Below are 56770 nucleotides of genomic sequence, written 5' to 3'. Positions count from 1 at the left end.
CTATTGCATCGAAGCCGCCCGGCCCCTGCTGCAGGCGGGCACTGCACCGCATCTGGTGGGCATGGCCAGCTCGGTGACCTATCTGCCCCTGCCACGGACCGAAGCCTATGGCGATTCAAAGCCCGGGTTGCGTCATCTTTTCGAGTCCTTGCGCATCGACGTGGAGCCGGAAAACATCGAAATGACCGTGGTCAGTCCTGGGGTTATCGATACACCTCTGAACAACGACCTCTCGACACACCTCGACTGGTCGGCGGACAAAGCTGCGCGATACCTCTTCGACATGCTCAAGCATCGTCCACTGGAGCTCTCCTTACCGGAACTGCTCATGCCTGTCCTTTGGCCTCTGCCGCAAAAGCCCGGCCAGACGGGACTGGAAATAGGCAAGCGCAGGGAGCGAAACAATCCGCCGATCGAGGATCTGCCGTGAAGCCTGAGCGTCCGTCAGGCCTTTCACACAGCGTGGGCTCACTGCCTTACACTGCGTGCCATGAAAACCATTCCCCACACGCAAATCGCCGAACCTGCGGTCACCTGCTCAACCTGCGCGGCCTGCTGTTGCCAGCTTGAAGTCATGTTGATCACCGACACCGGCGTGCCCGAGCGTTTTATCGATACCGATGATTGGGGCGGGGAAGTCATGCTGCGACTGGATGACGGCTGGTGCGCCGCGCTGGATCGCAACAGCATGATGTGCACCATCTACGAAAAACGTCCGCTGATCTGCCGGGAGTTCGAAATGGGCGCACCGGAATGCATCACCGAACGCCAGGGGATTGCGACGGCGTATCGGTGACGGCCAGATCACCCGATACCAATGTGGGAGCGAGCGGTGGCGAGGGGGCTTGCCCCCGTTGGGTTGCGAAGCGACCCCGGCATTTCAAAGTTAAACGCATGTAAAGGATTTACGACTGCTTCGCAGCCGAACGGGGGCAAGCCCCCTCGCCACAGTCCGCTCCCAAATTTAAGACATCGCTGGCTTACAACGGCATCGTGTAATGCAGCGAGTAACTCTCTACGCCATCGTTCGGGCTGCTGATCCCGCCATTGGAATAGTGCGTGGCGCGAATCCCCACTTCATGTCCGCCGGTAAAGCGCAGACCAAACCCGAAACGGTCTTCGAACTGAAAGGCCCCGCCAAGTTTGTTGTCTTCGACTTCGGTGTTGGCAAACACCGCGATACCGATACCCGCCTCAACATAGGGTTTGATGGTCTGACCGGCAAACTCATACACCAGCACCGGCGAGAATGACAAACTGTGATTGCTCGACGTTTCATCGCCCTCCCAATAGGTGTAAGCGCCGCTCCAGTAGCCGGTCAAGCGACCGATGTCACTCTGAAGCCAGCTTTTGTCCCAATCGAATTGCATCCCCAATCGGTAGGTCATGGTCGAATCGCTGGTCTGGCCGACCCCGAATTCCACCCCTGCTGCCTGTGCGGTAAAACTGTGCCCCATCAATGCGGTCGCAATCGCGGCCAAGCAGAATAGTCGCTTCATTAGAAACATCCTTTTCCGAACAATTTAGTATGGTTTTTATGCTGCCCAACAGACAAAGCTATAGAAGTTGAAGCTTGATCAGAAGTTCAGCTCAATTATTCGTGTCATCTCTTTTTTATCTACAAGTCGAAGCTTTGCACAACACCCGTCGAATGCCATAAAACCGGCAAGATATTCCTGAAATGTTCCGGATCCGCACTCGTCCAGAACCGGGCAGCGCGAGCAGGTCCCTCGGCCAGCAACTCACGCTCGGCCAACAATCGTTGAAGCTGCCGTGCCACAGCGGCACCGGTATCGATCAGGCTGATGTTCTGGGGGATCATCTGCTTAAGCAGTGGCTTTAGAAAGGGATAATGCGTGCAGCCAAGAATGATCGTGTCTGCACCTGCAGCCAGCAGCGGATCGACATACCCTTGCAGCAACTGACGCAATGCCTCGCTGTGCAAATCGCCATTTTCAATCAGCTCCACCAACCCTGGGCATGGCTGGGTGATGACTCGCACATCGGCGGCGAAACGGTCGAGCAAGGCGGCGAACTTGGCACTCTGTAAAGTGCCGGTGGTGGCGAGTACGCCAACTACACCGCTGCGCGTCGCCGCTGCTGCCGGTTTGACCGCGGGCTCCATGCCGACGATGGGCCACTCGGGGAAATCGCGCCGCAAGTCCGCAACTCCCGCGACGGTCGCGGTGTTGCAAGCGAGCACCAGCGCCTTGGCGCCCTGCTGCTGAAAGAACTGCGCCATGACACTGCAACGCTGACTGATGAATGCCGGGGATTTCTCACCGTAGGGAATATTCCCGCAATCGCCGAGGTACAACAGAGATTCGTTGGGCAGCAACTGCTGAATCTCGGCCAGTACCGACAGCCCTCCGACGCCGGAATCGAACACTCCAATCGGCGCTTCACGCATGGCTTGACCCGCAGACGCTGCAACCCGGATCACGCTTGACCCGCAATTCACGGAAGCGAGTGCCCAAGGCATCGATCAATAACAAACGCCCCACCAGCGGTTCACCGAACCCCACCAGCAATTTCAGCGCTTCGAGGGCTTGCAGGCTACCGACCAGGCCCACCAACGGACCGAGTACACCGGCCTCGCTGCAGGTCAGCTCGGCTTCGCTGCCGTGCCCGTATAAACAGTGGTAGCACGGGCTTTCCGGACGACGAGGGTCGAAGACCGACAATTGCCCTTCCAGCCGAATCGCCGCGCCGCTGACCAGCGGTTTGCGCGCAGCCACACACGCGGCGTTGACCGCTTCGCGGGTGGAAAAATTATCGGAACAGTCCAGCACCAGATCCACCGCCGCAACTGCTGCCGCCAGGGAATCTTCATCCAGGGCGGAGCGATGGGCAATCAGCTGAATCTCGGGATTGATCGCGGTCAGGCGACGGATCGCCGAATCGACCTTGCTCAGGCCGACGCTGTCGGTGTCGTGAACGATCTGGCGTTGTAGATTGGTCAGGTCGACCGTGTCGAAGTCCGCCAGATGCAACTCACCGATACCGGCCGCCGCCAGATACAGCGCAACCGGTGATCCGAGACCGCCGAGGCCGACAATCAGCACGCGGCTTTCTTTGAGCCGTAACTGACCGTCGATGTCGACGTGTTGCAGCAGAATCTGCCGGCTATAGCGCAGTAATTCCTGATCATTCAGCACGGCAAGCGCCCCAGACTGATGCGTTCGTGACCGCCCAGATCGGTGCGGCTGTGGACCTCTTCAAAGCCGCGGGTCAGCAGCAAATCGCGCACGGCCTCGGCTTGATCGTAACCATGTTCGAGCATCAACCAGCCACCCACCTCAAGATGATCCGGTGCCTGATCGACGATCAGACGCAAATCGTCGAGCCCATCGACGCCGGCCACCAAGGCACTGGCTGGCTCGAAGCGCACGTCGCCCTCCGCCAGATGCGGATCGGTCGAAGCAATGTAGGGTGGATTGCTGATGATCAATTGAAAGCGTTGGCCTTCCAAAGCGCTGAACCAATGGCTACTCAGCACCGTGGCGTTGTTCAGGTGCAGCCGCTGGCGATTGCGCTCGGCCAGGGCCACGGCTTCCAGCACGCGATCCACGGCGGTGACTTTCCAGGCCGGACGTTCGCTGGCCAGGGCCAGGGCGATGGCGCCACTGCCGGTGCCCAAATCGAGCACCAAGGCCTGTGTGGCCGGCAACAGTTCCAGCGCGGTCTCTACCAGCAATTCGGTGTCGGGACGTGGAATCAGCGTGTGAGGTGCGACTTCCAGATCGAGTTTCCAGAAGCCTTGCTGCCCCAGAATGTAGGCCACCGGCTCACCGCTACGGCGGCGCTGCAGGTACTCGGCAAACTTCAGTGCCGCTTCGCTCGGGACGATACGTTCAGGCCAGGTGTGCAGAAAACTGCGGGACTTGCCCAAGGCAGCCGCCAGCAGCAATTCGGCATCCAGACGCGCGGTGGGCGAGTCGGGCAAATCAGCGGCGCGCAACAAACTGGCAATGATCGTCATTTACTCACCTATCGCTGCCAATTGGTCGGCCTGGAATTCGGCCAGCAGCGGTTCGATCACCGCATCCACGCCACCGGCGAGAATTTCGTCGAGCGAATACAGCGTCAGATTGACCCGGTGGTCGGTGACCCGGCCTTGGGCAAAGTTATAGGTGCGAATACGCTCGGAGCGGTCACCGGAACCTACCAGCAACTTACGCTCGCTAGCGATTGCGTTCGCGGCGGCGCTGGTCTGTTGGTCGTTAAGCTTGGCCGACAGCCAGGACATCGCCCGGGCGCGGTTCTTGTGCTGGGAACGTTCTTCCTGGCACTCGACGACAATGCCGGACGGCAAGTGCGTGATACGAATCGCCGAGTCGGTCTTGTTGACGTGCTGACCACCGGCACCGGAGGAGCGATAGGTGTCGACCCGCAGATCCGCCGGATTGATCTCGATCGCTTCCTGCTCGTCCGGCTCGGGCAACACGGCCACGGTGCAGGCCGAGGTGTGGATGCGGCCCTGGGATTCAGTGGCCGGAACCCGCTGTACACGGTGCGCACCGGACTCGAACTTCAGCTTACCGTAAACGTTCTCGCCTTCGACCCGGGCAATGACTTCTTTATAGCCGCCGTGTTCACCTTCGTTCTCCGAGAGAATCTCTACCCGCCAGCCACGCCGCTCGGCGTAACGCGAATACATGCGGAACAGATCGCCGGAGAAAATCGCGGCTTCGTCACCGCCGGTGCCGGCACGGATCTCGAGGAATACGTTGCGCCCGTCGTTGGGATCTTTGGGCAGCAGCATGCGTTGCAGTTGAGCTTCGATTTCGATCAGTTGCTCTTTGGCTTCGCGGACTTCTTCCACGGCCATTTCGCGCATGTCCGGGTCGCTGTCCTTGAGCAGCGCCTGAGCCCCTTCGAGGTCGCCCTGCACTTTAAGCAGCTGTTTATAGGTGCCAACGATCGGCTCGACTTCCGCGTATTCCTTGGAATAGGTGCGGAACTTGTTTTGATCGGAAATGACCTCGCCGTCGCCAAGCAGGGCGGTCAATTCCTCGAAACGGTCCTGGAGGATGTCCAGCTTATTGAGCAGTGACGCTTTCATTGCGGTTTTTTATCCGAAAAGCTATCCGATGAGCCCTCACCGAGGGCAAAGAGTTCCTGGGCCATGGCCAGCGCATCGAGGCGGCCTTCGGCAGAGAGCTTTTTCAATTGCACGCTCGGAGCATGCAAGAGTTTGTTGGTCAGGCCGCGGGCCAGTTGCACCAGCACGTCTTCGGCGCTGCTGCCATTGGCGAGCATGCGCTGGGCTTTCTGCAATTCTTCGTCGCGCATGCGTTCGCTTTGTTGACGATAGGCCTTGAGCACATCCACCGCCGCCAGTTCGCGCAGGCGAACCATGAAATCTTCGGCACCGATCGACACCATCTCTTCGGCGGCCTGGGCTGCGCCCTGACGGCTCTTGAGGTTTTCGGCGACCACTTCGTGGAGATCGTCGACGCTATATAGGTATACGTCGTCCAACTCGCCGACTTCCGGTTCGATATCCCGAGGGACGGCGATATCCACCATGAAAATCGGCTTGTGCTTGCGCAATTTCAAGGCACTTTCAACCGCGCCTTTACCGAGAATCGGCAACTGGCTGGCGGTGGAACTGATGACGATGTCGCTGCGCACCAGTTCTGCCGGGATGTCTGAGAGCAGCACTGCGTGGGCGCCGAACTGTTCGGCCAGAATGCTCGCGCGCTCCAGGGTGCGGTTGGCGACCACGATTCGCTTCACACCCAGCTCATGCAGATGGCGGGCGACCAGGGTGATGGTCTCGCCGGCGCCAATCAACAAAGCCTGGCTGCGTTGCAAATCACTGAAAATCTGTTTCGCCAGGCTGACCGCGGCAAACGCCACGGATACCGGGTTTTCGCCGATGGCGGTGTCGGTCCGCACCTGTTTGGCCGCATTGAACGTGGCCTGGAACAACCTTCCGAGCAGCGGACCGATGGTGCCGGCCTCGCGAGCGACAGCGTAGGCCGATTTCATCTGACCGAGAATCTGCGGCTCACCCAACACCAGCGAATCGAGCCCGGAGGCAACCCGCATCATGTGACGAACTGCCGCATCATCTTCGTGCACATAAGCGCTCGCGCGCAGCTCATCGAGGCTCAAATGATGATAATCGGCCAGCCAGCGCAATATGATGTCAGCCGAAAGGTGATCCTGTTCTATATACAGTTCACTGCGATTGCAGGTGGAGAGGATCGCAGCTTCGCGGCTGTCGGTGAGTCGGCAGAGCTGCTGCAAGGCCTCAACCAGCTGCTCAGGGGTAAAGGCCACGCGCTCGCGGACGTCTACTGAAGCAGTCTTGTGGTTAATACCGAGTGCAAGGAAGGCCATTCAAGGTCGCTGATGGTGACGTGAAGCCGACAATTGTCCTACTTCGACAGAGCCAGAACAACCACTCGATATCTATCGCTCCTGTAAGAACTGCCAAAGGCTGCGATCCGTTCTCGTTTACAAGGGCGCCGGGCCTGCGGGGATTGCCCGCGCGGGTAAATTGGCCGGGCGGTTATGTTTGGCTGAAGGCTTGTGTCATGATGATCCGACCGCAGGTTAGTCGTCCTTTTCCTATATGAATAGATCTTCCGCGTTGCTCCTCGCTTTTGTCTTCCTCAGCGGCTGCCAGGCCTTGGCACCCGTTTCGTCGGACGGTACGCCGCCGGTCGAAGACAGCACTCCGGTTCCTGAAAAGCCCAAGGTTTACAGCTCGTTCAGTGAAGAAACCGTCTTCAGCCTGTTGAGCGCCGAACTGGCTGGCCAGCGCAATCGTTACGACATTGCCCTGGACAACTACGTGACCCAGGCCATCAATACCCAGGATCCGGGCATCTCCGAGCGGGCATTTCGCATTGCCGAGTATCTGGGTGCCGATCAGGCTGCCCTCGACACCGCACTGGTCTGGGCGAAAAACGCCCCGGACGATCTCGAGGCGCAACGGGCGGCTGCCGTGCAACTTGCCCGCGCAGGGCGTTATGACGACTCCATGGTCTATATGGAGAAAGTCCTGCAAGGCAAAGGCGACACGCATTTCGACTTCCTCGCCCTGTCCGCGGCCGATACCGACCAGGACACGCGCAACGGCCTGATGAAAGGTTTTGACCGCTTGTTGCAGCGCCATCCGCACAACAACCAGCTGATTTTCGGCAAGGCCTTGCTGATGCAACAGGACGGCGATACCAAAGGTGCCCTGACCCTGCTCGAAGACAACCCGCCGGAAGAGGGCGAAATAGCGCCGATCCTGCTGCGCGCGCGCCTGCTGCAAGGGCTCAACCGTGGTGATGAAGCCCTGCCGCTGCTGCAAAAAAGCATCAAGAAATACCCGGACGACAAACGCCTGCGCCTGACCTATGCGCGCATGCTGGTTGAGCAGGACCGCATGGAAGATGCCAAGGCCGAGTTCTCGAGCCTGGTGCAGCAATACCCCGAAGACGACGAACTGCGTTACTCCCTGGCCCTGGTCTGCCTGGAAGCCAAGGCGTGGGACGAGGCCAAAGGTTATCTGGAAGATTTGATCGCTCGGGAAAGCCATGTCGACTCGGCACACCTGAACCTGGGGCGCATTGCTGAAGAGCGTAACGACCCGCAGGGCGCATTGATCGAATACGCTCAGGTCGGGGCGGGCAACGATTACCTGCCGGCGCAATTGCGTCAGGCCGATATTCTGATGAGCAACGGCAAGACCGCCGAAGCCCAAAGCCGTCTGGCAGCCGAGCGCGGCGAGCAACCCGATTACGCGATCCAGTTGTATCTGATCGAAGCCGAAACCTTGTCTGCCAACAAACAGGGCGACAAGGCCTGGAAAGTCTTGCAGCAAGCGCTGCAGCAATACCCCGACGATCTGAATCTGCTGTATACCCGGGCCATGCTGGCAGAAAAACGCAATGACCTGGCGCAGATGGAAAAAGATCTGCGATTGATCATCAAGCGTGACCCGAACAATGCAATGGCGTTGAACGCTCTCGGCTACACCTTGTCCGACCGCACCACGCGCTACACCGAAGCCAAGGCCTTGATCGAACAGGCGCACCAGATCAACCCGGAAGACCCGGCAGTCCTCGACAGCCTCGGATGGGTCAATTTCCGCCTGGGTAACCTCGATGAAGCCGAGCGGTATTTGCGCCAGGCGCTGGAGCGCTTCCCCGATCAGGAAGTCGCCGCTCACCTGGGCGAAGTCCTGTGGGCCAACGGCAAACAACGCGAAGCCAAGCAAATCTGGAGCAAGTTCCTCAAGGAACAGCCCGACAGCCCTACCCTGCGCGGCACCATCAAGCGCCTGACCGGATCAGAGACTCTTTAAGTTATGTTTTTGCGCCACATCATCGTTTTCAGCTTCATCGCCCTGCTCGCCGGTTGCGCGGGCTTCGTTGCCCGCGAATCGGTCCAGGGTCAAGGCAACAAGGCCCAATGGCGCGAGCACAAACAGCAACTGACTGGCCTCGACGGCTGGCAGATCAACGGCAAAATCGGCATCCGCGCACCAAAAGATTCGGGTAGCGGCACGTTGTTCTGGCTGCAACGCCAGGATTACTACGACATCCGCCTCTCCGGCCCGCTGGGTCGTGGTGCAGCCCGCTTGACCGGTCGCCCGGGCAAAGTCTCGCTGGAAGTGGCCAATCAGGGCCGCTATGACGCTCAGACCCCAGAAGCCCTGGTTGAAGAACAACTGGGCTGGAAATTGCCGGTATCGCATTTGGCATGGTGGGTTCGCGGGCTCCCGGCCCCGGACAGCAAAAGTCGCCTGACCCTCGACGCCGACAGCCGCCTGGCCAATCTCGAACAGGATGGCTGGAAGGTTGAGTACCTGAGTTATGCCGAGCAAAACGGCTACTGGCTGCCCGACCGGATCAAACTGCACGGCACCGACCTTGATGTCACGCTGGTGATCAAGGAATGGCAGCCACGCAAACTGGGGCAGTGAACATGACTGCGCCACGCCTGACACTGCCCTCGCCCGCCAAGCTCAACCTGATGCTGCACATCCTCGGCCGCCGTGAAGACGGTTACCACGAGTTGCAGACGATTTTTCAGTTCCTCGATTACGGCGATGAAATCACCTTTGCCGTTCGCGACGATGGCGTGATTCGGCTGCACACCGAATTCGCCGACGTCCCTCACGACAGCAACCTGATCGTCAAAGCCGCAAAAAAGCTTCAGGAACAATCCGGTTGCTCACTGGGTATCGACATCTGGATCGAAAAAATCCTGCCCATGGGCGGTGGAATCGGTGGCGGCAGTTCGAATGCGGCGACCACATTGCTGGGCCTCAATCATCTTTGGCAACTGGGTTGGGATGAGGATCGGCTGGCTGCGCTGGGCCTTACGCTTGGCGCCGACGTCCCGGTTTTCGTGCGTGGACACGCGGCTTTCGCCGAGGGTGTGGGGGAGAAACTCACCCCTGTAGAGCCCGAAGAACCGTGGTATCTCGTGCTGGTGCCGCAAGTATCTGTAAGTACAGCAGAAATTTTTTCAGATCCACTGTTGACACGTAACACTCCTCCCATTAAAGTGCGCCCCGTTCCCAAGGGAAACAGTCGAAATGACTGCTTGCCGGTGGTAGCAAGGCGTTATCCAGATGTACGTAACGCATTGAATTTGTTAGGTAAATTTACCGAAGCAAAACTCACCGGAACTGGAAGTTGTGTGTTTGGGGGCTTCCCAAGCAAAGCTGAAGCTGATAAAGTCTCGGCCCTTCTGACAGAGACCCTTACAGGGTTTGTAGCAAAAGGAAGCAACATTTCGATGTTGCATCGCAAGCTGCAAAGTCTGCTCTAAAAGGAATCGAGTACTGGGTACTCGTTGCAACAGATACAGGGGCGTCGCCAAGCGGTAAGGCAGCAGGTTTTGATCCTGCCATGCGTTGGTTCGAATCCAGCCGCCCCTGCCATTTTCCTATACTCATCCAGGTTACCCTCAGCCTTCAGGTACTGCGCGTGTCCAAGATGATGGTCTTTACGGGGAACGCTAACCCCGATCTGGCTCGGCGTGTTGTACGTCAGCTGCATATCCCTCTCGGTGACATCTCTGTCGGTAAGTTCTCCGACGGCGAAATTACTGCCGAGATCAATGAAAACGTTCGCGGTAAAGACGTTTTCATTATTCAGCCGACTTGCGCTCCGACCAACGATAACCTGATGGAACTGGTAGTGATGGCTGATGCCTTCCGCCGCTCCTCGGCTACTCGTATCACTGCTGTTATTCCTTACTTTGGTTATGCCCGTCAGGATCGCCGTCCGCGTTCCGCACGTGTGGCTATCAGCGCGAAAGTCGTTGCTGACATGCTTACCGTAGTCGGCATCGACCGTGTTCTCACGGTTGATCTGCATGCTGACCAGATTCAGGGCTTCTTCGATATTCCGGTAGATAACATCTACGGCTCCCCGGTACTGGTGGATGACATTGAAGATCAGCGCTTCGAAAACCTGATGATCGTGTCCCCGGACATTGGTGGCGTCGTGCGTGCACGGGCTGTTGCCAAATCCCTGGGCGTGGATCTCGGGATCATCGACAAACGCCGTGAGAAAGCCAATCACTCTGAAGTGATGCATATCATCGGTGATGTCGAAGGGCGTACCTGTATTCTGGTCGACGACATGGTCGATACCGCCGGCACTCTGTGCCACGCGGCCAAGGCCCTGAAAGAGCATGGCGCTGCCAAGGTTTTCGCCTACTGCACGCACCCTGTGCTGTCGGGTCGGGCGATCGAAAACATTGAAAATTCCGTGCTGGACGAGTTGGTGGTAACAAACACCATCCCGCTGTCCGCTGCAGCACAAGCCTGTGCACGTATCCGTCAACTGGATATCGCACCGGTAGTTGCCGAGGCGGTTCGCCGCATCAGCAACGAAGAATCGATCAGCGCGATGTTCCGTTAAGGGCCCTGCCCTTCTCATTACATCTCGTTGACGAAAAGCGCCCCGCCCCGGCATTCCTGTCGGGGCGGGGCTTTTTTGCCCATATCGCCTTTAAGCGCTGGTCGCAAACGCTGGGGCGAATGTGGTTATTTTGGAGATACAACATGAACGATTTTACTCTGAATGCTGAAGTGCGTTCCGACCTGGGGAAAGGTGCGAGCCGCCGCCTGCGTCGTCTCGCAAGCCTGGTTCCAGCTGTAGTTTACGGTGGCGACAAAGCCCCTGAATCCATCAGCATGCTGGCTAAAGAAGTTGCCAAACTGCTCGAAAACGAAGCGGCTTACAGCCACATCATCGAGCTGAACGTTGGCGGCACCAAGCAAAACGTAATCATCAAAGCTCTGCAGCGTCACCCGGCCAAAGGCCACGTGTTGCACGCTGACTTCGTACGCGTTGTAGCTGGCCAGAAACTGACCGCTATCGTGCCTGTACACTTTGTTGGTGAAGAAGCTCCGATCAAGAAAGGCGGCGAAGTTTCGCACGTTGTTGCTGAAATCGAAGTGACCTGCCTGCCAAAAGACCTGCCTGAATTCATCGAAGTCGACCTGGCTAACGCCGAAGTCGGTTCGATCATTCACCTGTCCGACCTCAAAGCCCCTAAAGGCGTTGAGTTTGTTGCTCTGGCACACGGCGATGACAAGGCTGTTGCCAACGTCCACGCTCCACGTGTTGCTCCAGAAGCTACTGAAGAAGGCGCAGCAGAGTAATTTCACTCTGTTCGCCGGAGTGACCGGAAACATCGCGGACTAGAGCGTAGCGAGAAAGCGGGCGAGAACGCGGAGTTTACATAATGGTAAATGAGCACTTGTCGTCCACTTTCGCCGCACGCCCTGATGGCGGCGATGTTATCCACCACTTCAAGGAAGGGCCCCTATCGTGACTGCCATTAAACTGATCGTTGGCCTGGGAAATCCAGGCGCTGAATACGAACAGACCCGGCATAACGCAGGGGCCCTTTTTGTTGAGCGCATCGCGCACGCACAGGGTGTCAACCTTGTGGCCGATCGCAAATATTTCGGCCTGACCGGACGCTATTCGCATCAGGGTCAGGATGTTCGTCTGCTGATTCCCACCACCTACATGAACCGCAGCGGCCAGGCCGTCGCGGCACTTGCCGGCTTCTTCCGCATCAAGCCTGAAGAAATCCTGGTGGCGCATGACGAACTCGATCTGCCTCCGGGCGTTGCCAAGCTCAAACAGGGCGGCGGCCATGGCGGTCACAACGGGTTGCGCGACATCATCGCGCAACTGGGCAATCAGAATACCTTTCACCGCTTGCGGCTTGGCATTGGCCACCCGGGCGTTGCCAGTATGGTTTCAAATTTCGTCCTGGGTCGTGCGCCACGCGCCGAACAGGAAAAACTCGATGCCAGCATCGACTTTGCCCTCGGCGTGCTGCCGGATATCCTCGCCGGTGAATGGAACCGCGCGATGAAAAACCTGCACAGCCAGAAGGCCTGACTCACTCCTCGGGGAATACACCATGGGATTCAATTGCGGCATCGTCGGCCTGCCTAACGTCGGCAAGTCCACCCTATTCAACGCCCTGACCAAATCCGGGATCGCGGCCGAGAACTTCCCCTTCTGCACCATCGAGCCGAACACCGGTATCGTGCCGATGCCGGATCCGCGTCTGGAAGCCCTGGCAGCCATCGTCAATCCAAAGCGCATCCTGCCGACCACCATGGAGTTCGTCGATATTGCTGGCCTGGTTGCCGGCGCCTCGAAAGGTGAAGGCCTGGGCAACAAATTCCTCGCCAACATCCGCGAGACCGATGCTATCGCTCACGTGGTCCGCTGCTTCGAAGACGAGAACGTGATTCACGTCTCCAACAGCGTCGACCCGAAACGCGACATCGAGATTATCGACCTGGAACTGATCTTCGCCGACCTCGACAGCTGCGAGAAGCAACTGCAGAAAGTCGCCCGCAACGCCAAGGGTGGCGACAAGGACGCCGTGGTCCAGAAAGGCCTGCTGGAGCAACTGATCGCTCACTTCACCCTCGGCAAGCCAGCGCGCACGCTGATGAAGAACATGGGCGCCGACGACAAAGCGGTGATTCGTGGCTTCCACCTGCTGACCACCAAGCCGGTCATGTACATCGCCAACGTCGCTGAAGACGGTTTCGAGAACAATCCGCTGCTGGACATCGTCAAAGCCATCGCCGAAGAAGAAGGCGCCATGGTGGTTCCGGTCTGCAACAAGATCGAAGCCGAAATCGCCGAGCTGGAAGACGGTGAAGAGAAAGACATGTTCCTCGAAGCCCTGGGCCTCGAAGAGCCTGGCCTGAACCGCGTGATTCGTGCCGGCTACGAGATGCTGCATCTGCAGACCTACTTCACCGCCGGTGTCGAAGAAGTCCGCGCCTGGACCGTCCGCGTCGGTGCCACCGCACCACAAGCCGCTGGTGTGATCCACACCGACTTCGAAAAAGGCTTCATCCGCGCCGAAGTTATTGCCTACGACGACTTCATTCAGTACAAGGGCGAAGCCGGCACCAAAGAAGCCGGTAAATGGCGCCTGGAAGGCAAGGACTACATCGTTAAAGACGGCGACGTGATGCACTTCCGCTTCAACGTCTAACGATGACCGTGGATTTACACGGAACTCGATAGACTGAAAATCCCCGTAATCACTCGCTGATACGGGGATTTTTGCGTCTTGGGATCACCATCCTCCTCCATTGTGATCTGGGTTGTTGATGGGTACGCTACCGGGTATGACGCCTGAAGCCGGTTTTAAAAACCGGGTACGATGGAAATTCGGAGATCAGCCCATGCTCACCGATACTCAATGCCGCACCGCAAAGCCCAAGGACAAGCCCTACAAGCTCACCGACGAAAAGGGGCTACACCTAGAGGCTCAAAAGCGTGGCGAAGCTCACCGCCTTTGTGCGGTAACAATTTCATCGAATACGGGTGCGACATACTGATGACTTCAAATGGCACGCTGGTTGACCCGCTTTGAAAGCGCCTCGGCCGACTCCTTGCGTTCGGAGTACCGATCAACCAAGTAGTCTTGACTATCTCGCAGAAGCAACGTGAACTTCATCAGCTCCTCCATCACATCAACCAATCGGTCGTAATAGGAGGACGGTTTCATCCGACCTGCGTCGTCAAACTCCAGAAATGCCTTTGGTACCGAGGATTGGTTGGGGATGGTGAACATACGCATCCAGCGGCCCAGCACCCGGAGTTGGTTCACCACGTTGAAAGATTGCGAACCACCACAGACCTGCAGTACTGCCAATGTCTTGCCTTGGGTGGGACGGACAGCTCCCATCGCCAGCGGTACCCAGTCAATTTGTGCTTTGAACACCGCGCTCATAGAGCCATGACGTTCTGGGGAGCACCAAACCTGCCCCTCGGACCACTGCATAAGCTCACGAAGCTCGCGGACCTTCTCATGGGAGTCCGGCGCATCGTCCGGTAACGGCAAACCCGATGGATCGAAGATTCGGGTTTCGGCGCCGAATTGTTCCAGCAGGCGAGAAGCCTCCTGCACCATCAACCGGCTGAAGGAACGTTCGCGGGTAGACCCGTAGAGCAGCAGAATCCGCGGCTTGTGAGCAGATGGTTCCTTTGGCTGAAGTTGCTCCAGCGAGGGTAGATCGACCAGCTCTGGCTGGATGTTTGGCAAGACGTCGTTCATTCCAATCTCCTTAGATCCAATGGTTAGAGAGTACCGATGCGGTCGAGCACTGCTTTGAGGTCATCCACACCCATTTGCCTTACAGGCAGAGCTATGAATGCGCGAACCCGTTCCTCGATCTTGGCTAGCGTCGCTTGGAACGCGGCTTCGATCTCCGCTTCGCTACCGGTCGCGACGGATGGATCAGCCAAGCCCCAATGAGCTTTGAGAGAAGGGCCGAAAAAAATCGGGCAAGCCTCGCCTGCCGCACGATCACAAACTGTAATGACGATGTCCGGTGGCGAATTTTCAAATGCATCCGAAGCCTTGCTTGATAGGCCTTCGGTAGGAATGCCGGCAGCTTCCAGTGTCTTCAACGCTTGAGCATTGACTTTGCCACTTGGAAAACTTCCCGAGCTCACAGCTTCCATTACCTCGGGCGCCAAGTGATTGAACAGTGCTTCAGACAATATGCTGCGGCAGCTGTTGTGGGTGCACATGAACAAGACTTTCATTAAATTTCTCCGGTTCAGAAGCTCAGGCGGATTGCCAAAGCGGCCAGGGTGGCAAGCAGAATGGGCAGTGTCAGGACGATGCCAGTGCGGAAGTAGTAGCCCCAGGTAATAACGATGCTCTTGCGGGCCAACACATGCAGCCATAGCAAGGTGGCCAAGCTACCGATCGGGGTTATTTTTGGCCCCAGGTCACAGCCGATGATGTTGGCGTAAATCATGGCTTGTCGAACGACACCAGTGGCCTCAGCGGAGTGTATCGATAGCGCCCCCACCAGGACGGTGGGCATGTTGTTCATAACAGAAGACAGGCCTGCGGCGAGTAACCCCGTACCCAGGGAAGCGCCCCATATGCCATAGCCAGCAAACACATTCAGGATCTGCGATAGATAATCTGTGAGGCCGGCGTTACGTAAGCCGTAGATCACCAGGTACATGCCAAGCGAGAACACTACGACCTGCCAGGGCGCCTCCTTGAGTACCTTACGTGTCGAGATGACATGTCCGCGCGCGGCGATCAGGTAGAGGATCAGCGCGCAGACTGCGGCAATGGCACTGATTGGCACGCCCAATGGCTCGATAACGAAGAAGCCAACCAACAAAAGCCCGAGTACCCACCCTCCAGCAATAAAGGTAGCCCTGTCGCGGATGGCAGCTTCGGGTGCCTTGAGTTGATCGAGGTCATAGGTGCGCGGTAGGTCCTTATGGAAGAACCACAGCAGCATGGCCAAAGTGGCAGCAATGCTGACCAGGTTCACCGGCACCATGATCGACGCGTACTCACTGAAGCCGATGTTGAAATAATCGGCTGAAACGATGTTGACCAGATTGGACACTACGAGAGGCAAGCTTGCGGTGTCGGCGATAAAACCAGCAGCCATGACGAATGCCAGTGTCGCCGCCGGTGAAAAACGCAACGCCAGCAGCATCGCAATGACGATAGGGGTAAGGATCAAGGCCGCACCATCATTGGCGAACAATGCGGATACGGCCGCCCCAAGCAAAATGATGAAGGCGAACAGTTTGCGACTGCTACCAGCGCCCCACCGAGCCACATGCAAAGCAGCCCATTCAAAAAAACCCGCCTCGTCCAGCAACAAGCTAATGATGATGACGGCGATAAACGTGCCAGTGGCGTTCCACACGATCTGCCAAACCACAGGAATATCAGACAAGCTAACCACACCAGTCAGCAGTGCCACTAATGCCCCCAGTGCTGCGCTCCAACCTACACCAAGCCCCTTGGGTTGCCAGATAACGAGAACTATCGTCACAAGAAAAATCAAAAACGCGATCAACATGAGCACAACTCAATCAGCAAAAAAGGGAGGTCAGACACAAGCGGCCGTGTTTTGGGGTCTTCCCCCCATCTCGGCGAGACGCATGGCATCTGTGTTCAACCAGTCCTGATTAGCATCAACGGCGCTGTTCAGCATCGTTCCAACCCACTCAGGCAAGGATGGGTGCAGGCGGTAATACACCCACTGTCCCTGACGACGATCCATCAAGATTCCGGCTTCTCGCAGCTGAGCGAGATGACGGGAAATTTTCGGCTGGCTTTGATCGAGTGCGCAGGTGAGCTCGCAGACGCAGAGCTCACCCTCTCTTGCAATCAGCAAGGTCATGCGAGCTCGAGTTTCGTCAGCCAAACACTTGAAAACGGCGGGGGGCGTCAAGGTTTCCTGCATGTGACCTCTTGGTGGGGACGCTCACTAGCGTGGCGGCCAAAATATCTGGGAAACCGAATATACGAAAAACAACATATACGGTAAAGCACATATTCATATCAGACTGCCTCTGCGGCTTATCAAGCCAAACCTCAACTCGGGCCTATACTGAGCGCCAATCAGTCCCTCTTCAGAGCCCCCCATGAACGAGTCAGATATCTCTGTTCGACTACTTGATGTCGACCAAATCGACGGTTTGGCGATTCAGCTGAACTCGGCGGGACTACCAACCCAAGACCTGCTGCAGTCCAATCGAATGTTCTATTCCTTCCATCATGGAGATACGACGCTGGGCTACGGTGGAATTGAAGGAAACGGTCCCGACCGACTGTTGCGCTCACTGGTCATTGTTCCGGCTCAAAGGCAGGTCGGTGCAGGAACATTGCTGCTACAAGTACTTGAGCGTATAGCAGCGGCCGATGGAGCCCTGCACCTTCACCTTCTGACAAACTCGGCGGAAGACTTTTTCCAAACTCGAGGGTATGAACGCAGGGAGCGATCCCAAGCACCGGAAGCGATATCCAGTTCGGCGGAGTTCACAGCGCTGTGCCCTGCTTCAGCGGTCTACATGGTGAAAAAACTAGACTCTACTGGCGCTGCTGCCTCTGTATCACCAGATGTAACTTGCCTCAACGAACGTTAATGAGTTGGTTCTCAAATGACCAAGGAAGGAATCTTGGGGCCCTCTGAAGATGTCGAATCCCGTGCTCACCCGCCACGAATCCGTTAATGCGTATTTGAGTCTTCCTCGCAGCATCCAGTCGTTGCGAGGCTCAGTCCAAACGGCAAAGAGATCAAGGTCGGCTTTTGAGTCGAACAGTGGCTTGGCATACCTGAGCGTAACCCCATACTGATCACGGTCGAGCTCATTGCTGATCAGCGCCTGTGCCGCTTGTACCTGAGCAAACAACGGGTCGTTCGACAGACTCGAAACTGACCTCAAGTGCCGCCAAAAGCCCTGCAACGAAACAGTCTCGCGGTCACCGATATACCACTCAGCACCACCAATTGCTGAGGTATAGGGCTGTCGACGGGCAACAGCAGGATCCGATGACTGCTCAAAATCCACCCAAGCAATTTCCCCCCTATAGGCCATTTCCCCTCGGACTATTGTGAAGTCGCTACCGATCATGCGCATGCGAGTAGCGTGCTGACCGAGCGTGATGCCTTCAGGCGTGGCACTTCGTACTGCAAAGGTCGGAAACAAGTCATGGCCGTCTATGACACTCACCGACCAATCAGCATCAGAGCCCAGCACGTCATACTTCACCGCAACTGTAGGGCGCACATCCGGATCTTGCTCCCTGAAGACAACACCAGGTGTCTTCTCCAGCGGCACATCATTAAATTGGAATCGATCCAATACATGCATCTGCAGCTTTCCCGCGCCCACCTCACAGTCCAGATGCAGTCCCCAGTTTCCCGTGCGCTGATCAGTAGTTTCAGGGGTCAACCTTCGGTAGTTGCTCGGTGAAATCTGATCGGTGGGATTGATCCCATCAGCACGCCCCCACATCACCAGCTTTTTGCCCAAGGCAGGCGCACACACCGTCTCGCTGCTTTTCACATACAGCTCATTGACTCCTGCGTCTTCACGCTTCTCATCCAGACGCTCCGGCGATGATAGTGCCCAAACCTCACTGTTCAACTGCAGGCTTTCGGACGCCTGCCAATCCAGTTTGAGCTTGGCACGATTGGAGGACACCGCGTGTTTGTCATCCAACATGCGGTTGGATGACCACACGCCTGAAGCGACCTCACCTGTCACTTCCGGAGCGCTGGCAAAAGCACTCGCGGAGAGAATCAGGGGCGCGACAACACCGGCCCGCCACCAGGGCAAAAAGGACCCGCTCATCTCCTCTCCTTATTTGGCAGCTATGTTGTTCGCGGAGAAGAGGCTGTCGCTCAGCGAATCGCCGACCTTGAAGTTGGAGAAAGTAATCGTAGTGGTATGCCCACTCTGTAGGTTCTTGCCCTCGGTTTTCATTGGCTGCCACTGTCCATTCGCTGAATCAACCAACTGGATGTCCGCGAAGGAGAACTGTTTGTAAGGCTGTCCACTGACATCCGAGGCTTCCACGTAAGTCGTGGCGAAATTGTCCTTGCGCACCCAAGTCACGCGCTTGGCATATCCCGAGTTAGTGCGAACGTTATCCTCAACGGGTACCGACTCAATGACGTAATGCTCAACACCTTCACGTACCTGCTGACTGAGCAAGGTGTGCTTCCAGTCGCCGACCTTGTGCCCCATAACATCGCCATAGCTAAAGTCAGTACCGATGAAGCTGTCTTTTTTGTTCGAGGCTACCAGGCGACGCACACGTTTCATCGCCGGCAGGTATACCCACATATCGTCATCCTGGGCCGAGCGTTCAACAAGCAAAGTCGTGGTCCCGCGAATGTCTGCCGGCGCCTCGAAGCGAACCAGACGCATGGTGTCTTGCCCATTCTCCTGAAGTTTCGACGCCATGTTCGACTTGCGAACGCGCTTACCACCATCTTTGGTCTGCAGCACAAACTCTGCATCCGCCGTGGAAGTGCTGAAGCGAGTTACAGCAGCATTGCGCTCCATGATTTGCTTCGCCTCCAGCTCTGCAGACCAACCTATCTGTGAGTAAGTCAGAAAGCCGATAGCAGCAAGGATGATCAACAGCACTGCGCCACGATCACCCGAGCGACGCTGGAAAATGAATGCTGGTTTGAAGGTCAGAATGGCGCTCGGAATGAGGGTCAGAGTTGCCAACACACTTGCCAGCATAGCCAGCACGATGAAAGTAGAAAGCCACATATGAACCTTATAATCGTAGGAGAACATGAGGACGGCATAGCCACCCGCCACAGCAGTGGCAACGAACAGACAGGCTTTACCAGCGGTTTTCATTGCCATTTCGACGGCCTGAGGCAAGGCCTTGCCCTGGGCTGTGTACTCACCAATGCGGTATATCAGATAGATCGCGTAGTCAGCGCCAATCCCTACCGCCATGGCAGAGATCAACGAGTTGGGAATGTTCAGAGGGACACCGAAGTAGCCCATTACGCCGAAGACCAGCGAAAGGACCACAACTAGCGGCGACAGCACCAGTAGGCCTGCGGTGAACGAACGGAATGCAATAACTGATACCGCAAGAATCACACCGAGAATTTGCGCGATGTTCAGCAGTTTGCTGTGCACCATTACATCGGTTACTGCCAGTGTCTGCGCCACCTCCCCGCCGAACGAAACCGTTACATTTTTGGGGAAGCGCTGGTTCGCAACCTCACGCAGCTCGTTGACCAGCCGATCAATTTCAGCGTTGCTGTTGGTCCGCAACATGATCGAGATCTTCGCTCGCTGGTAGTCATAATCGACATGCGCCGAGAAGTCTTCCGGGTCGCCAGACATCGAGTAAAGGAACAGATACTGGGCGATCAGATTTCGATCATCAGGTAGTGGATTAATAGCACCAGTGTCCCCAGATGCAGCGCCGTGCATGCGCTGGAGAAAGTCATCGATGGACAAGGTCTTACCCACGATCGAGCGCTTCGCGGCATCAGCCTGGAGCTCCCGAATAGCATTCAGGATCTGTGGATCTTTCACTCCATCGGCCTGCCCTGTGTCGACCATTACATACAGAACGTTGGTGCCGCCAGTCTGTGCGTTCAGCAGGTTATCGTCCCGCTGTAATGGCAGTGAGTCCGAGAAGAAACTCTTGCTCGAGTTATCGACATGCACCTTGGGCCAGCCAGAAATCGCAACACCTATCAGTACGACGAAAGCCACCAGGATCCACCCACGGCTACGCGGCGTGATCACCAAATGAGCAATGCGAGCGCTCAGGCGATCCCAAATACGCGGCTTGGTCTCGGTATCAATCTGTGCCGCCGATGGTGGTTTCAGACTGGCACGAACTGCCGGAGTGAAAGTGAACTCCAGCAGCACTGCGGCGAGGATGCCAATGCCAGTGAAAATGCCGAAGGCCCGGACGGTTTCAAGCTCGAACACTACCAACGAGAAGAAACCCAAAGCTGCGACACCACCGGCGATCACCAAAACGGGCCCCACGGCAGCAAGCGATTGAATCGTCGCCAGCCGGTTAGCCACTTCTGGGGCCATGTGCTGCCCGTTGACCAATTCGATGAAGTGTTCGTAGTAGCGCTTGAGCAATTGAACGGCGTGCCCAGCCGCAACAGCAAGAATAAGGATTGGTGTAGGCGAGTTGAAGATGTCCATAGGCACCTTCATCAATCCCATGATACCGACGCCCCAGACCACCGAGAGCAACGCTGTGACCAAGGGAAGAATCAGTCCCTGACGGGTACGGAAGGCTTCGTAGTGCAGCAAGCCAATCACCAGCACCGCGATGGGGAACAACCAGTTGATTCGATCTGCAAAAACCTCAGCCTGGTGCAGGAACACCGGATTCCCACTCAAGGAAATCTCGACGCCTGGCGTATTCTCCTGGCTCAGAATCTGATGAACATCCGAGAGCATCGCCCCGAAACCGTTAGGGTTCTCCTTCAACTCCAGCATGATCGTAGCGGTTCGCCAGTCGCTGGAGATAACCGTGTCTCGATAAACCGGGTTGGCTTCAATGGCCGACCTTAACGCACTAATTTGATCGGTTGTCGTGGGGATCTGGTCATCGAGCAGAGGCTTTGCCTCAAACCCTTCGGCGTTACCACGGATACTCTTGGCCTGCCGCGATGAGAGGCTAAGTAGAGTCTGCTTGGTAACCGATGGCGCGGCATATAGCTTGTCCGTAATGCGCTTTACGGCTTCGAGCACTTGCGGCTGCAGTGCATCGCCCTGGGTTGGTGTCAGTCCTATTACCACGAGGTACTTTGATCCGAAGATTCTCTCGATGGTGTTGGTGGCCTTTATGTATGGATGGCTCTGCGGGACAACCGCGGCAGGATTGATAATGACTTGTTGTTTGGCTGCAAAAAAGCCGAAGAACGCTGATAGAGCCAGCACAAGGGCGATAACCCAGCGCCGATGATCGACCACCCAAGTCACATACTGCTCCAAGGGCAATGAGCTCTTGCTGGAGTTTTCGTGAACAGAATCTACCGCTGCGGTTTTCGTTATTTGCGTCATAAGTCAGGCATCAGCAGGAGGAATTAGGAGTTAAAGCCACGTCGTCATCGTGAAGCCGAGCGATGTGATCTTTGAGAAGGTGTTTCTGGACCTTTGCAGACGCTGTATACGGAAACGCATCCACCACGATGTATTGCGTCGGACGCCACCCGTTGAAGGTCTTGGAAAGGATTTGTTCGAGCTCGACAGTTACTGAAGCGGTATCGACCTCAGGCATGGCCACCCAGGCAAGCACGCTCCGGCCGCTGGCAACATCGGTGACCAGCAATGCTGCATCTGCAACACCTGGAACCAATCGAGCCTGATGCTCCACAAGGGCTGAACTGAGGGGAATACCATCGGAGATCAACGAATCTTCCATGCGATCGATGACCTCTAATTCTGAGTTTTCGTGCAGCGTCGCGAAGTCCCCGGTTGCCAGCCAACTACTGCTATTTGCTGTGCTGTGGGCAACCCAATGCCCACGGGCCATCAGCTCACCAGTCCCCTCCGCCGAGCAAACACCGTTGCACTGCACGGCCAACTCAATTCCAAATACAGGTTTGCCGTGACGCAGAGAGACCTTGCTGCTATCGAAGCGCTCGATAGTGGCCAATGGTGATGTCTCAGTCATTCCCCAGGCATGGCATACCTCAACGCCAAGCTTTTCCTGGATGAACTGAGCAACATCAAAAGGTAGTCGAGTACCACCGACAACTGTGCGGCGCAGGGTGCTGAAGCTCAATCCGCTGGTTCGCATGTATCGGACGAGCGCTAGCCAATGTGCGGAGACTGCCCCCAAGACCGTGATCCGATGCTCCTCGATCCACTGGAACCACTGCGCAGGATCGCGATGCGGTGGTACAAGCACCAACGACGCACCGACCAGCGGACAAACAAAAGGAGCGCCCCATGCACTAGCGTGGAAATTCTGCATGAGAGGCATAACCCGATCGGCACTGTTCAACCCCATCGCGTCGGGCAAGGCACAGGCCCAGGCATGCAACACTGTTGAACGGTGCGTGTACTCAACGATCTTCGGAACCCCTGTGGTCCCGGATGAGTAGCAGACATGGGATAAGGTATCTTCCGCAAACTCAGTAGTGGTGTATTCCCTTCCACTTCCAGTGCCAAGCTGGGTCATAGCGCGTAGCGGAGTACCAGGAACCAATGCTGCGAATGCCTGGGCAGCACTCGCTGTAGCCGCATCATGCAGCAACATGCCGGGTCGCACCTGCTGAAGAAAATGACCTAGATCTTCCGCACGATGCTGAGGGTTCAGAAAATGGGTTACCACGCCTTGGCTTAGCGCTGCGTATAGCCAAGCCATTTGATTGAGCGAACTAAAGCCAAAACTGACAACTGCATCTCTGGACCGAAGCCCCATGGCGTGAAGCTCTATGGCGCAGTTATTCGCAGCTTTTGCCAACTGAGCATAGGTTTGAGTTTCAACCGCGCCTTCTAGAGATACAGAAGTTACCGTTGCCGCTGCATGCACCTGTGCGGCATGTTTGAGCAGGTCATGGACATGAAGCGAGAGCATTTGCACTCTCGCAGTTGGGTACTGCACGGTATTAGAAGAGTATTTGTTCATGCGGCCATAGTAGAAATCGCCGCACTCACCCCACAATGGAACCGATGTACCATGGCGCTACAACGTGCCTGTCGCTCAATTCAAGCAAACTGCAAATAGGTCTGAGTCAACTCATGGCGCGGCCGATCAAACACATCCCTTGCTTTGCCACATTCAATCAGCTTGCCCACCCCCTCCAGCTTCCAAAAAACTGCTACCTGGTCTGCTACACGTCGTGCCTGACTTAGGCTATGGGTCACAAGAATGATCGTTCGTCGCTGAGCCAGGCTCAGAATCAACGTCTCAATTTTTTGAGTCGAGATCGGATCTAGAGCACTGCATGGTTCGTCCATCAGCAAAACATCTGGATCCAAAACCAGCGCCCGAGCAAGACACAGTCGTTGTTGCTGCCCACCGGACAACGCGATGGCCGAACTGTCGAGACGATCATGAACCTCGTCCCACAACCCCACTTCCCGTAATGACGACTCAATACGACTATTGATATCGGCCTGCGCTTTAATGCCATGCTGCCTGAGCGCGAACTCAAGGTTCTTGCGAATCGAAAATGGAAATGGATTGGGACGTTGAAACAGCATCCCAACCTGACGCCGCAACTGGGTCGAGTTTTTTGCCAGATGCTTATTGTCCATCCAGCTGAAGTTGATCGAGCCTTCTACCGAGCAGCCTGGCACAAGATCGTTCAGGCGGTTGATGCAATACAACAAACTCGACTTCCCACACCCTGATGGGCCGATGAGTGCGGTGACTGAATTGCGCGGAACGCTCAACGTCACTCCCTCAACGACTGTGCGCTTGCCATAACTCACGGAGAGGTCTTGGATATCGATATGCCCTTGCGCAGCAGTACTCAAGTGAGTAACCGTCCCGTGCACGCTTGATGCAGCTCGTACAAACGGTTCAAGCGATATTGCTCTATTGTCGTTGATCATCATTCAGAGACTCCGTGTCGTGTTGCCAGTCATACGTCGCTGCATCCAACGAGTTAAGGCATGCACAGTGAAGCTGAGCAGGGCCAAAAGCAGCAGCAGCGCCAGGGCCGAGCCATAAGCGTTAGGGGTACCGCCCGGCACATTGGTCGATAGGTCATAAATATGAACAGAGACGCTGCGCCCGGAATCGAGAACCGATTCGGGCATCCTGTCGGAATAGCCGCTGGTGAAGAGCAGTACAGCAGTTTCCGCCAGGGCTCTGGTCAACGCGAGCACAACACCTGCGCATATGCCAGGCAGTGCTACCGGTACCATCACATGCCATAAAACTGACTGTTTCGAGAGGCCGAGCGCTGCTCCGCCAGCGCGATGGGCAACACCCGCGGACTCTAAGGAGAATGCCAGTGAACGCGCCAAAGTGGGCAGGATCATGCAGGCCAAGGTCAGCCCGCCGGCCAGAATTGAATATCCCAATTCCAATTGCCTACAGAACAGGCTGAGTCCAAATAATCCAAACACGACCGAAGGAATGCCCGCCAGAATGTCGAGGCTGCAGCGCAGTATCGTAGCCGGCCAACCTGCGGGATTAAAACCTTCAGTCAACATTACCGCGACGCCAAACGCTAAGGGCAAGGCGGCCGTTAAGCTGACCAACACAATTCCCAGGGTGGACACTAGAATTGGTGCGATCCCCCCGCTGCGGCCTGCATCTTCCGGGCTCGCCAACAGAAAGTCCCAGCTCAGCACCTGAAGTCCGTTACCGAACACCGTTAGCAGCGGCCACAGGAGCATCGCAACTGCAGTCAACGTCAGACCATACATCACGAAGGTCCAGACAAAATCCCGGAAGTCGAAACTGAACACTTGGAAGCGCCTCATGAGATCATCTTCCTCTGACGCATACCGACCCACTCGCCCACAGCAACCAACGCGCTGACCAACAGCAACATCAGCAGCCCGGCTACGAACAGGGAGGCGCGGTGATCCCCCATCGCGTAGGGCATTTCCAAGGCAATGTTCGCAGTCAACGCTCGTACTGGATCAAACAGTGAAGTCGGTACCTGCACAATGTTGCCACAGACCATCAACACCACCATTGTCTCGCCGATTGCTCGGGCAGCACCGAGTACCATTGCGGAAAAAATGCCCTGCCTGGCAGCAGGAATAACAATACGAAGCAATGTCTGGCTGGTTGAAACACCCAGCGCAGTGGCTCCCTGGACATAATCTGTCGGCACCGTCTGAAGTGCCGACTGGGTCAACACCGTGATCGTTGGGATGATCATCAGTGCAACAATGAGGACACCGGCCAATAAACTCGCACCTGGCGGGCTCCAGATGTTCACTATCGGAACGATCGAACTGACGCCCCAAAGTCCGTAGACCACGGTAGGCACTGCAGCACTGAGCTCCACTAGATTGCGCAGCACGCGAGCAAGCCGCGCGGGCGCTTTGAAAGTCGTGACCAGCGAAATGGCCAGGCTCAGTGGTGTTGCAACGACAAGCGCACCAATGGTCAGGTAAAGACTCGCCAATACCATTGGGGTCATGTTGAAGCTAGCGTCCCGCGGCCACCACCCTTCGTCCGTAAAGAATCTTATAGGCCCTCCCTGCGCGATCAGTGGGAAACCTTCACTCAACAAGAAAGCGACGATCAAAAACACGATTGCCGCGCCTAGTAGAGCGAGCATGGACATGGCCGACCAGAACGCCCATCCACGCAGCTTCGTGGGATGGACCTTCGCGACCACCTCATCTGTCAATAAAGTCATGAAGAGAGCCTGATCAGCAGCGCCTGGCCGTCATTTCGCCACCGGAATGAAGTACATGCGAGTAACAAAGGCTGCAGCTTCATTGGAGCGGGCAAACGCCAGGAAGTCCTGAACCGGCTCTGTGAGAGGCGCTTTGTAAACCAGATTCAGGTCCCGACTGATCGCGTACTCGCCCGACGCAACCGCTGCTGTCGATGGAATCTGATCTCCTAAAGGGATTAGCCGAATTGCGGCGCCCTGATCGGCTTCATACTCAGCCGAACCAATGGACACGTAACCGACTGCAGCGGGAGAGCCAGCAACAGTCTGAATACCCTGCTGGTTGTCTCCAATAATCACGTGGGCGCGGATATCTTTGTAGGGAATACCAAAGAAACCACTGAAAATTTCCAGGGTAGATCGCCCCTCTGCCTTGCTCACGACGGTGATAGGCGAATCGTCTCCCCCCACGTCTTTCCAATTGGTGATCCGGCCTGTGTAGATTCCGACAACCTGCTCTTTTGTCAGACCAGTGATCGGGTTGCTTTTATTAACGATCATGCCGATGCCATCTTTGGCAATCAGCGCATGCTGCAGATCCCGCTCTTCAGGTTTGAGCTCACGGGAGACCATGCCAAGCACAGCCGTGCCGCTGCGCACATCCATAATCCCCCGAGCACTACCGCCTGCCTGGACCTCGATTCTAATGCCCGGATGCTCTCGCTCGTAAGCTTTGGCCAGTTCACTTATCAGCGGTGCGATAGTACTAGCCCCCACAACACTGACACGCACGGCTTTGGCTTCAGTCTTTTGATCCGTCTCACGATTGCAGCCTGACAGGCAGAGCAACGCACCCAGCATCCACAGCGCAGGCACGCCAACGTGCCGGGCCGTCCAGGTTCTTGTATTCATTTCTTCCCCGATTTCCATGGGACACATCGAGTGACCGATGCGTCAATATCTGACTAATCGTAAGGCGGAACGGACCGAACTTTGAATAGAAGCTATGTACTATGGCAGTACGCCAGCAGCCTCCCGACAATTGCCGCGGCAAGGGAATGTCCTTGAGCCTAATGGGAGGATATAAAAATGAACGAAGTTTCTGCCGGCACACAGCCAAATCAACGCGCACCAGTCGACTTACGTGCTGTAAACCGTCGAGAAGAACTGAGCACTGAGCACAACAAAAGCGACGGATATTTCAACCTGATCGCGTACATCGCTTCCAACGCAATCGCTGGAGAGGTGATGGCGGTAGAGAACTATTCGGAAATGGTGCCGTTGATGCCAGATACCGAAAGTAAGATCGAAACCGTCAAACAAGCCTACGAAGAATCAAAACATATTCTGATGCTGGCCAGCTTGGGCAAGCGCCACGACTACATCGTGATGCGTGAGATCGTGGAGCCGCAGTGGTTCAATATCCGCCGCCACTTCAGTACTGCTGTTCAAAACAAGGACCTGGCTGCGTGCCTGATCATTCAGGACCTGATGACCGAAACCATGGCCATCGTGCTGTACCGCACCCTGCAGCGCCAGGGCGATCCGGACACTTCAGCACTGGCCGGAAAGATCCTGGAAGACGAGCTGGAACATCTGGAAATCGGCCTGGCACGTATCCGTGGCCTGATCGCCAAAGACCCAGAAGGTGTTCATGAGAGCCTTAAATGGGCCCACCATCGTGTAATGCCAGAGCTGTTCAGCATGGTGAGCACCAGTTGCCACTTCCTCTGCGACCGACTGAACATTGACTGCGGTGCTCTTTCACTTGGTGATCTGAAGACCGACATCGACGAAATTCGCATCGAAGCTTTGGACACCTACGTAGAAACCCTCGATAAGGCGAACTTCGATCCGGTTGTCACAGCGGCACTGATCGAGTCGATGCAAACCTATGGCGGCACCCCGTCAATGAACGCTGGGCTGGCCAACGCCTGACGCGTTGCATCAGCCCGCTCTCATCAGTACCGGCGGAGCTCATATGTCCGATAACACAACCTTAACGCAGGGTATTCAAGCCTTCTTCGAGTTTCTGCTCATGGACGGTGCCCTGCTCATTGGGCTTTTCCTGCTGGTCACCTGGTTTGTGGTAATGCTGCAACAACGTATGCCCTTTCAAGCGACACAAGGCTCGCTGCTTGGGTCCTCGGGCTGGCGGTCGGCATTTGCCGCCAGTGTTGGGGGCGTCATTACGCCCTTTTGCTCCTGCTCCACGATTCCCGTGCTGAGCGGCATGCTCAGGGCAGGCGTTGGCTTCGTGCCCAGTTTCGCTTTTCTGGTGGCCTCGCCAGTAGTGAACGAGGGTGTGTTTATTCTGCTGTTCCTCACTGTGGGTTTTGTCCCTGGCGCTGTTTTCATCATCGGCGGCCTGGCCCTGACTTCCGCTGCTGGTGTGGTAGCAGGAAGGCTCGGACTGGCAAGACATGTGACGATAGCACCTGCCCCCAAGAGCAGTGCCGCCTTCCTGGGCCAGGGGATTCGAACTTGGCCCGGTTGGCAACCTGCGAGTCGATTCGCTTGGCTTGCAGCGAGGCAGGAGTTGCGGACGGTTGCACCGTATCTGCTGATCGGTTTGTTCATCGGAGGCTTGATCTACGGTGCCGTACCGAAAGACACACTGATGAGCCTCGTCGATCGGCTACCGGCCGGCTGGCTGTATCTGGCATGCGCCTTAGTCGGCGTACCACTGTACATCTCTCCCATAGCAGCACTGCCAATCGGATTTGCCCTAATCGAGAAAGGGTTTCCAGTCGGACCGCTTGTGACCTTTCTGGTGGCGGCAATCGGCACAAGCCCTCCCGAGATCATGCTGCTGTTCAGGCTTTTCAAACTCCCACTGGTGATAGCCCACACGTTAACAGTCATTGTTTGCGCTCTGGTCCTTGGCCTGGCTGTTGCACTTGTGCTGTAACCATCTAAATAAAGAGGGCAAGACATGCTCAATTTTTTCAAAAAGACTTCGGACGCAGATATCACCCAAGTCAAACGCGCATTGGGGCCCGAAGCTATCGTGGTGCTCTCTGCAAGTTGCTGTATGCCAGGCACTACGCAGGTTGACGAACAGATCGAAGCGGCTGCACGTAACGCATTGACGCAGGCCAAGCTGGACTGGCCGGTCCTCACGATTACCGTGACTACTGCGCAATCGATCCTTCCGAGGCTATCCGCAGAGCTGAACGCAAAAGAAGGCGCGGTAGCCCAGCAAGTCACGGAGCTGTTCATGGCTCATGGTCTGAGTGCATTCCCGATCGTCATTGTTGACCAGACTCTGGTCTCCTACGGTGGAGTGCCAGACCAAGCGATGATTCATAACGCACTGGTTGCAGCTTCTGAAACTAACCTTGATCTCACGAGTGGAGAGGTTCGATGAAAACGCCTCTCCAGACCCCACGCCACGGAAAACGCGTCTTCCTAACAGGAGGTACGGGATTCCTCGGGGCACTCATGGCCGCTCAAGTGCTTAGCGATGACTGGGCAGATCACTTGGTCATCCCGACCAGGCGAGGTGACCATAAGGTTGGTATTCCAGAAGAAGTGCAGCGTGAGCTTCTGGCATTGGGAAGAAGTGCTGACGAACTCGAGAAAAAGGTGACCACTGTTCACTGGCAGGGTGCTGAAACGGCATCGGTAGAGCTGCTGGAGAGTATGCTTCGCTCAGGAAATGTGGACACGGTAATCCACTGCGCAGGTTGCCTCGATTACTTCGATAATGAGGCGCTGCAAGCTCTGAACGTCGATTTCACTGCAAGGCTTACTATCGCGGCCAAACAAGCGGGAGTGAGCTTCTTTATCTTCGTTTCCACGGCCTACTCCGCTGGCTACTCTGGAGGTGTAGTGCCAGAAACGGCGCTGAACGAGCCGCCGAGCGATCCTACCAACTACACGCTGACCAAGCGGGCAGCTGAGCGCGTAGTTGCTGAATGCGGCATTCCATTCCTTGTTGTCAGACCATCAATTGTGATTGGTAGCTCTGCTGATGGTCGCTACAGCGGTAAGCGCTATGGCCTCTATCAACAATGGATGGGTATCGAAAGGCTGCTCTCCGATCGCCATCATGCCGAACTGCATACAGTCGCTACGGACCAAGCGCTCAATCTCCTGCACCAGGACGTTTTCCAAGCAAGCATCGCAAGCGTATTTCGGTGGGTACCCGAAGGTGAATACGTCAACCTGGTCGTTGACGATCAGACCAGTCCGTCGATGAAAGACCTATGGCGGCTGTTCTGCGAAGTCACGCGCCCCAAGACCGTAATTTTCTACGACAGCCTCCAAGCGGTTGATCTGAAGGCCATCAACATTCGCCAGCGAGGTTACCTGACGTTCGCTCAGACCAACCTCGAGATCGGTGCCTACCCTTGGCAGTTCGACCGTCAGTGGCTCAAGGTTCTGAGCCAGCGTGGGTTGAACTTCACTGAAACGACATTGAGCACACTGCAGATCTGCCAAGACCGATTTATACGTTCCTCTCAACCCATCCAACGGTACCTTGAGCGCTTCGGCGCGGACCTGCCTGCTCGCACGGAGTACCGTGATCACCTCGATGCCTGGGACGTTTCTGCCAATGAACATGCTTGATACCGCGGCCTTTCGACTGGAACCTTGGCAACGTGAATTGATCCACACCGCAGCTATAGTGAACGGCGCTCTCGAGACTGATGAGCACTCTGACTCCACACCTCATATCCTTTGGTGGGGAGGTGCGTATTCTGAATTGCTGTCTATGTGTGTAGATAAGATGCGCGGCGAACTAATCATCGCTGATAGCGATCCACGACGACTACGCAAAAGCGCTGCGATGATGGACAACGCTCGCAGCGTGCGCCTAATGGCACTTTCTGATTTGTCACGTGATGCCAACGTTATTGAGCCACTACTCCAGGGCGCATTACTTCGTGACATCGATGGTTACATCGCATTGGAGGAGAAACTGCGATTTGGTGTTGAGCGTTCGCCCGCTGTTTCTGATGGCTGGGCCAATCGAATCCTGATGGACTTCACCCTCAACCGTGTGGATGCTGAGGATGAAAAACAGGTATTGGGGGAAGCATTCCGAGCTCTGAACGTAACCGGTTGCGTGGTCTGCGCAGTACTTGTAAGCGATGAACCTTTAACCTCTCACCACACCGTCAGGTCCGCACCTGCCGGAGCGCCACTTCGGTTACCTTCAGAAACTGCCGTGATAGCTGCGTTCGAACAAGCCGGCTTCCATGGCATCACCTTCCATTGGTCGTCAACAGCAGCAAGCGCTATCGACAGAATTGGCGATGCTGAAGTACGCATGTGCACCGTCAAGGCATACAAAGGTAAACAAGGCCCATGCTGGGAGTTAGGACAGGCCGTTATCTATCGCGGTCCTTGGCTTGAAGTGCACGATGATGATGGACATGCGTATCGCCGTGGTGAGCGGGTCGCTGTATGTGCAAAAACATATGACCTGATGATGCGTGCTCCTTACCAAGGAGCCTTCCTCGGACTTCGCAGCATGAACGAACCACCGCTGGGTCAGGCCGCGCCTTTCGATTGCAACACTCCTGCTCTTCGAGATCCGAAGGTGACCAAAGGGCTGGCTCCTTTTCAAGGAGCTCAGGCAGCAGCTTGCTGCTCCACAGAAAGCGGATGTTGCTAGACAAGTACCAATCGGCCGACACCTGTCGCGAGGGATACCATTTGGCCATATAATCGAAATCCAAAGTGCATCAGGTGCCTGGAACTGGGCACCTGACGTGCTTACATCGGGCAGGGAGAGCGAATATGGAAAGCGTCAGGAACAGTTGGCAAATGCTTCAAACAAGCATCAGAACGCCATCCTTTCTAGACCTGGACGTGGACTGCACTGCCATTGGTATCGCCTCTGTGAATGGCCCCGCCGTTCACTTCAAGAAAATCCTCTTTCTCGAAGGCGAAATTCACGAAGAGCCCGAAACTCTGCAGAGCCACTGTGCTTCGCTGCTCGCCCTATGGGCTGCAGTGAGAGCGCCTTCCTTGATAGACCTCGGCAAATGCACTTGTATAGGACGTCGCTTGCTCCTACAGGAACCGACCCTCGGTAGAAGGTTTGCCGTCCACGCCACCCAACTCGACGAGAACAACCTTCTCTTTGCTGTCATTAGTTCGACTAAGCGCTGGAACAACGTTGAAACTGCGAAAAGCCTAGTCACATTACTAGTTCAACATGCTGCTCAAGTTCACGCAGCTGACGATTTCCAACCTTGTGTACCACTTGAGCAGATAGGCGCAGGGCTGGATTGGTATCAGTTTACAACCAGGGAGGTTGAAATTCTGAAGCTAGTAGCCAGCGGAATCAGCAACAAGCAGATCGCCCGGGAATTAGGCTCAAGCCCAAATACGGTCCGAAATCAGATCCATACGTTGTTCCGCAAGGCAGAAGTGACAAACCGAACAGAGTTGGCACTTAGAGTTGCCGCAACGATTTGATACAGGTGTTTACAATTTGCCGTCAGACGCTGCGAATGGCATTGCCGTTATCTTTGCGAAAGTCGGCAACGGTTCTGCGTTCCTGTGCGAATTTCAGGTCCGCTGATTGACCAAGGACTGGCAGTCCTTACGTACAGCGCGGTCTTCAAAATGACGCCTGCGTTTCTACACAGCCAGGGTCGACTGCGACCGGTCGCGATCTAGTCGCTTCAAGTAGGGTCCTATCAGCAAAAGAACTTCGATGCTTGGTCAGGTATCCCAGCGTACCGAGAGCAACGCAAACGCGGTGAAAGCCAAGTCATACTCAGCTTCCAAAACCGGGCGCTAAACCGGGTATGAAGCTTGTTTAACCGTGCTGAAATCTAGACTTTATAAGGTTTATACCCTGTGACTTCTGGTTTAACGTGTAAACACCCGCTCAAGAAAAAGCCGCGTTTAGACGCGGCTTTTTTGTGCCTCTTTTTTCGCGTATAAAACCAGCACAACAAAGGCTACGGCGGCTCCTTTTTCAGGCGCTGCCACCGTTATGTTCACACTCGGTACTTACTCCGATTGAAGAACATCGAAGCCCCCGCCCCCACTATCGCAATTGCAAAGATCCCGACATCGATGCTGCCAATGTAGGGCGGCAGCACAAATATCACACCAAAGCCCAAACCGACCAGAGCAATACCCAGCCATTTCCTGAGTACGTAGCTCCTTATGCAAGTGTACAACAGCACAATCCCCAGACCGGCCAACGCATACTGACTGTAGAGACTCATGGGCCTATGCCCCTTGGGACTTGATGATCATGGAAGACACCGAGCGCTGCGGTCCGATACCGCCGCTGACTTGAGCGTCCAGACTGACGATGACATCGCCAGCGTGATAGGCCGGTAACTTGCTCTTCACCAACTCTCGGCCCAAATAGCCTGCCGCCGGTCCGGTGGCGAGACCAATAATCGGCACTCGAGAGCCAGCCGCTGTAAAGATCCCGGCAGTAATGTTGGCAATACTCATGCGCTGGTCGTTGAGCAGGTCACCTTGCTTTCGGGTCAGCGGGTTGGAGATACCTACCATCATCACGCAGGGCAGGTCTTTGGCGAGCATCTTGTCATACAGCTCGACCAGCAAACTGCTGACCTCAAAATGGGCCGATTTCGCTTCCCCGAAATGGAGCGTCCTGAGACCACCCCGGTCACTGGGGGTGACGCTGAAACGGGTGACGCTGAAGACAATGCCGTGATTGGCGATAAATTGATTCCTGTCAAACTCCACTGCTCGCGTCCTTATCGAGTCCAGAAAGGCGCGAAGTTTCCATCAGGACAGTGATTTGCGCAAACGGCAATCCCGGCTGCAAGCGCGCTTTAATACTACAAATCTCTATACCGGTCGGTACGGGTCAGACTTTTTTGGTTCGTGGCAGAAAGATCGCCAACACCCCAAGCAGCGGCAAGAACGAACACAGGAAGTACACGTACTCAATGCCGTGGACATCTGCCAGATGCCCAAGCAACGCCGCGCCAATCCCGCCGAAACCGAACATCAGGCCGAAGAACACCCCGGCAATCATCCCGACATTCCCCGGCACCAGTTCTTGCGCATACACCACAATGGCCGAGAATGCCGAGGCGAGGATGAAACCGATCACCACGCTCAGAACGCTGGTCCAGAACAGATCGACGTGGGGCAGCATCAGGGTGAACGGTGCGACACCAAGGATCGAGAACCAGATCACCGCCTTGCGTCCGATCTTGTCGCCGATCGGCCCGCCGAAGAAGGTCCCCGCCGCTACCGCACCGAGAAACAGGAACAGGTGCAACTGCGAACTGGCCACCGACAGGTCGAATTTTTCAATCAGGTAGAACGTGAAGTAGCTGGTGAGACTGGCCATGTAGAAATACTTGGAGAACACCAGCAACCCGAGGACCACCAGTGCGCTGATCACTCGGCCTTTCGACAAGCCGTGAGTCGCTGCCTGACCTTGTTTGAGCTTGAACAGGTTCAGGTGGTTGGCGTACCAACGACTGATCCGATACAGCACGAACAGCGCAAACAGCGCGAACAATCCGAACCAGGCCACATGACCCTGACCGTAGGGAATGATGATCGCCGCCGCCAGCAACGGCCCGAAAGCCGAGCCCGCATTACCGCCGACCTGAAACGTCGACTGCGCCAAGCCGAAACGTCCGCCTGAGGCCAGTCGCGCCACACGAGAAGCTTCCGGGTGAAAGGTCGATGAGCCGACACCGATCAACCCCGCCGCCAGCAGAATCATCGGGAAGCTACCGACCACAGACATCATCAGAATGCCGATCAATGTGCAGACAGTACCTGCCGGCAGCAGCCAGGGTTTGGGATGACGATCAGTGTGGTAACCGACCCATGGCTGCAACAGCGAGGCCGTCAGTTGAAAGGTCAGGGTGATCAGACCGATCTGGGTAAACGTCAGGCCATAGCTGGCCTTGAGCATCGGATAGATCGACGGCAATACCGCCTGAATCAGGTCGTTGATCAAATGCGCCAGCGCCACCGCGCCAATGATGCGCATGACCAGCGGGCTGCTTTGTGAAGCGGCGGGCGCCGACGTGGCGGCGGACTGAGTGTTGCTGATAGCCATGAGAGTTTCCGTACTGCGGATGGGTGCGCACTGGCAGGCCGGTCAATGTGCCATTTTTCGGTGCAGTAGCGCCATCCCCTTAGCCTGCTAACGACTTCAAAAAAGAAGGTGATAGCGCAAAGCCATGGTCTGAATCTTGCCTTGTTTATCCGCTTCAACGCGGCCCCTTACAAAGGGAACCGAGAATGGGAAGTTTCGCTACAGAGTCGGCCTACAGAGCGGACCAAGGGTGAACTTTCGAGGCCTTTTAGCAGGGCACAAGTCGCGGTCGCAATGACCTCGACGCACGCCAATGGTGCGTGGTGTCCAGAGGAGTCATGAGGCATGCAGGCTTTTTTATCACCGGGGATCGGGCTACTGGGGCGCTTCGGCTTCGCGCGCAAATTTCAGCTGCTGTTTCTGCTGTTTATCCTGCCACTCGCGGGGAGTCTGTGGATGATCGGTCAGGATTATCGTGACAAGTTGAACCTGATTTCCGGCGAACGCGCCGGAGTTCGTCAATTGCTCGCCCTGGATGCGCTCGACAATCTGCTCACCGCCCAGCGTGACCGCGCCGCTCGTTGGCGCGCCACCGAAACCAATCGCCAGCCGACACCCGCAACCATCGCGGCGATGGCAGCGTTCGACGCGGTTCAGCCGGCTGTCGCCCAAGCCACCACGGACCTGGGCAATGCCCTGAAAACCGAAGGCGCCGAGGGTCAAACCCTCACCCGCTATCAAGCCCTGCAAAGCGCCCTCACCGGCCTGGACTCGAAAAGCCTGAGCAGCGTCGGTTGGTGGCCGGACGGTTACGATCGCTTCACCAATGCCTTGAGCGCCCTGCAAGCCTTGCGCGAACAAATCGCCATGGACAGTCGCCTGACCCTCGCCCCATGGCTGGAAACCTGGCTGCTGACGCAAATCTCCACTCAACACGCACCGGACCTGATCGAACGGGTCGGACGCCTCGCCGCCGTCGGTCAGGCCTCAGTAGTATCCGGGCAGTTCACCCTGCAAAGCCGCCTGCAACTGCGGGACTTGCGCAGCCGCATCGGCGATGCCCGGGAGCAGCTTGTTAAAACGGCTGGCCTGCTGGAAGCACGCCTGCCCAGCGCCCTGCAAACCTGGGCCGGGCAATACCACGACAGCCTCAAACACCTGGACGCCGGTTTGAAAGTGCTGGACGAGGGTGTCTTCGGCGGCAGCATCAACCTGAAGCCGGAAGACTTTGAACGCAGTCTCGACGCCCTCCTCGGCGACCTCGCCTCGCTGCGCCAGCAATCGTTGGTTTCTCTGGATCAGCGACTGGATTATTACCACGGCTCGGCCATCCGCCAGTTCATCCTGGTGGCGACAGTTTTTGGCTGCCTGCTGCTGGCCGCGTTGTACCTGTTCATCTGTTTGCAGGCCTCGATCCGTCGCAGCGCCAGCGGCATCACCCTACTGGCCGAAGCGTTGCGTGACGGCAACCTGAGCCTGCAAGTACCGGTGCAGGGCCGCGACGAACTGGCTGCTATCAGCACCGCCCTCAACGTTGCGGTAGTGCAACTGCGCAACAGCCTGCTGGGCGTCGATCATGAGACCTTGCAGCTGAGCAACGCGGTGCGCACCCTCAACCATCACTCGAGCGGTGCCCTTGGGGAAGTCGAAGCTCAGCAATTGCAAATCAGCCAGATCGCCGCTGCAGCCACGCAACTGGCCGCGACCTCTCAAGGGGTCGCCCAGAGTTGCGAACAGGCCTCAGGCAGCGCTCAACACACCCAGCGCATCGCCGCCGACAGCAGCCGTGACAGCCAACGCACGACAGCGAGTATTCAGCAGCTCAATCAGCGTTTGAACGACACTGCGGCGGCACTGGGCCGGGTCAGCGAGCAAGGACAGCAAATTCAATTGGTGGTCGATACCATTCGCGGCGTCGCCGAGCAGACCAACCTGCTGGCCCTCAACGCCGCCATCGAGGCCGCACGGGCCGGCGAGCAAGGTCGCGGTTTTGCCGTGGTAGCCGATGAAGTGCGCAGCCTGTCACAACGCACCCAATCCTCCACCGCGCAAATCGCCGGCACCGTCGACAGCCTGCGCAGCACCGTCAATGAAGCCGTAAGCCTGATGGAAGCCGCCTGCGGCCAAGCCCAATCGGATGCGCAAGCCGTCACCGGTCTCGGCGAGCGCTTGGGGGAAATCGCCAGCGCGGTGCAGAGTGTCACCGACACCCTGGCGCAGATCGCCACCGCTGTCGAAGAACAAGCGAGCACTGCCGATGAAGTCAGCGGCAACATCCAGCAAGTCGATCAGGCCGCGGTGCGCTTACTTGAAGGCGCACGGGCGGTGAATCTGGCTGCGGACACCTTGAGCCAGGGCAGCAAGGCTTTGAGTGCGAATACCGGGAGATTTCAGCTCGGTTGACGCCCTCCCTTGGCCCGATTTTTCGGGTCAGCGGGATAAGCGGTTGAAAGTGTGGAGAAATATTTTAAATTTACGCTTGACGCATCTTCGTTCCAGGTGAATAATGCGCGCCACTTGGCTACATAGCTCAGTTGGTTAGAGCATAGCATTCATAATGCTGGGGTCCGGGGTTCAAGTCCCTGTGTAGCCACCAAGTACTAAAAACGGCTTACCGAAAGGTAGGCCGTTTTTTTATGCCTCGAGAAAAGTGGTATTCGTTTCAAGACCGCGGACCTGATTTGCGTCGCTCCCCTCAGGTCGATAAAGTCCCCCGGACCTTTTATCCCATGGACGGAGTGCTCCGCGTGTTCTCAGCCTTCCACTTGAGTCGCTATCGCCTGTCAGCCTTTTCGCTGATCGCAACCGCTTTAACCCTCGCCGCGTGCAGTGCCCCGCCCTCTTCGCCGTCAGTCTCAACCCTGCCAGTCGCGCCAGAAATCGCCTCTGGTTATCGCACCGACCTGCAGACCCGATACGCCTCCAAACACATGGCCGCAGCCGCCAACCCGCTGGCAGCCGAAGCCGGACGGCAGATGATGCGTGAGGGCGGCTCGGCGATTGATGCGGCCATTGCCATGCAAGCGGTGTTGACACTGGTCGAGCCACAATCGTCGGGTATCGGCGGTGGCGCGTTGATTGTGCTGTGGGATGGCAAGGTTGTGCGCACCTACGACGGTCGCGAAACCGCTCCGGCGGGCGCCACCGAGAAACTGTTTCTGCAAGCCGACGGCAAACCGATGCCGTTCACCCAGGCACAGATCGGCGGACGCTCAGTGGGGACGCCGGGCGTGTTGCGGGCACTGGAGCTGGCCCATCAAAAGCATGGTCGCCTGCCGTGGGCGAAGTTGTTCGAACCCGCCATCAAACTCGCGGAACAAGGCTTCGCCATCTCGCCACGACTGCATCAGTTGATCGCGGCAGACGCGTTCATACAGCGTTCACCCGACATGGCCGCCTACTTCCTGAACGCCGATGGCAGCCCGAAAGCCATCGGTACACAGCTGAAGAACCCGGCACTCGCCGCAGTGTTGAAACGCATAGCCAAGGAAGGTCCCGACGCGCTGTACAAAGGTCCGATCGCGAAAGAGATCGTCGCCAAGGTTCAGGGTCACGCCAACCCCGGCGGCCTGTCGCTGAACGATCTCCAAGGCTACAAGGCCAAGGAACGCGGGCCGCTTTGCACCGACTACAAACGCTGGCAGGTCTGCGGCATGCCACCTCCATCGTCGGGCGGGATCGCCGTGGCACAAATTCTCGGCACCTTGCAGGCGCTGGAATCCCGCGACCCGCGTTTTGCCCTGGCACCACTCAAACCGGTCAAGACCAGCAAACCGGCGGGCATCGAACCAGCCCCAGAAGCTGTGCACCTGATCGCCGAAGCCGAGCGCCTGGCTTACGCCGACCGAGCGCAGTATGTCGCCGACACCGACTTCGTACCCGTGCCGGTAAAAGGTCTGATCGACCCGACTTATCTGGCCAGCCGCGCCGCGCTGATTGGTGACCGCAGCATGGGCCAGGCCAAACCCGGCACCCCGCCGGGGATTCAGATTGCCTATGCGCCGGACCGCTCGCCACTGCGCATCTCTACCTCGCAAGTGGTGGCGGTCGATGACGAAGGTGGCGCGGTGTCGATGACCACCACCGTGGAAGCAGCGTTTGGCTCGCACCTGATGGTCCAGGGTTTTCTGCTCAACAACCAGATGACCGACTTCTCGTTCATCTCCGAAGAGAACGGGCAAAAAGTTGCCAACCGCGTCGAACCGGGTAAACGCCCCCGTTCGTCCATGGCACCCACACTGATCTTCGACCGACAGAGCGGCGAGTTCCTGGCCACCGTCGGCTCCCCCGGCGGCTCACAGATCATCGAATACGTGGCCAAATCCACCATCGGCCTGCTCGACTGGAACCTCGACCCGCAAGCGGCCATCAACCTGCCCAACTTCGGCAGCCGCAACGGCCCGACCGAACTGGAACAGGGGCAGTTCAGCCCGGCGCTGATTCAGGCGCTGAAGGACAAAGGACACAACGTGAACGAGATCGAGATGACCAGCGGGACTCAGGCGATTGTTCGGGTCAAGGATGCGCAGGGCAAAGCAGCGTTAGCCGGCGGGGCCGATCCACGGCGCGAGGGGGAAGCGTTGGGGGATTGAGTCGTACGCAGGAATAAGAAAAGGCTTACCGGGAGGTAGGCCTTTTTTGTTAGCGAAGAATCCTAGCCTGATCAAGCCGCAAAAGCAGGCCTGACCTTTTTAGAGCTATTCATGCCGCACAGATAGCATCAAGTCGATAACTGATTGGCAAACTGCCCGACCGCACTCACCACTTTCTGCGCCCCATCCTGGATCTCGACGATCACTGTGCCCGCCTCCGCCGCCAGCGCCAGTCCCTGTTCGGCCTGGAGTTTGCCATCGGTCATCAGGGCCACGGCGTTGCGCGCCATGTCCTGGTTCTGGCGTACGACGCCGACAATTTCATCGGTCGCCTGGCTCGTGCGCGAGGCCAGTTGCCGGACTTCGTCAGCCACCACGGCAAAACCTCGACCCTGTTCACCCGCGCGAGCCGCTTCGATGGCCGCGTTGAGCGCCAGCAGGTTGGTCTGTTCGGCGATGCCACTGATGGTTTTGACGATGGTGCCGATCACCACTGATTGCTCGTTCAGCGCCTCGATGCCTTCGCTAGCGGTTTGCATGTGTTTGGCCAGGTCACGCATCACGTCTACCGCTTGAGTCACCACGGTGGTACCGCGCTGGGCGCTGTTGTCGGTTTGCAACGAGGTGCTGTAGGCGATGTTGGCCGCTTCGGCAACGGCCTGCTCCTGATTGACCTGATCGGTGATCACCGTGGCGAATTTCACCACTTTGTAGAGCTTGTTGTTGGCATCGACCACCGGGTTGTAGGAAGCCTCCAGCCAGACCACGCGACCGTGGCTATCAATACGCTTGAAACGGCCGGCCACGAACTCGCCGGCGTTCAGACGGCGCCAGAAGTTCTGATACTCGGCGCTGTTGTAATCCTCTGGCGCGCAGAAGGTGCGGTGATGTTTGCCCTGGATCTGCGCCAGGCTGTAGCCCATGCCATTGAGAAACCGCTCGTTAGCCGACAGCACATTGCCATTGAGGTCGAACTCGATGACCGCGGTCGAACGCACCAGTGCGCCGATCAGGTTTTCATGTTCACGGGAGGCCTCAATGGTGCGCGTCAGGTCGCTGGAGTAAATCGAGAATTGTTTGATCCGGCCATTCGAGGACCGCACCGGTTGCATGATCGACCGCAGCCAGGCTTCGGCACCATTGCCCCGCAATAAACGAACCGTGCCGGCAAAGTGCTCGCCACGGGTCAGCGCAGTCTTGAAGCGGCGGTGGAATTCGTCAGATTTCACATGGACGGGGACGATGTCTTCGATGTGTCGGCCGACCAGATCGCTGCCCTTGTAGAGCATCTCACCCATGAAGTTCTGGTTGACCGATTGAATCCTGCCGTCGGAATCAAGGGTCAGGGCCAGCATCTCGCTGTCCAGGCTCTCCTTGACTTGCTGAAGGCTGGAGAGTTCTTCGCGAAGAGCCGACAGCTCCTGCTTCAAGCGTTTGTTGAACATGGGAAGCACCGATGGACAGGGATAAAAAGCTGCATACAGCCTAACCATCGGCCTTGGGGATATTTTCTGAAGAGTGTTTCGGGGTTGTCCTACAAAAATAGTGGCAACACGATCACCTTTATACCGCGCCGGCTACCGAACAGCGCCCGATTCGCGGTACTCGCGCGCCGAAATACGCTGCGCTGCTGACGCCCACCGCCCCCATCACTGAGCAGAAAATCACACAGATCCATGGACTCCACGGCATCAGACCGATCAATAGCAGCGGCGTGATACTGGCCCAGGCGGCGTAGGCAATGTTGTAGGTAAAGGAAATCCCCGAGACGCGAATCCGCGCCGGAAACAGGTTGACCATCACCGATGGCACCGCACCAACTACCCCGCAACCGAGGCCGGCCACCGCATAGGCCAAACCGAGCCACTGGCCTTCAATGATCAGGCAGGTATAAAGCACGCCGATGCCCAAAGGCAGCAGCAGGCTATACAGCATCACCGTGCGCCAGGCGCCAATGCGGTCGACAAGCAGCCCCGCGAGTACGCAGCCGATGTTCAGAAACACGATGCCCAAAGCACTCAGGGCGAAAGTATGGCTGGCGGTCATGCCGAAGGTTTTTTGCATCATGGTCGGGGTAATGACTACGAACACCACCACGGCCGAGGTCAGCACGCAGGTGAGAATCATCGCCGGCAACATCGCCAGGCGGTGCTCGCGCAGGACTGTGCGCAGTGGCAGTTCGACAGTAGCCTCGCGCTGGGCCTGCATAGCCATGAATACCGGAGTTTCACTGAGCCAGCGACGCAGCCAGACACCAATCACGCCAAACACACCGCCCAGGAGAAACGGGTAGCGCCAGGCGTAATCAAGGATTTCCGCCGGGGTGAACGTCTGTGCCAGAAATGTCGCCGTCAGGGCTCCGATCAAGTAGCCAAAGGTCAGCCCCGCCTGCAGGAAACCCAAGGCATAACCGCGATGCCCGACCGGTGCATGCTCGGCGACGAACACCCAGGCACTCGGCACTTCACCACCTACCGCAGCGCCTTGCAGGACCCTCAGGGCCAACAGCAGCAGTGGAGCGAAATAACCAATCTGGGCGTAGGTCGGCATGATCCCGATCAGCAGGCATGGCAACGCCATCATCAGGATGCTCAGGCTGAAAACCTTCTTGCGTCCCAATTTATCGGCGAAATGCGCCATCAGGATCCCGCCCAGAGGCCGCGCAAGGTAACCGGTAACGAAGATCCCGAAGCTTTGCAGCAGACGCAGCCACTCGGGCATTTCGGGTGGGAAGAACAGTTGGCTGAGGGTCAGCGCGAAAAATACGAAAATGATGAAATCGTAGATTTCCAACGCGCCGCCAAGGGCTGCTAGCCCCAGTGTTTTGTAGTCCGAGCGGGTGAAGGGCGCCGGGCGCGCATCTGTGTTGGCAGTCATGGAAAAGAACTCTGGCAGGCAAAAAACCAAGGCGCCCATGGTCTACGCAAATGCGCTTGTGGACAACCCGTTAGGCCATCGTCCCAAACAGCATCACCGCAATGGACCGATTGGTTGACTGTGGCACCAACCGAACGGGCCTCGCCATCAAGCTAATCGGCAACGACCAAGACTTCTCCTACATACAGGCTCGATTGCGCCTGACATTAAATCCAGCCGGTTCCTATCTCAAATATATAAATCAGCGGGTTAAACTTCGGCATCTCACAACTTGATTTTTAAAGTTAAAAACGACACCACTCCAAGGATGAACAAGTCAGATGTCTTTAGTATCAAAAACGCTGGAAGAAATGATCAATGAGATTTACCAGGACGGTAGAGTTTCAGTCGTTGAATATAGGAAGTTGCGTGATGATGCAGATCGCCGCATGGACGCCGTCGTTCGCGAGTTCGGCCCGCACAACAATCTGACAGCGTTCCAAAAAGCAATGGATGTGGTCATGCAATTAATGCAATCGTCCATCATCGATGCCAAGAAAGCCAAGTTGACCGATACAGGCGAAGCCATCGTCAAGGATGCTGTTGTTGCGCAAATAGAATACCTGCGCGCTGGCAGCCATTTGGCATTGCATTTGTTGTAATACTTAATATTAACCCGGCTCCGGACATTTACTTGGGGGCCGGACTCTCGCTCCGGCAGGCCTGCAAATAGGCCGGGGCCGCCCTGTAAAAAAACCATGAGAACCCGCTTTTATATGTAACGCCGCTGATCCAATATGGCATGCATCCCATCATCGGGACCACGCTGAAAAGGATCTGAGCATGTTAAAACTCACAGGACTCACCCTCGCAGCCCTCACCCTGAGTGCCGCCGCTCACGCCGATGTCGATCTGAATCTGGGCAGTACCGAACGTGTTACCCGGCTGTTCGCCTACCCCAACAACTGCAACGTCATCTGCTATCGCAACTGGACGCTGGAACAGACAGTCGAGCACTACCTGACCCAGAGCGTACAACGCGATGGCTACAAAACCGCAAAAGTGGTGGTCAAAACCGATAATAAGCAGCTCTACGCCAATATCAGCGGTGTGCCCAAAGGCTACGACAAGCCATTGACCGCATTGCTCAAGGCAGGGGATTTGGCTTACAACGGCGCCAGCAAGCTGAGTGCCGATGGTAAATGGACCTACAGTTGGTACCTGTTCCTGCCGCTGGGCATGGCGCTGGAAAACCGCAAAAGCGTCGAACTGCTGCATTTCCCGCCGGATTATTCGCTGACCCAGGCCCAGGACTATCTGGAGTCCAAGACCACCGATCGTTGGGCCACGCTGTTGACCGCCAATGGCATCCCTGACGACCAGACACCGGGCTATCAGACCATCATCGACATCGCACCGATTGCCGCGCCGTCCAGCGCAGGCAAGGACCTCGAAGGCGTCTATGACTACTTCAAGGATTACCAGACCACCATGGTCAAGGAAGTCAGCCAGAACGCCAGTGGCGCTGCATTGCCAATGGTTGCCTTCGGCGCACCGGTGCGTAACTGGATCAAGCAACAGTACGGGCCGACCGTGGACGTGCTGGGCCTGGCAACCATCAGCCCGAGCGAGGGTGTGAAGGTGCCAGTACTGGGTTCCAACCATCCGAGCTACATCTGGTACGCCGCCGATCCCGAGGCCTATAGCGGCAGCGATGCCCAGGCCAAGGCTGATGCCGCGGGGCTGAAAGTCATGGGGCAGGATCTGAGCGCCGCGTGCTGGCAGGCCGGTATGGGCAGCAAACCGGGCACTGACCCTACCGTTCAGCTGAAAAGCTGTACTCAGACCTGGCAAGTGACCCAGAAAGAAAAAACCTGCGAACTGTTCTACACCTCGATCCGCAACCTGAAGCCCGAACAGGCCGTGGCCAAATGCGCAACAACGACGGTCAAATCTCAGCTGAAACAGCTGAAGAGCCCGCCTCTTGCGACCTCTGCTCCTGCCCCACACTTGTAAACGATGAAAGTCTTTCCCGCGTGAGCCATGGCTGACGCGGGAAAGAGCCTTGTTCGCCTGTCATATCTGACAGTAGATCAAATGTTTCATTTGCGAGAGGCTTGGGGCGTACCCATGTGCTGCAGAGCTGACAGGATGTCAGCAGACAGAGTTCGTAGCACCCAGCTGACAAGGATTGTTATGAGAGCCCATGCCGAACAAGGAATAACCCCACCCTCATCCGATGGCATCTATCCATTTGTAGAGTTGCCCCTGCGCCTTGGATTCCCCTCCAAAGACGACTTTGAAATCATCTACAACGCTGAGGGATCGGCAATAGCTGTCACGGCGCTGCGCGAGTTCCCCCGAATCAGCCGAATCTGCAGGGTTTCCGGGCATCTGTTGCCCTATCGCTGCCGACACACCCGGCAGCTGGCGCCAGGCATCCACGTCTACGATCCGCGCTTCTGCGGCTTGCTGAGCCACTCCTGCGACCCCAACGTCTTTCTCGACATGAGCGAGCTGTGGTTATGGGCGCTCAAAGACATCAAAAAGGATGACCGGCTGACGATGGATTTCGCCGCGACAGAAGACAAGCTGCAGCGACAGTTCGCCTGCCGCTGCGGTTGTTCTTGCTGCCGTGGCTGGATCATCGGCTACGACGAGTCGCCGAATGCCAATGGAGAACAGTTCTTTCAACACCGGCGTCGACGAAGTCTCGACTGAAAAGCTTTTACAACGCCTCGACCGGACGCAAACGGTACTGCGGCGGCAACTGTTCGAAACCGCTGATCGTGGCGTTGAGGCTTTTCCAGCGTCCATCCTTGATGCCATAGATGCAACCATGGATCGACAGGCTCTGCCCACGGTGCCAGGCGTTTTGCACAATGCTGGTATGACCGACGTTGGCCACCTGCTGGATCACGTTGAGCTCGCAGAGGCGGTCGACCCTTTCTTCTTCGGTGGACAACTTGGCCAGTTCGTCGCGCTTTTCATAATAGAGATCGCGAATCGAGCGCAGCCAGCCGTCGATCAGGCCCAGCTGACGGTCCTGCATCGAGGCGCGTACACCGCCGCAACCATAGTGGCCGGTGACCAGGATGTGTTTGACCTTGAGTACGTCGACCGCGTACTGAATCACCGACAGGCAGTTGAGGTCGGTGTGCAGTACAACGTTGGCCACGTTGCGGTGCACAAACAGATCGCCCGGCAGCATGCCGACGATTTCATTAGCTGGCACGCGGGCATCGGAGCAACCGATCCACAGGTATTCCGGGGTTTGTTGACGGGCCAGCTTGGCGAAGAAATCAGGATCTTCCTGGGTGATCGCGTCGGCCCAGCGCTCATTGTTATCAATCAGATCTTGTAATTCGTTCATGCAATGAAGCCTCAAGAATGATTTGCTGCTTTGACAGACAACCGTGTGTCGGGGTCACGCGCGAGATGCAGATACTCCCTAATGCATTAAATGGCTACCCGGCGCTCACTGCCGGTGGAATTCTCGCAAGCCCAGTGGGTCAACTGTAGTAAGGCCTACAGTATGAGGGAATGCCATGACTGATTCACGACGTCCGTTCGATGAGGCGCAACCCGAGCCCATCGACGACAACGAAGACCGCATGGGCTCAGTGCATGAGCTGGATTTCGACGAGGAAGAACCTAGCGCCAGAATCGGCGACTTGATCCCCGAACGCGAGCGTGCACAGAAGATGCCCGAGGAACGCGTCCGTGAAGCTGGCATGACCGGGGGCTCGACCGATGACCATGAATCCACCGACGATGACATGAGCCCGGAAACCTTGATCCGTGAAGACGGCGCACGGGACGCCCGCGAAGAGGGTGAAGGCGACCAGGCGGATTGGGATCTGAGCATTGTCGATGAGGACGACATCGGCGGGGGCAATGGGCTGGATGAAGAAGAGATGGCGCGGCGCGATCCGATGGATGGCAAGCGTTGATCTACAGGTCTGACCAGATTCCAACGTAGGAGCTGCCGAAGGCTGCGATCTTTTGATTTTTCGATGGTGCGCTTATAAAGATCAAAAGATCGCAGCCTTCGGCAGCTCGTACAGGGCTCAGTCAACCAAGGTGCAGGCCATGACCACGGCATCTTCGCGCCCGCCAACCGCCGGGTAGTAATCCCGTCGACGTCCGATTTCGTTGAACCCATACCGCTCATACAACCGAAATGCCGCCCGGTTGCTGTCGCGCACTTCCAGAAAACATTCCCGCGCCTCTGCCTTGTAGGCAATCGACATCAAATGCTCCAGCAGCGTCAAACCCAGGCCTCGGCCCTGATTTTCCGGTTTGACGGTAATGTTCAGCAAATGCGCCTCGTCGAGAATGATCTGCACCACGCCATGACCGACCTGCTGCTGCCCTTCGAACATCAGCCAGATCTGGTACTTACCCAGTCCATCGAGAAAAATCCCGCGGGTCCAGGGGTGGCTGTAAGCCGCGTATTCAATTTTCAGTACAGTGTCCAGGTCCGCCTCGGTCATCGGGCGGAACGATACAGCGTCACTCATTCGATTCTTTCCAGCGCGCCATCAGCCGACGCATGGCTTGCCAGACATCAGCCTTACGCTGTGGCTCTTCCATTAATAATTCCAGACCCGGCAGGGCCCAGACCGAACCCAGGCCTTCGACCTGAAGTTCACGGTTGAAGGATTCGGCGTTGGCCTCACCGGCAAAACGCACCGCCGGCAAGCCGATCAGCCACAGGCAGACGCATGGAGCGTCTTCCAGACGGGCCGAGAGAAAGCCTTGTACGAAATCCCGAGCTGCTTCCGGCCCTTGATCCATGGTGCCGCGAGCCAGCAGCGGCCAGCGCACCGGCTCGCCGACGATCTGCGGGCTATCTGGCAGGCCGGCGGCGCGCAGCATGTCCTTGAGCAACAGATACGCCGGATCGCGGGTCTGGAAGCTTTCGCCTGTGGGTAACTCCACCAGCAACAGGCAACGACCTGCGCGCAGCAATTGAAGGGCGAAACGCGGTGGCGGAACGACCGGCGCCTTGACCGCGACCGGGGCCTCCTCTTCTTCGACCTTGGCGTTCGTACGGGTGCTGGCCAACGATGGCCGCGGCACCTCGATTTTTACCCGTTCGGCCGGTTTGACCACGGGCTCTATCGGTGCCTCGGCCACGGGAGCCGGCGCAACCGGGGCGACGACCAACGGCTCGGGCATCTCCAGCAGTTCGGGGCGCGAGGGCGCAGCAAAGGGCAATTCGGTGCGCGGCAGCCAGTTGACCACCTGCATGGCGGTCAAATAAGCGCGGCGACGAGACTCGATAAGCAAAGGTCGGCCACTTGTGGATAACTAAAGTGCGTTGATTCTACCGCCCTTCGCTCAAGATCGCCCGCGCTTGATCGATAGAAAGCCAACTGTCCGTCCCGAGAGTGAATCGCAACGGGCGTGATGCAGTACAATCGCGACTTTTAATCGCCAACCAGCCGGCCATTCCGATGATCGAACCCAAGCGCGTCTTGCGCGCCCTCGCTGAACACTGGGCACTTCTGGAGCCACTGTGCGAGCACTTCGACCAAGGCACCCTGAGCCTCAACGAACTGCGCACGCAACTGGCCGCCCAGCAACTCGACAGTACACCGCAGGACATCACCAGCCTGCTGGACGTGTGGATCCGCCTCGACATTCTGGTTCCCGTGGCGAAAAGCCCGAACCGTTTCGAGCTCAATGCGCAGATCCACGATTTCCTCGCGTACCTGCGCCGCGAGCACCGTTTGGGCCTGTGTCTGGAAATCGAAGCCTATTTGCGCCATCTCGAGCGCCTGGCCGGTTACATTCAGGACGCCTTCGAGATTCGCGACGGCAACGATCTGGCGCGCCAGTTGCGTCTGCTCGACATGCGCGTGCGGGACGTTCTGAAGAAGCTTGCCAACGACGAACAGGCCCTGGTGGCCGTCGCCGAGCGGGCCAAGACCAGCGACCGGCAGATCCCGCTGCGTCAACGCTACGCTGAAGTACTGGCGACCTGGGATGAATACGTTGAGCCGATGATCCAATTGGTGAACGCCGACGGCGCCTTCGAACAAGGCGTACGCAAGGTCGAAAACGTCCTGCTGAAGATGCTCACTGAACAGCAGCGCCTCGGGCATCTGGTCGATGACGACATGCTGCTGCGCACCCACGCGCGCATTCTCGAAATGCAGACCAGTGCCCAGCTGACCTTGCGTCATGCCCGTGAACTGCTGCTGCCGTTGCGTGAAGAAGCGCGCCGGCACAACGCCGTGACCCGTGGCGCGGCGCTGGCCTTGTCGGCCATTCGTCGTAAAGGTATCGATGCGGTACCGCAAGCCGCGATGCCGATGTTCACCCGGCCGCAAAGCACCTTCCTCGGCAGCGCCAGTCAGGTCGAAGCCTACGTGTACGCCTTGGCCCGTTTCGAGCCGAAACCGGCGCGTTTCCCCAAGGCTCACAAGACCCAGAAAGGCGAAGCCCCGCGCGCGCCACGCACGGTTCGGGAGATGCTCGAACGCTGCGAAGACGCCCTGCCGATGCCTGACCTGATGACCTGGCTGCTCGAGCAGGAGCCGGACGGCGCTACTGACGAATTGCTTTATTGGTTCTCGCGCCTGTCGCGGGAGAAACGCTTCAAACGCGAGCGTCTGGAACGCCGCGATTACCACACTCACGAGCATCAGGTCAGCCTGCGCTCCTTCGCCCTGCTCTCGTCCGGTGACACCGCCGCCGAGAATTCTGCGAGCATTCCAAATGCATCTTGATCTATCCGAACTGTCCCAGCTGGCGCCGATCTTTCGCGAGCTGTTCAAGGGTTACCACGTCAGCCGCCGCGATCCGGAGCTGTACGCGCAACTGTCGAACTTCCAGGACCAGTACCGCACGCTGTTCAAGGCGCTAGGCTTTGAACTGGTCTGCGACACCCGTGGTTTCTATTACTTTGTGCCAGACCTGGCTGCTGCGGCAGTAAACAAGACCGCGCAACGTCTGGCGCTGTTCACCTTCATCCTCGTCGAGCATCTGGCCGACCAGGGCCGCGACCCGATCTCCGTGCTCGACGGCGGCAGTCTCGGCCGTGATGAACTGCCATCGCTTCTGGAAAAGTACCGCGACCTGTTCATCCAGGCCGAGGTCCAGACTCAGGACGAACTGGAAGAGAAGATCATGCGTCGCATGACCCAGCTCGGTTTCGCCAGCGAAGAGCCCGGCATCTACCGTTTCCTGCCGCCAATGCACCGCTTCCTCGATGTGTGCCTGTCGGTTCAGCAGGACCGCGATCTGGCGGCCAGCCTGCACAGCGTGTTGCCATTGCCCGTTCCGGTGTTGATCGATGACGACAGCGACGAGAAGCTGCTGCAAACCGATGATCCGCTAGACCTCAGCGACTTCGAGGAAGAAAGCGAAGAACTCGCCATGGCCCGCGCCATTGCCGAAGAACAGGAGACCGACGCATGAGCAAGGAACGCTACGGCATTCGCCGCTTTGCCCTTTTGAACACCGCCGGTTATAGCCTCGGCCTGTTCCCGCTGGAAGAGCCGCTGTCGGTTTACGGCGCGAACAACCTCGGTAAATCCGCTTCGATCAACGCCTTGCAGTTCCCGATTCTGGCGCGCATGTCGGACATGAGTTTCGGCAAGTACAGCCTGGAGCAATCCCGGCGGTTCTACTTCGCCTCGGACACCAGTTACATCCTGGTGGAAGTCTCCCTGCCCCACGGCCCGCACGTAATCGGCGTGGTCGGCCGCGGCCCGGGCGGTGGTTTCGGTCACCAGTTCTTTGCCTACGCCGGCAAACTCGACCTGGCCCATTACCAGAAAGACGACACCTGCCTGCGGCAGAAAGAGCTGTTCAACAACCTCGAACGCGAAGGCCTGAAAGCCTACGAACTCAAGCCGGATGAACTGCGTCGTTTGCTGGTTGGCGGCCACACTTCGATTCCGCTGGACCTGACGTTGATCCCGCTGCGCTCCACCAGCGAGCAGAGCCTGAAGACCTTCCGGGCCCTGTTTATCAACTTGCTGCACATGCGCGAAATCACCGCGGCCAAACTCAAGCAGTTGTTCCTCGATGCTTTCGAACACAGCCTGCGTTCCGGTAGCGTCGATTACATCGCAGCGTGTGAAGAAGCGTTCCGCGATGTACGTCGCATGGAGCAGGATTACAACTCGCTGGTCACCGCTGGCCCGCTGGTTGAAGCACTGGCCGCTGGCGTGGCCCAGCGCAATATCCTGCGCGGTAAACTGCACCGGATCTCGCCGCTGCTCGATTCCTTGCTCGGCACCTGGTCGGACTACGCCAGTGCGCGCAAGGAAGAACTGACGATTCAGGCCGAGCACTACCGCAACGAGCAGGACGCGCTGCAAAACGATCAGCGTGGTGGCACTCAGGAGCTGATGCGTCTGGAGCGGGAAATCACCGGTATCCAGCGCTGGCTCGGCGAGTTGTCGGTGCTCAAGCATCGCTTCGCGCTGGTCGATGACGTCAAAGTCCTCGAGCAGCAACTGCTGGCCGCCAAGGACGCGCACGACGAACTGGCCGGTGCACTGGCCCAGTCGCGACAGTTCAGCGCCGAAGATCTGGAAGAGCGTCTGCGGGAACTGGAAAAACGCCTGAAGTCGGTCAAGCAGCAACTCGATCACGCCGACAACAACAGCTACGCCCGTTTGCGCGAAGAGTTTTCGCAGCAGGACGTCGAGCGCCTGATGCGCCTGTTCAACAGCGCACTGTTCAGCCTCCCGCTGGGTGAACATGGCATTACGCTGGACGAGGAGGGTCAGTGGGTCAAATCCATGGAACTGATCCTGGATGGCTTCAAAGGTGAGCGCTTCGAAGTGCCGGGCCTGTCCATCGACATCTCGCACATCGAGCCGCCAGCGCTGCAAGCCCTGGCTGACCGCGCGGCGCTGCGCGATCAGAAAGACCGCCTGGAAAAAGAACTCAAGCAGCTGAAAACGCAAGCTGCCGTGGCAGCCGACCGTGCGGCCAGCAAGACCCAGACCGAAGCCCTGTACCAGCAAGTGCTGGATGCGCAGAAAGCCCTGGAAGATTTCCGCCGCGCGCAAACCCTGAGCGCCGAAGAAGGCGACAAGCTTGAGCAACTGGCGCAGATGGAAGCCGCTCAGGACGAATTGAAGCGTTCCAGCGATGCCTTCACCGAGCGCGTCCAGCAGCTGTCGGCCAAGCTGCAACTGGTCGGCCGGCAGATCGGCGACATGGAAGCCAAGCAACGCACCCTCGACGACGCCCTGCGCCGCCGTCAGCTGTTGCCGGCGGACCTGCCATTCGGCACGCCGTTCATGGACCCGATCGACGATTCCATGGACAACCTGCTGCCGTTGCTCAACGACTATCAGGACAGCTGGCAAGGCCTGCTGCGCAGCGACGGGCAAATCGACGCGCTCTACGCTCAGGTTCGCCTGAAAGGCGTGGCCAAGTTTGACAGCGAAGACGATATGGAGCGTCGCCTGCAACTGCTGATCAACGCCTATGCACACCGCACCGACGAAGCCCTGACCCTCGGCAAGGCGCGCCGTGCGGCAGTCACCGACATCGCCCGGACCCTGCGTAACATCCGCAGCGACTATGACAGCCTCGAGCATCAACTGGCGCTGTTCAACCGCGAGATCAACAAGCGTCAGGTCTCCAACCTGCAAAGCTTCCGCATTGTGCTCGCGCCGAACAAGGAAGCGCTCAAGCACATTGACCAGATCATCCACAGCGCCGGTCAGTACGAAGAAGGCGAAACCCTTTCCGTCTTCGACCTGAGCCAAAGCGCCGATCAGGACAACAAGAACGAAGAAGCCAAGGAATACCTGGCGCGGCTGGTGGCGGCGAACCACAACCAGCTCGGTCTCAAGGATCTGTTCGAGCTGGCGTTCGAGATCACCAAGGTCAACGGCCAACCGGTGATCCATACCGACATCGACGGTGCGGCGTCCAACGGCACCACGATGACCATCAAGGCGCTGACCAACATGTACTTGTTGCTGCACTTGATGGACCGCGACCAGGCCGGGCGCGTGCGCCTACCGTACTACCTCGACGAGGCGGCGGACATCGACGAGAAGAACCAGGCAGCGCTGCTGGAAACCAGCCTGCAACTGGGCTTCGTGCCGATTCTGGCGAGTGTGAAGCCGCAAGTTTGCGCCAGTGTCGCCATCGACCTGGAAGGCGGCAGCGGCCCGAACGGCATCTACATCGACGAAGCGGACTGGAAGTACATCCGCCGCCACGATGAAGTGAAGTCTACCGTTGTTGTACAAGCTGATGAGCCAGAGTTGGATGCGGTCTGATTTGACTTAATCCAAGCCAACAAAAAGGCCGCGATCCAAATGGATCGCGGCCTTTTTTTATCTTCATTGTAGGAGCGAGGCTTGCCCGCGAAGGCAGCATTGCAGGCGCCGATAAACTACTTGCCGATTGCGATCTTCGGCGCCCAGGTCAGCCACTCATCTTCGAACTGATCGAACAACGGGAAGGTTTGCTCAGGCCGCGCCGGGACACCCATGCGGTCGCCATCCGGTGTGGCAAAGGCGATACCGCCCTGAACCAGCGTCTCCAGCGATTCAGTGCGTATTGTCGCGCCTTTGAACAAACCGTAGTCAAAACCAAAACCACTGGTATTCCAGAACCGCGTGCCACTGCGCACCAGGGGTGCGTACTTCGGCTCGATCAGGATGTGCACCAACACTCGATCAGCCGTCTGGCCCAGTTCATAACCGGTCACCTTGCCTACCGTTATTTCACGATAGGTGACGGGGACGCCAGTCTTCAGCGAACCCCGACGAGCAGCGCTCAACACCAGGCTTAAACCAGCCTCTTCCTTGGCGGTTTCCGGAGGATTGGTCAACGCCACGAAGGTCTTCTGCGGGCCGAGGTTCTTCGGCGCCGGTTGCACTTCGATGTATTGCCCGGTGACCAAAGTTTCGAGGTTCGAGGTTTTCATCAGGCCAAGCTCAGGTTTGACCACCCAGAACTGACTGCCGACCCGAGCGATACGCTCCGGCACTTCTGTGATCCGCGCGGTCAGCAGTATTGATTGCAGGTCATCACTGAGGTCGACGTCCTCAATTTTGCCAACGTCCAGGCCTTTGAATCGAACTGGCGTGCCACTGCGCAGGCCATCAGCGCGATCGACCTTGATCGTGACCATAGTGCCCTTCTGCGTTGCCTCATCATGATTGGCATGCAGGCGGAAACGTGGAATACGCTTCTGCAACGGCGCTTTGGCTTCCGGGGTTTCGAAGGCGATGCCACCGGCCATCAAGCTTTGCAACGACTCACTTTTGACCTGGATGCCGCCGGTCAACCCACCGGTGAGCGTGATGCCGCTGGCATTCCAGAAACGGGTCGAGGCGTTGACCAGCCCTTCGTATTCCTTCTCGATATGCACCCCGATCACCAACTGCTTTTTGGTGCGGGAGAATTGATAGCTCTGAACCGAACCGACCTTGACCTGTTTGTAGAGAATCGGACTGCCGACTTCCAGAGAACCAAGGTTGTCGGTGAACAACACCAAGTGCAGGCCTGGTGAACGCAGATCCAGCGGCGGCGCCTTGGGCCGTGCTTCGAACTCGCGCTGCGGTGCACCGCCCTTGTCGCCTGGGCGCACGGCGATGTAGTTACCTTTGACCAGCGCTTCCAGGCCCGTAATACCGGCGAGAGAAATCGATGGTTTGACCACCCAGAACTGGGTGCCAGTGACCAGGTAATCCTCGGCCAACGGGTCGAGAGTCAACTCGGCGCTAGCACTGGACAGGTCCGGGTCAATCTTGAGCGTTTTCAGATTACCGACCTGGATGCCTTTGTACATTACCGGCGTGCGACCGGCCTGCAGTCCTTCGAAATCGCTGAGTTTGACCTTGACCCGAATACCCGCTGCGGCTGCATCGAAATCCTCATAGAGACGGAACGGCAGGCTTGGATCGGTGGGCGGGCTGTCCTTGCGGTTCTCCGGAGTGGCAAATGCAATACCACCGGCGACGATGCTGGCGAGGGACTCGCTACGCACTTTCACACCGGAAAGGTTGGCGTCGATACTGATGCCGCTGGCATTCCAGAAACGCGTGTGTTTACGCACCAAGTTGGCGTAGGTAGGCTCGATGAAGACTTTGAGTTCGACAGTATTCTGGTCTGCTGAGAGCACGTAGCTTTTGATCTGACCGACCTGGATCTGCTTGTAGAACACCGGGCTGCCGCGATTCAGCGAGCCGAGGCGATCAGCCTTGATGGTCAAGTGCAGGCCGGGTTGGGCGTCCGATAGCGGAGGCTCTTGGGCCAAGGCCTTGAACTTGCGGGTGGGCTCGCCTTCACCCGGGCTGACGGCCACATAGTTACCCGAGACCAGCGTCTCCAGGCCCGTGATACCGGCCAGGCTCACGCTCGGTTTGACCAGCCAGAAACGTGTGCTGGTCCTGAGGTATTGCTCCACGTCTTTGTTCATCTCGATGGTAGCGATCACTCCTTTGGAGCTGCCTTCGTCATCGAGTTTGAGGGCTTTCACCTTACCGACCGACATGCCTTTGTAGACGACTTCGGTCTTGTTGGCCTGAATGCCTTCACCGCTTTCGAAGCGCACCTGAATCTCGATGCCCGTCTCGCTGTAGGCACGCCAGCCGAGCCAGCCGCCGATGATCAAGGCGATCAGGGGCAACACCCAAATGGCTGACCAGTTCGAGGCCGGTCGGGTTTTCGCTTTAGGCAAATCAGTCATGGTCGTCGTCCGACTCCGTGTTATCCCAAATCAGTCGGGGATCGAAAGTTACTGCGGCAAGCATCGTCAGAATCACCACACTGGCGAAGGCGATGGCGCCAAGATTGGCTTCGATGCTGGCAAGCCGTCCAAAATTCACAACCGCCACCAGGATGGCGATTACAAAGATATCCAGCATCGACCAGCGGCCGATGAACTCGATAAAGCGGTACATCAGAATGCGCTGGCGTGCCGAGAGCGGCTGACGGCGCTGCACCGAAAACAGCAGCAATGCGATGCCTACCAGCTTGAACGTGGGTACCAGGATGCTCGCGATAAAAACCACGGCAGCGATAGGAATCATGCCGTGCTGAACCAGTTGGATCACACCGGACATAATGGTGCTCGGATCGCCCTGCCCCAGGGAATTGACGGTCATGATCGGTAGCACATTGGCCGGGATGTAGAGAATCGCGCCCGTGATTAATAACGCCCAAGTACGCATCAGACTGTTCGGGCGGCGGGCGTGAACCAGCGCGCCGCAGCGGGTGCAAACCTGCTCGTCGGTATCGGCTTCCTGCTTGTTCAACTCGTGGCATTCGGCACAAATCAGAATGCCTGCATCAATCGCCCGCATGGGCATCCTCTCCTGATAGAGCCTGCCAGATCTGGTGCGGTGACATCACTACTTCCAGCCAGACCTGAACCAACAACAAACTGATGAAGCACACCAGACCAAGACCCACGGTGATCGCCGCCATATCGGCCAATTTGACGATCGCAACCAGTACGCCCATGAGGTAAACCTCGAGCATCCCCCAGTCCCGTAGATGGTGATAAATGCGGTAGAGCAGCAGGCCATAACTGCGTCCGATATCGAAACGAATACTCAGCAACACGAACAGCTGGCAAAGCAGCTTGAGCAGCGGAATCCCCATGCTGCAAAGGAATACCACTGCCGCTACACCTCGCATACCGGTATCGAACAGACCGACAACGCCACTCCAGACAGTATCGTGCGACGACTGTCCGAGTAGATGGAGTTGCATGATGGGTAAAAAGTTCGCCGGGATGAACAACAACAGCGCGGAAATGACCAAGGCGAGACTGCGCTGCACGACATTGTGTCGATGGGCATACAGCTCATAACCGCAGCGTACACAGATGGCTTTCTCACCATGAGCAAGCTCAGGCTTGCGCATCAGCAAGTCGCACTCATGACACGCTACCAAGTCGTCCAGCGGTAAATCTGACAGCCCTGGGGCGTCAACCGGATCTGGCATAAAGGCTCTGGCTCCAAAAAAGTTGGACCTATTCTAGTGTCCTGACTCGAAAATAACTGTGCAATTTTGTATTGTCGCCAGAGTGCTCTTTTCCTGCGGACAAAACAAAACCCCTACCTGCATACGCAGATAGGGGTTTCGGAATTTAATCTTGACGATGACCTACTCTCACATGGGGAAACCCCACACTACCATCGGCGATGCATCGTTTCACTGCTGAGTTCGGGA

Annotated in this window: 52 protein-coding genes, 2 tRNA genes and 2 pseudogenes (1 of these 56 cut by a window edge); 27 read left to right on the top strand and 29 right to left on the bottom strand. The window is 57.2% G+C overall.

Translation table 11 applies throughout. The features are described 5' to 3' along the window. Both KGB18_RS17710 and KGB18_RS17705 read left to right on the top strand, forming a co-directional pair. A protein-coding gene (locus KGB18_RS17710) for an SDR family NAD(P)-dependent oxidoreductase (protein WP_123719514.1) crosses the window boundary here: on the top strand, positions 1–430 show its 3' portion. The gene continues 347 nt to the left of window position 1, outside the view; only the last 430 of its 777 coding nucleotides appear in the window; its start codon lies beyond the left edge, outside the window; its stop codon occupies positions 428–430. A gap of 60 nt (positions 431–490) precedes the next feature. Next, entirely contained in the window at positions 491–796 is a 306-nt protein-coding gene (locus KGB18_RS17705; protein ID WP_007905822.1) for a YkgJ family cysteine cluster protein, read from the top strand. A gap of 184 nt (positions 797–980) precedes the next feature. Here KGB18_RS17705 and KGB18_RS17700 read toward each other — a convergent pair whose 3' ends face one another. From KGB18_RS17700 to hemA, 6 genes are all read right to left on the bottom strand, one after another. Then, on the bottom strand, positions 981–1499 hold the full coding sequence (locus KGB18_RS17700) for an acyloxyacyl hydrolase (protein ID WP_123719515.1): 519 nt from the start codon (positions 1497–1499) through the stop codon (positions 981–983). 119 nt (positions 1500–1618) lie between these two features. Then, entirely contained in the window at positions 1619–2410 is a 792-nt protein-coding gene (murI, locus tag KGB18_RS17695) for a glutamate racemase (protein WP_123719516.1), read from the bottom strand. Further along, complete coding sequence (locus tag KGB18_RS17690) at positions 2403–3158, bottom strand: molybdopterin-synthase adenylyltransferase MoeB (RefSeq protein ID WP_123719517.1); 756 nt, start codon at positions 3156–3158, stop codon at positions 2403–2405. Before KGB18_RS17690 ends, murI begins: the two co-directional genes overlap by 8 nt. Continuing rightward, positions 3152–3982, bottom strand: a complete 831-nt coding sequence (gene prmC / locus KGB18_RS17685; RefSeq protein ID WP_123719518.1) for a peptide chain release factor N(5)-glutamine methyltransferase — start codon at positions 3980–3982, stop codon at positions 3152–3154. Before prmC ends, KGB18_RS17690 begins: the two co-directional genes overlap by 7 nt. Next, positions 3983–5065, bottom strand: coding sequence for a peptide chain release factor 1 (prfA, locus tag KGB18_RS17680; RefSeq protein WP_123359226.1), 1083 nt, complete (start codon positions 5063–5065; stop codon positions 3983–3985). Continuing rightward, positions 5062–6351, bottom strand: coding sequence for a glutamyl-tRNA reductase (hemA, locus tag KGB18_RS17675; protein ID WP_123359227.1), 1290 nt, complete (start codon positions 6349–6351; stop codon positions 5062–5064). Before hemA ends, prfA begins: the two co-directional genes overlap by 4 nt. 235 nt (positions 6352–6586) lie before the next feature. Between hemA and KGB18_RS17670 the strand changes: the two genes are divergently transcribed. From KGB18_RS17670 to ychF, 8 genes are all read left to right on the top strand, one after another. Beyond that, complete coding sequence (locus KGB18_RS17670) at positions 6587–8311, top strand: tetratricopeptide repeat protein (RefSeq protein WP_223570299.1); 1725 nt, start codon at positions 6587–6589, stop codon at positions 8309–8311. Between the two features lie 3 nt (positions 8312–8314). Continuing rightward, positions 8315–8932: a lipoprotein insertase outer membrane protein LolB gene (lolB, locus tag KGB18_RS17665; protein WP_123719520.1), complete on the top strand. Its 618-nt coding sequence runs from the start codon at positions 8315–8317 to the stop codon at positions 8930–8932. Positions 8933–8934: 2 nt separating this feature from the next. Beyond that, a complete protein-coding gene (gene ispE / locus KGB18_RS17660) occupies positions 8935–9786 on the top strand; it encodes a 4-(cytidine 5'-diphospho)-2-C-methyl-D-erythritol kinase (protein ID WP_123359251.1) in 852 nt (283 codons plus the stop codon). Positions 9787–9823: 37 nt separating this feature from the next. Further along, a tRNA-Gln gene (locus tag KGB18_RS17655) sits at positions 9824–9898 on the top strand. 46 nt (positions 9899–9944) lie between these two features. Then, the gene (locus KGB18_RS17650) at positions 9945–10886 is read left to right on the top strand and encodes a ribose-phosphate pyrophosphokinase (protein WP_003171603.1); all 942 of its coding nucleotides are present in this window, start codon (positions 9945–9947) and stop codon (positions 10884–10886) included. Positions 10887–11029: 143 nt separating this feature from the next. Continuing rightward, positions 11030–11632 carry a 50S ribosomal protein L25/general stress protein Ctc gene (locus KGB18_RS17645; RefSeq protein ID WP_123719521.1) on the top strand — a complete coding sequence of 201 codons (603 nt, stop codon included), beginning with the start codon at positions 11030–11032 and terminating at the stop codon, positions 11630–11632. A gap of 169 nt (positions 11633–11801) precedes the next feature. Next, positions 11802–12386 (top strand): aminoacyl-tRNA hydrolase, encoded by a 585-nt coding sequence (gene pth / locus KGB18_RS17640; RefSeq protein WP_007905795.1) that lies wholly within the window; start codon positions 11802–11804, stop codon positions 12384–12386. Between the two features lie 22 nt (positions 12387–12408). Next, entirely contained in the window at positions 12409–13509 is a 1101-nt protein-coding gene (ychF, locus tag KGB18_RS17635) for a redox-regulated ATPase YchF (protein WP_008011955.1), read from the top strand. A 354-nt stretch (positions 13510–13863) separates the two neighbouring features. Here the strand turns inward: ychF and arsH are convergent, their stop codons facing one another. From arsH to KGB18_RS17610, 4 genes are read right to left on the bottom strand one after another with little or no spacing between them, the layout of a single operon-like run. Beyond that, complete coding sequence (gene arsH, locus KGB18_RS17625; protein WP_223570298.1) at positions 13864–14577, bottom strand: arsenical resistance protein ArsH; 714 nt, start codon at positions 14575–14577, stop codon at positions 13864–13866. A 23-nt stretch (positions 14578–14600) separates the two neighbouring features. After that, positions 14601–15071, bottom strand: a complete 471-nt coding sequence (locus KGB18_RS17620; RefSeq protein ID WP_223570297.1) for an arsenate reductase ArsC — start codon at positions 15069–15071, stop codon at positions 14601–14603. A 14-nt stretch (positions 15072–15085) separates the two neighbouring features. Beyond that, a complete protein-coding gene (locus KGB18_RS17615; protein ID WP_123719524.1) occupies positions 15086–16369 on the bottom strand; it encodes an arsenic transporter in 1284 nt (427 codons plus the stop codon). A 30-nt stretch (positions 16370–16399) separates the two neighbouring features. Beyond that, the gene (locus tag KGB18_RS17610; RefSeq protein ID WP_038978877.1) at positions 16400–16756 is read right to left on the bottom strand and encodes a metalloregulator ArsR/SmtB family transcription factor; all 357 of its coding nucleotides are present in this window, start codon (positions 16754–16756) and stop codon (positions 16400–16402) included. Between the two features lie 181 nt (positions 16757–16937). Here KGB18_RS17610 and arsN2 point away from each other — a divergent pair, with 181 nt between their 5' ends. Further along, positions 16938–17438, top strand: a complete 501-nt coding sequence (gene arsN2 / locus KGB18_RS17605) for an arsenic resistance N-acetyltransferase ArsN2 (protein ID WP_123719525.1) — start codon at positions 16938–16940, stop codon at positions 17436–17438. Here the strand turns inward: arsN2 and KGB18_RS17600 are convergent. The 7 genes from KGB18_RS17600 to KGB18_RS17570 all read right to left on the bottom strand — a co-directional run bounded on the left by KGB18_RS17600 (position 17406) and on the right by KGB18_RS17570 (position 27058). After that, complete coding sequence (locus tag KGB18_RS17600) at positions 17406–18650, bottom strand: hypothetical protein (protein WP_223570296.1); 1245 nt, start codon at positions 18648–18650, stop codon at positions 17406–17408. The two genes, arsN2 and KGB18_RS17600, sit on opposite strands and share 33 nt — an antisense overlap. A 9-nt stretch (positions 18651–18659) precedes the next feature. Next, positions 18660–21791, bottom strand: coding sequence for an outer membrane lipoprotein-sorting protein (locus KGB18_RS17595; RefSeq protein WP_223570295.1), 3132 nt, complete (start codon positions 21789–21791; stop codon positions 18660–18662). A gap of 91 nt (positions 21792–21882) precedes the next feature. Further along, a complete protein-coding gene (locus KGB18_RS17590) occupies positions 21883–23394 on the bottom strand; it encodes an AMP-binding protein (RefSeq protein ID WP_223570294.1) in 1512 nt (503 codons plus the stop codon). 131 nt (positions 23395–23525) lie between these two features. Further along, positions 23526–24380: a phosphate ABC transporter ATP-binding protein gene (locus KGB18_RS17585; protein ID WP_223570293.1), complete on the bottom strand. Its 855-nt coding sequence runs from the start codon at positions 24378–24380 to the stop codon at positions 23526–23528. Beyond that, on the bottom strand, positions 24381–25256 hold the full coding sequence (gene pstA / locus KGB18_RS17580) for a phosphate ABC transporter permease PstA (protein ID WP_223570292.1): 876 nt from the start codon (positions 25254–25256) through the stop codon (positions 24381–24383). Continuing rightward, positions 25253–26149: a phosphate ABC transporter permease subunit PstC gene (pstC, locus tag KGB18_RS17575; RefSeq protein WP_123719530.1), complete on the bottom strand. Its 897-nt coding sequence runs from the start codon at positions 26147–26149 to the stop codon at positions 25253–25255. The genes pstA and pstC overlap by 4 nt, the downstream gene beginning before the upstream one ends. Positions 26150–26179: 30 nt before the next feature. Further along, entirely contained in the window at positions 26180–27058 is an 879-nt protein-coding gene (locus tag KGB18_RS17570; protein WP_223570291.1) for a phosphate ABC transporter substrate-binding protein, read from the bottom strand. 159 nt (positions 27059–27217) lie between these two features. Here KGB18_RS17570 and KGB18_RS17565 point away from each other — a divergent pair, with 159 nt between their 5' ends. From KGB18_RS17565 to KGB18_RS17540, 6 genes are all read left to right on the top strand, one after another. Next, a complete protein-coding gene (locus KGB18_RS17565; protein ID WP_123719531.1) occupies positions 27218–28066 on the top strand; it encodes a long-chain fatty aldehyde decarbonylase in 849 nt (282 codons plus the stop codon). Positions 28067–28109: 43 nt separating this feature from the next. After that, positions 28110–29039, top strand: a complete 930-nt coding sequence (locus KGB18_RS17560; RefSeq protein WP_123719532.1) for a permease — start codon at positions 28110–28112, stop codon at positions 29037–29039. A gap of 24 nt (positions 29040–29063) precedes the next feature. Continuing rightward, positions 29064–29498, top strand: coding sequence for a hypothetical protein (locus tag KGB18_RS17555; protein WP_123719533.1), 435 nt, complete (start codon positions 29064–29066; stop codon positions 29496–29498). Further along, positions 29495–30703 (top strand): SDR family oxidoreductase, encoded by a 1209-nt coding sequence (locus KGB18_RS17550; RefSeq protein ID WP_223570290.1) that lies wholly within the window; start codon positions 29495–29497, stop codon positions 30701–30703. The genes KGB18_RS17555 and KGB18_RS17550 overlap by 4 nt, the downstream gene beginning before the upstream one ends. Continuing rightward, positions 30690–31754, top strand: coding sequence for a hypothetical protein (locus KGB18_RS17545; protein ID WP_148710181.1), 1065 nt, complete (start codon positions 30690–30692; stop codon positions 31752–31754). The genes KGB18_RS17550 and KGB18_RS17545 overlap by 14 nt, the downstream gene beginning before the upstream one ends. A gap of 125 nt (positions 31755–31879) precedes the next feature. Further along, positions 31880–32563: a response regulator transcription factor gene (locus KGB18_RS17540; RefSeq protein WP_123719536.1), complete on the top strand. Its 684-nt coding sequence runs from the start codon at positions 31880–31882 to the stop codon at positions 32561–32563. Between the two features lie 530 nt (positions 32564–33093). Here the strand turns inward: KGB18_RS17540 and KGB18_RS17535 are convergent. The 3 genes from KGB18_RS17535 to KGB18_RS17525 form a co-directional block, all read right to left on the bottom strand. Beyond that, positions 33094–33327 (bottom strand): hypothetical protein, encoded by a 234-nt coding sequence (locus tag KGB18_RS17535; protein ID WP_123719100.1) that lies wholly within the window; start codon positions 33325–33327, stop codon positions 33094–33096. Positions 33328–33331: 4 nt separating this feature from the next. Then, entirely contained in the window at positions 33332–33823 is a 492-nt protein-coding gene (locus tag KGB18_RS17530; RefSeq protein ID WP_223570289.1) for a hypothetical protein, read from the bottom strand. A gap of 124 nt (positions 33824–33947) precedes the next feature. Then, positions 33948–35165, bottom strand: a complete 1218-nt coding sequence (locus KGB18_RS17525; RefSeq protein ID WP_123719101.1) for an MFS transporter — start codon at positions 35163–35165, stop codon at positions 33948–33950. Between the two features lie 324 nt (positions 35166–35489). Here KGB18_RS17525 and KGB18_RS17520 point away from each other — a divergent pair, with 324 nt between their 5' ends. From KGB18_RS17520 to ggt, 3 genes are all read left to right on the top strand, one after another. Beyond that, positions 35490–37547: a methyl-accepting chemotaxis protein gene (locus tag KGB18_RS17520; RefSeq protein WP_223570288.1), complete on the top strand. Its 2058-nt coding sequence runs from the start codon at positions 35490–35492 to the stop codon at positions 37545–37547. 116 nt (positions 37548–37663) lie between these two features. Then, a tRNA-Met gene (locus KGB18_RS17515) sits at positions 37664–37740 on the top strand. A 151-nt stretch (positions 37741–37891) separates the two neighbouring features. After that, the gene (ggt, locus tag KGB18_RS17510; protein ID WP_223570287.1) at positions 37892–39736 is read left to right on the top strand and encodes a gamma-glutamyltransferase; all 1845 of its coding nucleotides are present in this window, start codon (positions 37892–37894) and stop codon (positions 39734–39736) included. Positions 39737–39864: 128 nt separating this feature from the next. Here the strand turns inward: ggt and KGB18_RS30120 are convergent. The 3 genes and pseudogenes from KGB18_RS30120 to KGB18_RS17495 form a co-directional block, all read right to left on the bottom strand. Next, a pseudogene (locus KGB18_RS30120) lies at positions 39865–40296 on the bottom strand (methyl-accepting chemotaxis protein); the annotation flags it as partial. 108 nt (positions 40297–40404) lie between these two features. After that, positions 40405–41091, bottom strand: a pseudogene (locus KGB18_RS30115) (PAS domain-containing protein); the annotation flags it as partial. Positions 41092–41299: 208 nt separating this feature from the next. Continuing rightward, positions 41300–42613: an MFS transporter gene (locus KGB18_RS17495; RefSeq protein WP_223570286.1), complete on the bottom strand. Its 1314-nt coding sequence runs from the start codon at positions 42611–42613 to the stop codon at positions 41300–41302. Positions 42614–42933: 320 nt separating this feature from the next. Between KGB18_RS17495 and KGB18_RS17490 the strand changes: the two genes are divergently transcribed. The 3 genes from KGB18_RS17490 (at position 42934) to KGB18_RS17480 (ending at position 45313) form a co-directional block, all read left to right on the top strand. Next, positions 42934–43254, top strand: coding sequence for a hypothetical protein (locus KGB18_RS17490; protein WP_123719106.1), 321 nt, complete (start codon positions 42934–42936; stop codon positions 43252–43254). A 181-nt stretch (positions 43255–43435) separates the two neighbouring features. After that, positions 43436–44608: a hypothetical protein gene (locus tag KGB18_RS17485; RefSeq protein WP_223570285.1), complete on the top strand. Its 1173-nt coding sequence runs from the start codon at positions 43436–43438 to the stop codon at positions 44606–44608. Between the two features lie 180 nt (positions 44609–44788). Next, a complete protein-coding gene (locus KGB18_RS17480; RefSeq protein ID WP_123719108.1) occupies positions 44789–45313 on the top strand; it encodes an SET domain-containing protein in 525 nt (174 codons plus the stop codon). A 7-nt stretch (positions 45314–45320) separates the two neighbouring features. Here the strand turns inward: KGB18_RS17480 and can are convergent, their stop codons facing one another. Next, a complete protein-coding gene (gene can, locus KGB18_RS17475) occupies positions 45321–45965 on the bottom strand; it encodes a carbonate dehydratase (protein WP_052965823.1) in 645 nt (214 codons plus the stop codon). 175 nt (positions 45966–46140) lie between these two features. On the opposite strand from can, the gene KGB18_RS17470 reads away from it, so the two are divergent. Further along, the gene (locus KGB18_RS17470; RefSeq protein ID WP_123719109.1) at positions 46141–46545 is read left to right on the top strand and encodes a serine kinase/phosphatase; all 405 of its coding nucleotides are present in this window, start codon (positions 46141–46143) and stop codon (positions 46543–46545) included. Positions 46546–46662: 117 nt separating this feature from the next. On the opposite strand, the gene rimI is transcribed toward KGB18_RS17470, so the two are convergent. After that, entirely contained in the window at positions 46663–47115 is a 453-nt protein-coding gene (gene rimI, locus KGB18_RS17465; protein WP_007896888.1) for a ribosomal protein S18-alanine N-acetyltransferase, read from the bottom strand. Continuing rightward, positions 47108–47848, bottom strand: coding sequence for an energy transducer TonB (locus KGB18_RS17460; protein ID WP_201121392.1), 741 nt, complete (start codon positions 47846–47848; stop codon positions 47108–47110). The genes rimI and KGB18_RS17460 overlap by 8 nt, the downstream gene beginning before the upstream one ends. Positions 47849–48054: 206 nt before the next feature. Between KGB18_RS17460 and mksB the strand changes: the two genes are divergently transcribed. Genes mksB through mksF form a run of 3 tightly spaced genes read left to right on the top strand, consistent with a single transcriptional unit; the run spans position 48055 to position 52860 of the window. Continuing rightward, positions 48055–49332 carry an Mks condensin complex protein MksB gene (gene mksB / locus KGB18_RS17455; RefSeq protein WP_048397728.1) on the top strand — a complete coding sequence of 426 codons (1278 nt, stop codon included), beginning with the start codon at positions 48055–48057 and terminating at the stop codon, positions 49330–49332. Beyond that, positions 49322–50023 carry an Mks condensin complex protein MksE gene (mksE, locus tag KGB18_RS17450; protein WP_123719112.1) on the top strand — a complete coding sequence of 234 codons (702 nt, stop codon included), beginning with the start codon at positions 49322–49324 and terminating at the stop codon, positions 50021–50023. Before mksB ends, mksE begins: the two co-directional genes overlap by 11 nt. Continuing rightward, positions 50020–52860, top strand: a complete 2841-nt coding sequence (gene mksF / locus KGB18_RS17445) for an Mks condensin complex protein MksF (protein ID WP_123719113.1) — start codon at positions 50020–50022, stop codon at positions 52858–52860. Before mksE ends, mksF begins: the two co-directional genes overlap by 4 nt. A gap of 116 nt (positions 52861–52976) precedes the next feature. Here mksF and KGB18_RS17440 read toward each other — a convergent pair whose 3' ends face one another. The 3 genes from KGB18_RS17440 to KGB18_RS17430 are packed head-to-tail and all read right to left on the bottom strand — an operon-like array spanning position 52977 to position 56542. Next, positions 52977–55280, bottom strand: coding sequence for a PqiB family protein (locus KGB18_RS17440; protein WP_123719114.1), 2304 nt, complete (start codon positions 55278–55280; stop codon positions 52977–52979). Beyond that, positions 55273–55896, bottom strand: a complete 624-nt coding sequence (locus tag KGB18_RS17435) for a paraquat-inducible protein A (protein ID WP_007896874.1) — start codon at positions 55894–55896, stop codon at positions 55273–55275. Before KGB18_RS17435 ends, KGB18_RS17440 begins: the two co-directional genes overlap by 8 nt. After that, positions 55883–56542, bottom strand: coding sequence for a paraquat-inducible protein A (locus KGB18_RS17430; protein ID WP_123719115.1), 660 nt, complete (start codon positions 56540–56542; stop codon positions 55883–55885). Before KGB18_RS17430 ends, KGB18_RS17435 begins: the two co-directional genes overlap by 14 nt. Positions 56543–56770: the final 228 nt, after the last annotated feature.

The sequence above is a fragment of the Pseudomonas sp. BF-R-26 genome (genome assembly GCF_019947395.1).
GTDB classification, from domain to species: Bacteria; Pseudomonadota; Gammaproteobacteria; order Pseudomonadales; family Pseudomonadaceae; genus Aquipseudomonas; species Aquipseudomonas farris.
Note: the sequence above shows the minus strand (reverse complement) of the source record. Positions and strands in the feature narration are given on the sequence as shown.

What these genes read in the sequence shown, in the direction of transcription:
- KGB18_RS17550 (WP_223570290.1), top strand. Translation starts at nt 29,495, where the DNA reads ATGAAAACGCCTCTCCAGACCCCACGCCACGGAAAACGCGTCTTCCTA.
- murI (WP_123719516.1), bottom strand. Translation starts at nt 2,410, where the DNA reads ATGCGTGAAGCGCCGATTGGAGTGTTCGATTCCGGCGTCGGAGGGCTG.
- arsH (WP_223570298.1), bottom strand. Translation starts at nt 14,577, where the DNA reads ATGAACGACGTCTTGCCAAACATCCAGCCAGAGCTGGTCGATCTACCC.
- KGB18_RS17645 (WP_123719521.1), top strand. Translation starts at nt 11,030, where the DNA reads ATGAACGATTTTACTCTGAATGCTGAAGTGCGTTCCGACCTGGGGAAA.
- KGB18_RS17620 (WP_223570297.1), bottom strand. Translation starts at nt 15,071, where the DNA reads ATGAAAGTCTTGTTCATGTGCACCCACAACAGCTGCCGCAGCATATTG.
- mksF (WP_123719113.1), top strand. Translation starts at nt 50,020, where the DNA reads ATGAGCAAGGAACGCTACGGCATTCGCCGCTTTGCCCTTTTGAACACC.
- KGB18_RS17670 (WP_223570299.1), top strand. Translation starts at nt 6,587, where the DNA reads ATGAATAGATCTTCCGCGTTGCTCCTCGCTTTTGTCTTCCTCAGCGGC.
- KGB18_RS17540 (WP_123719536.1), top strand. Translation starts at nt 31,880, where the DNA reads ATGGAAAGCGTCAGGAACAGTTGGCAAATGCTTCAAACAAGCATCAGA.
- KGB18_RS17590 (WP_223570294.1), bottom strand. Translation starts at nt 23,394, where the DNA reads ATGCTCTCGCTTCATGTCCATGACCTGCTCAAACATGCCGCACAGGTG.
- KGB18_RS17705 (WP_007905822.1), top strand. Translation starts at nt 491, where the DNA reads ATGAAAACCATTCCCCACACGCAAATCGCCGAACCTGCGGTCACCTGC.
- KGB18_RS17435 (WP_007896874.1), bottom strand. Translation starts at nt 55,896, where the DNA reads ATGCGGGCGATTGATGCAGGCATTCTGATTTGTGCCGAATGCCACGAG.
- KGB18_RS17570 (WP_223570291.1), bottom strand. Translation starts at nt 27,058, where the DNA reads ATGGAAATCGGGGAAGAAATGAATACAAGAACCTGGACGGCCCGGCAC.
- KGB18_RS17610 (WP_038978877.1), bottom strand. Translation starts at nt 16,756, where the DNA reads ATGCAGGAAACCTTGACGCCCCCCGCCGTTTTCAAGTGTTTGGCTGAC.
- KGB18_RS17520 (WP_223570288.1), top strand. Translation starts at nt 35,490, where the DNA reads ATGCAGGCTTTTTTATCACCGGGGATCGGGCTACTGGGGCGCTTCGGC.
- hemA (WP_123359227.1), bottom strand. Translation starts at nt 6,351, where the DNA reads ATGGCCTTCCTTGCACTCGGTATTAACCACAAGACTGCTTCAGTAGAC.
- KGB18_RS17525 (WP_123719101.1), bottom strand. Translation starts at nt 35,165, where the DNA reads ATGGCTATCAGCAACACTCAGTCCGCCGCCACGTCGGCGCCCGCCGCT.
- ychF (WP_008011955.1), top strand. Translation starts at nt 12,409, where the DNA reads ATGGGATTCAATTGCGGCATCGTCGGCCTGCCTAACGTCGGCAAGTCC.
- KGB18_RS17545 (WP_148710181.1), top strand. Translation starts at nt 30,690, where the DNA reads ATGAACATGCTTGATACCGCGGCCTTTCGACTGGAACCTTGGCAACGT.
- prmC (WP_123719518.1), bottom strand. Translation starts at nt 3,982, where the DNA reads ATGACGATCATTGCCAGTTTGTTGCGCGCCGCTGATTTGCCCGACTCG.
- KGB18_RS17495 (WP_223570286.1), bottom strand. Translation starts at nt 42,613, where the DNA reads ATGACTGCCAACACAGATGCGCGCCCGGCGCCCTTCACCCGCTCGGAC.
- KGB18_RS17480 (WP_123719108.1), top strand. Translation starts at nt 44,789, where the DNA reads ATGAGAGCCCATGCCGAACAAGGAATAACCCCACCCTCATCCGATGGC.
- KGB18_RS17535 (WP_123719100.1), bottom strand. Translation starts at nt 33,327, where the DNA reads ATGAGTCTCTACAGTCAGTATGCGTTGGCCGGTCTGGGGATTGTGCTG.
- KGB18_RS17430 (WP_123719115.1), bottom strand. Translation starts at nt 56,542, where the DNA reads ATGCCAGATCCGGTTGACGCCCCAGGGCTGTCAGATTTACCGCTGGAC.
- arsN2 (WP_123719525.1), top strand. Translation starts at nt 16,938, where the DNA reads ATGAACGAGTCAGATATCTCTGTTCGACTACTTGATGTCGACCAAATC.
- prfA (WP_123359226.1), bottom strand. Translation starts at nt 5,065, where the DNA reads ATGAAAGCGTCACTGCTCAATAAGCTGGACATCCTCCAGGACCGTTTC.
- KGB18_RS17560 (WP_123719532.1), top strand. Translation starts at nt 28,110, where the DNA reads ATGTCCGATAACACAACCTTAACGCAGGGTATTCAAGCCTTCTTCGAG.
- lolB (WP_123719520.1), top strand. Translation starts at nt 8,315, where the DNA reads ATGTTTTTGCGCCACATCATCGTTTTCAGCTTCATCGCCCTGCTCGCC.
- KGB18_RS17555 (WP_123719533.1), top strand. Translation starts at nt 29,064, where the DNA reads ATGCTCAATTTTTTCAAAAAGACTTCGGACGCAGATATCACCCAAGTC.
- KGB18_RS17485 (WP_223570285.1), top strand. Translation starts at nt 43,436, where the DNA reads ATGTTAAAACTCACAGGACTCACCCTCGCAGCCCTCACCCTGAGTGCC.
- KGB18_RS17470 (WP_123719109.1), top strand. Translation starts at nt 46,141, where the DNA reads ATGACTGATTCACGACGTCCGTTCGATGAGGCGCAACCCGAGCCCATC.
- KGB18_RS17460 (WP_201121392.1), bottom strand. Translation starts at nt 47,848, where the DNA reads ATGCAGGTGGTCAACTGGCTGCCGCGCACCGAATTGCCCTTTGCTGCG.
- KGB18_RS17565 (WP_123719531.1), top strand. Translation starts at nt 27,218, where the DNA reads ATGAACGAAGTTTCTGCCGGCACACAGCCAAATCAACGCGCACCAGTC.
- KGB18_RS17600 (WP_223570296.1), bottom strand. Translation starts at nt 18,650, where the DNA reads ATGAGCGGGTCCTTTTTGCCCTGGTGGCGGGCCGGTGTTGTCGCGCCC.
- KGB18_RS17585 (WP_223570293.1), bottom strand. Translation starts at nt 24,380, where the DNA reads ATGATGATCAACGACAATAGAGCAATATCGCTTGAACCGTTTGTACGA.
- pstA (WP_223570292.1), bottom strand. Translation starts at nt 25,256, where the DNA reads ATGAGGCGCTTCCAAGTGTTCAGTTTCGACTTCCGGGATTTTGTCTGG.
- pstC (WP_123719530.1), bottom strand. Translation starts at nt 26,149, where the DNA reads ATGACTTTATTGACAGATGAGGTGGTCGCGAAGGTCCATCCCACGAAG.
- KGB18_RS17440 (WP_123719114.1), bottom strand. Translation starts at nt 55,280, where the DNA reads ATGACTGATTTGCCTAAAGCGAAAACCCGACCGGCCTCGAACTGGTCA.
- KGB18_RS17490 (WP_123719106.1), top strand. Translation starts at nt 42,934, where the DNA reads ATGTCTTTAGTATCAAAAACGCTGGAAGAAATGATCAATGAGATTTAC.
- KGB18_RS17615 (WP_123719524.1), bottom strand. Translation starts at nt 16,369, where the DNA reads ATGTTGATCGCGTTTTTGATTTTTCTTGTGACGATAGTTCTCGTTATC.
- rimI (WP_007896888.1), bottom strand. Translation starts at nt 47,115, where the DNA reads ATGAGTGACGCTGTATCGTTCCGCCCGATGACCGAGGCGGACCTGGAC.
- mksB (WP_048397728.1), top strand. Translation starts at nt 48,055, where the DNA reads ATGATCGAACCCAAGCGCGTCTTGCGCGCCCTCGCTGAACACTGGGCA.
- ispE (WP_123359251.1), top strand. Translation starts at nt 8,935, where the DNA reads ATGACTGCGCCACGCCTGACACTGCCCTCGCCCGCCAAGCTCAACCTG.
- can (WP_052965823.1), bottom strand. Translation starts at nt 45,965, where the DNA reads ATGAACGAATTACAAGATCTGATTGATAACAATGAGCGCTGGGCCGAC.
- mksE (WP_123719112.1), top strand. Translation starts at nt 49,322, where the DNA reads ATGCATCTTGATCTATCCGAACTGTCCCAGCTGGCGCCGATCTTTCGC.
- KGB18_RS17700 (WP_123719515.1), bottom strand. Translation starts at nt 1,499, where the DNA reads ATGAAGCGACTATTCTGCTTGGCCGCGATTGCGACCGCATTGATGGGG.